Source organism: Legionella drancourtii LLAP12 (assembly GCF_000162755.2).
GTDB lineage: Bacteria > Pseudomonadota > Gammaproteobacteria > Legionellales > Legionellaceae > Legionella > Legionella drancourtii.
In genome coordinates this window covers 106,542-164,212 of record NZ_JH413843.1, presented here as the reverse complement: position 1 = coordinate 164,212, position 57,671 = coordinate 106,542, and the positions used below count along the sequence as shown (strand labels likewise).

Below are 57,671 nucleotides of genomic sequence, written 5' to 3'. Positions count from 1 at the left end.
GTATACGGAGTGTAGGCGATTTTGAACTTTTTATCATCCCGCAAGGAATTATGGCTGACTTATTTTCTTGCTGCATATTGTGCTTATTATTTAATTAACTCATTGGCTGCCGCATGGGGTTTTACTACCGATGATGCCTATATTAGTTGGTTTTATGCACGTCAATTAGTTCATGGTCATGGCTTGCATTGGCAGGATATGATGCCAGCAGTAGAGGGGTATTCCAATTTTTTGTGGGTTATGCTGGCGGCTTTAGTTATAAAATTGCAATGGCCATTAGTACTTAGCATTAAATGGATTTCTGTTATTAGTTTAGGTATGGGGCTTACCTATTTATATCGGTTAAGCAGGCTTTTTTTTAGTCCCTTATTGGCTATGTTGCCGGTACTTTTATTCAGCCATTATACTGGGGTTGTTTGGTGGACTGTTAGTGGCTTAGAAAGTACTTTTTTTTGCGCGCTTGCGCTTTTATTGATATGGCAATGTGCCGCTGCTTTTGGCTATGTCATGTTATCCGCATCGCCAATGACCTCGTCAAAGAATTCCACTCCGGCATGGATTATGACCAATATTGCGCTGCTCCTCCTAGGATTAACCCGATTTGAAGGTCTTGTATGGTTGCTACCGGTTGCTATATTTTCTGTTTGCCAATTGCAAAAAGAGGGTTTAACCCGATTTGTGCATGGATATAAGACTTTATGTTTATGGGGAATGGTTACTTTTTGTTGTTTTGTGCTTCCTTATACGATTTATTTTGTTTGGCGTCTTGAATATTTTGGTCATTGGATTCCCAACAGTTATCTTTGTAAAGCCATGGTCCCGGGGCAAATAGGAGTAGTTGATTTAGATTATTTGCACATTGCTATCGCGTTGATTGTGGCTTCGTTGCCCTATTTTTTATCACGTAAAGATTGCCGTCATTTATTACTGTGGCTGCCGTCATTATTTTATGGGGTTATGCTTTGGCAGGCCGATCCGTTGCTTGCTTATCATTTACGCTTCTTTTTAGCGCCTTTGGCACTGTTCTCTTTAGCTGCTGTTTTAGGGGTGTATCAGTTTTTACAGTATTTTAAATTTTCGCAATGGGATTTAAAGTTAATGACTGGTTTTGTGAGCATCATTTTGACCTTTGCCATTATTCCTGGAAATAATTTTGCCCATTTGCACACGACTGCGGCAGAATATCAGGGGCGAAATCACAATCGGATGATGATTAGTAAAATATTAAATGAGCAAGCAAGCACAGGAGCTACTGTTCTTTTAGATGATTGTGGGATGATTCTGTTTCATGCACGGCCAGATCTTCATTTTATCGACAGCCAGTGTTTAAATAATGCCCCTTTAGCGCAGGCTATTTATCATAATAATTTAGCGCTTTATGCCGATCATTTGCAGCAGGAAGTGAAACCGGAATGGGTTGTCGTGAATCAACCTGCATTAGCGGTGCACCTTAGTCTTTTAATGGAAACTTTAGTGCAGAAGCAGTTTTTAAGCGAGTACCAGGTTGTTGCAACGTTACGCTCCCGGGCGACATCGATGGAGGCTATGGATCATTATTTGCTTTATAAACGACGTAGTGCTTCTTAAAATAACAGCGGGCATCCGTTCATCACAATATTCCATTCATTGGGTTATTGGGCCTTACGGCCCAATGGTATTATTGTGACGAGGAAGAGGATTGTGCTGCACTATTGCTCAAATCAGAATTTGGTGGGGTAGTGCTGAGACTTTTGAGTAGCATAACGCTATTGGTTAGTAAGAGGCGTTCTTGGATTTGGCGATCCAAATACATTTGATAGTTCATTTCCGCAAGTAAGGCGGCAATTTCTTTTTCTACAGTTGCTGGCGAGGCATTATTGATTTGGTTAAGCCATTGATTATTTTGACTCATATCCGGATTGAATAATCTCCACGTGGCCATATTAAACTCACTCAAGGCTTGGCTTGATGGTGTAGATTGACTGGTGCCACTTTGATTTTGTGGTAATCTTTTTGACATAATGAAATACAGATTACTAATACCCACTGAATATTGTGCTGCATAGGTGCGTAGGGTAGTAAAGTAATTATCAAGTGTTGCCTGTGCTTGAACTTGCTGTATGGTGGGGATTGCGCCTGACTTAATCTGCGCTTGGGTATACAACGTATCATAAGCCTTTAGCTTCGGTAACTGCAAAGGAGTGACTGCGCCTGAAACGTAGCGCACAAAATTAGCGGCTTGTTGCGCCTGAGTTTGGGCGTTTAAACCTGTGTTTTGGTTGTTAGTACTAGGACTTGATGTACTATTTGCTGACGCGTTTTGGGTTGCATACAGTAATGGAGCTGTTAGTGAGTTGCTGTTAAGCTGACTTATCAATTGCTGGTTATATTGATATGTATAGTATTGGTAGGTTGACGGCAAGGTGCCAATAATATTGGAAGTGACGCCGCTAGCGGGTAAAATAGTATTACTATTACCACCGACTTGTGAACAGCCTTGCCAGGCAGAACCATCATAAGTCATACAATAACTTACATCGGGTGTACTTAAGATATTTAATACCGCTTGACTTACTGGGTCTTGTTGGAAACTAGGTTGATCAATGGCGGTACTCACTGCAACGGTGCCTTGTTGTTGTGATTGGGGGTTGCTGTAATTTTGTGAGTTGAACACATTATTCGCAAACGCATTGATTGCTGCTGCGTTAGGAATACCTCCTTCAGTGGGTAGAAATTGCGCTAATGCTGAATTGACGGGAATGGCGCCTAAAAAAGTATTAAACATATACGTTTCTAGGACTTGGGTGGCTGTTGCGTTCAGGAGGGTTTGACTTACGGTGGCATTATTGGCGGTGGGGGATTGAGTTAAGTTATAACCTAAGTAACCACCAAGATTAAGTAAGTATTGGACTAAATTTTGGGTATTGGTTGCTGTTTGTTGTGTACCATACTGGTTAAGCGAATCATCTGCTACGGCTGGTAGAGTAGTTAAGCAAAATAAATTAATCAGTGCAAATTTGGAAAACCGTTTCATCATTCATCCCCTTCAAGTGCGCGTAAGACAAGTTTCAATCGATATTGACAAAAAACTCGCGATAATAACCGTAAACGTTCAAATACAATGTTTCTTTTGAGAAAAACTCCTGCAGGATCATGGCTTCCGGTGCTGGTTTCTTCCGCATGGATTAAGATACGTGAAGCACTTCCCGGATGAACAGTATCGATTGCTTGCAGCAATCGCAGTCCTCTACCTGACTTAATATTACCAACAATACGAATAAATTTTTCTTCTTCTGCTAAGAGCCCCATATCAATCTTTTCAATATCATCAAGCTCTTTACCAAGCTGCGTCATAGCCGCTTCAAAGTCTGGATTTCCATCCAGGGTCCAGTCTTCAACACTTTCCATAAAAGTAATAACACGGTAGATCATGGGGTCTATATATTCAAACCAATATTGGGCAGATGCTTCATGGCTAAGATCGGGCATGATTTACTCTTTTTTTACTGTCTCAGATTAATGGACGAATTCATTACTTACTACTATAGTATATTATGAGCGGTAAAAGTATATTATCCCTAAAATTTAAAGTAAGTAAATACTATGAAAAAGCAATCGGAATTGAGAATAGTTAAATTGATTAGTAGTATCCTTAATGTGCGTGAATGGTTTGATTGGGAGCGGGTAAGATCGTTTACTCTTTATTTGGCCAATGGCTTTAAACAGCTGTTTGTTCCTCAGAAAAGCGTTAAGGCGGAGTCATTTAAGGATGTCACTGCCAAGTTAAATATCGATGATGAAAATTTACTTGTTAAACAAAAAGCATTACTTCGTTTAAGTCTACTTATGTTAGTCATTGCAGGTCTGATTTTGGGCTATGCAGGCTATCAGTTGTTCTATGGTTCTTTTAAAGCGGTTATTGTGAGTCTGGTCGTCACGCTTATCGCATTGACATTGGCCTTTCGCTATCATTTTTGGTATTACCAGATTAAGCATCGCAAATTAGGATGCACCTTTGATGAATGGTTCAGGCAAGGATTGTTAGGGGAGAAAAAATGAACAAGCTAACCACCACTGTACTCCTCTTGGTTTTTCCTAGTCTGGTACTTGCGGATAACTCATTGAATTTTGCTCCCCCGGCCAGCGATTTCTCTATGGTATTCCTGGCTAATTTATTTGGTATCGTAGATGGAGTTTTAAGTGGTACGGGTAGCCAAATCATGGGGAGTATGTTTGGGGTATTTAACTCTGCCGTCTTAGCGATTGGTGGGGTTATTATCATGTATACCCTGATGGTTTCTACCATGAATACCGCTCATGAAGGACAAATGCTTGGGCAAAAATGGTCCTCTATTTGGATTCCCGTGCGCTCCACCATGGGGTTGGCTTTATTAATCCCTAAAGCATCAGGATATTGCTTGATGCAGATTTTTGTGATGTGGATTGTGGTTCAAGGGGTTGGTGCCGCAGATAAAGTTTGGAATGCAGCATTAAGTTATTTGAACCGTGGTGGGGTAATTATTCAAGCGCAACAAGTTAATCCAGCTACTGCGCTTACCGGTAATTCGAGTATGGGCGATATTGCTACAGGTGCACTCGATATTCTTGCGGGGCAAGTGTGTATGCTTGGTTTGCAGACCCAATTACAAAATCAAAGGCAAGCTTATCTGGATCAGAAAGCAAAGAACTCAGGACCTTGTGCAGGCACTCCTTCAGCAACAATGGCTCCTTTTTGTAATACTGCCGTGCCTGATTTTATTGGTTCAGTTAATGCAGTTAGTGTGCAAAATGCCAATCCAAGCGCGACTTCATTTTCTGTTTCCATGCCTAATTTGCCTACCGGAACTTCTAGTGTTTATGGTTTCTTAAATGGTATTTGCGGCTCGATTAGTTGGAATAATATTAGTTCAAGTTCTTCAGTGTTAGCGAAAGCAACTGCTGCTGTTGGGTCAACTGCTGCAGTGGGAGGCGCCAATCTTAGCTCTGATGAATTGGCAACTGCACAGATGTCACGTGCAATTGCAATTCAGCAAATGTATGTTGATTTAGCCTCTGTCGCACAAACTATTATTGGTAATGCCCCTGCACTCTCTCCTTCCAGCAGTACGAGCAGCAGTAGTAGTACAACTCCATATATCACTAATATTGCTACGCAACAGTTTGGTGTACCCTATACGCAAAACTCAACCGTATGCGCGAACTATAGCAATAATTGTTATACTTGGGGACCTACATCGGGGAGTTCAGGAGGTGCCACCTTATTTAATGGTACCGAATTTCTTAATGCCATTAATGACTATAATGGGGTTATGATGCCAACCCTTAATTTAATCGCGCAAATAAATGATGCAAAGACTGCACGTGATGCACGGGCGTTCATTAACCAGGCTTCAACCCAGGGTTGGATTATGGCCGGAGCATATTTCTTTAATTTAGTGAAAATTCAAGGTAGTGCAACGATGAACTCTAGCCAGATTGATTCGAATACTGGTTTAGAAAAGAGTAGCTTTGATGCCGCCAAGCTTGTCAAGGCGTTTAAAGATGGTCAATGCACCAGCGATTATGCTCCGTTGTGTGCCTGGTTTGGCGGTGTTGCTACGCCACTAGGTTACGTACAGACATTAATTAATGCAGGGAACACCGCGACGAATACTTCGCCAATTCAGAAACCTACTATGTCTGGTAGTCCACGTAGAAACGCAATTCTTACGCAAGCAGCAACGAGTGTCTATGGATTGGCAAATAACTCCATTATGGTTCAGCTACCCGGTCAACCAGGCCTAAAACCACTGACTTTTGCCAACAGCATTAGTTTCTCTGTTGATACCTCTATATACACTTTGCCGGAAATAAATTTCCCTTGCGGGGCAGTGAAACCTTTCTTCTCTATCTGTTTGGGGGCAATAATAGGTAACGTGTTCTATAATGGGATATTTTTGTTCGTCTATAATGCTTTAATGACAATGTTTGGACAGATTATTAACGAAGTTGTCATGGCCTTCTTAATGATTCCACTAAGCGGTATGGCCGATATCTTTAGGCAAGGTGTTGAGGTACTGGCTGAACCAGGAGCGAACCCAGTTGTTGCCTTAGCCAATATGGGGGTTCAATACATTAATTTCGCCGGTAATTTATGGATGATGTTATTGGGGATTACGGTTACTAGCTCACTACTCCCTGTATTGGGTATTTTCATCTTCGCTTTGATGTCTTTAGCGATGCCTCTGCTGATGGCTTGGGTCGGTGTAATGGTCTCAATTGGCTTTACAACGGCATATTATATTCCTATCTTGCCGTATATGATCTTTACCTTTGGTGCCTTGGGTTGGTTAATGTCCGTGATCGAGGCCATGGTTGCTGCACCAATTGTTGCCCTGGGTGTTACCCACCCTGAAGGGCATGATGCCTTTGGTAAAGGAGAAGCAGCCATCATGATCTTACTTAATGTCTTCTTAAGGCCTTCGATGATGATCATTGGTTATATTGCTGCCATTGCCTTATCATATGTTGGGGTGTGGATCCTTAATTCTGGGTTTGATACTGCAATTGGATTTGTGCAAGGGCAAGGTCGAAGCGCGGCTAATTGGGGCGCGAGCGATCTGCCTTCTGGTTCGGGAGGCTATTCTGACTGGGCCGGTATTTATGCATTCTTTTTCTCAATATTAACCTATACCACCATGTACTTAGTCTTGGTGCAAAAATCATTTACGTTGATTTCTGTACTGCCAGATAAGGTATTACGCTGGATTGGTGGTAACCCAGAAAGCACGGGTCAAGAATCTGCGCAGTGGGCTGGTGATGTACAAAAACAACACGAAGGAGCCGCTACCAAGACTGGAGATGCACAAGGAGCAATTGATAAAAAACTTGGTGCTTATGGTACGCAAGCTGTTAGCAAAGGTAAAGAGGCTCTTGGTTCTGCCGGTAGTATGATGGGTGGTGGTGGCAGTATAGAAGCTTCACCTGATAGCGGTGGTGGCGGAGGCGGCGATACTGGCGGCAGCAAGAAGAGCGGTGGTGGCAGTAAAAAAGGAATGAACATGGGAGATATTGGCGGTGCTTAATCAATATTGACGATGAATAAGAGCCCTCTTGATGCGAGGGCTTTTTCTTTATAATCTAAGGCATATCTAATATATAGAGAGAGTTACAGTGATTATAACGGATGAATTAAATTACACTGATGAAGATACTGTCTGTTGTGGTTTTCTTGCTTATAACCAGGATCTTTCATCGCCCAGGCCGGCGGTTATGGTTGCACATGATTGGGGTGGGCGAGGTGAGGATGTGTGTAATAAAGCCAAACAACTCGCATCACTTGGTTATGTAGGCTTTGCCATTGATATGTATGGAATGGCGCAAACGGCTGTTGATAAGGTCGATAAAAGAGCGTTAATGACCCCATTGGTGAATGACCGACATAAACTAGTAAACCGTATTAAAGCGGCCTTTTACGCGCTAACTAAGTTACCTCAGGTTGACAAAAAAAACATTGCCGCCATTGGCTATTGTTTTGGTGGTTTATGTGTATTGGATTTGGCCCGCGCAGGTACGGAGGTGAATGCGGTCGTGAGTTTTCATGGTGTGCTCCATGCACCTCCTGATGCTACTGATAAACCGATTAAAACTAAGATTTTGGTATTACACGGTTATGATGATCCCTTAGTCAAACCGGAGCAGCTTAATCAATTTGCTGTTGAAATGACGGCACGCAAAGTCGATTGGCAAATTCATGTTTATGGTCTTACCGCCCATTCGTTTACTAATCCACTGGCGAATGATGATGAAATGGGATTGCATTACAATGCCCAAGCGGATTACCGTTCGTGGCAGAGTACAGAAGCCTTTTTAAACGAGGTTTTTAAGCAAAATTAGGTTATATTATAGTGTGAGTAATTTTGCGGCATTGCTGCAGATTAAATCCGTTTTTCTTTGGGGAGAGAGCTGTAACTCAGCAAAAAGGGTATTTGAATAATCCAGCCAATTTTCTATATCCATTTGATTTGTTTGTCCTAGATCCGAACTATAGATAACCCGTGGTGTTGTTGTTAAGAGCGCGGTAAAATCCTCTTTATCCTGATGTCCTAATAAATAGGTTAAGACTGTTTGTTCAACCCAAACAAATTCGTTTTTTACCAGTTCATTTAAGGCCGCAGCGTTTAGATTAACCAGTGGGTGTGCGGGCTGGTTTAAGAGTAAAGCGGGTACATTATAAGTAATACAGGCATCAATTAAGCTATAAATTTCTTCCGCTGAAGCATGTCCAGTCGTGAGTACAATTGGGTAATCATTTGCCATTTTTAAAATATCGATGGCATTTTTGCGTAATTTTTTTTGCCTATTAAACAGCGTTTCACCGTGCTGACTGTATTGGCTTAAATTAGGGTTAATTAATTGTCTTGATAATTTGGATGGAAAATGGCGACCCGTTATTGTTGGAAAGTGAACCAGCATCTTTGCCGCAGTTACTGGTTGATACTCATTTAGAGCATGCAAGATGACCCGGTAATTAATTCCTCCAGCCAGGTGGTTTAACACTAAGGAAGGAAAAACAGGTAAGCCTAATTTTTGCGCTAATGTTGCTTGGACACTCGTTCCCCCTAAATGGCTGGTTAAAAAGACTGCGCCGTTTAATGATTGATAAATTTGCCCGGCTTTAAGTGCGTGCCAACGCCGTTCATAGAGATCGGGACTTGCATGATAATGAATATCAATAAATGTATACTCAGTAAGTTTCATCACTTCTTTTTAGCACCCAACCAAGGTTGATCATAGCGATAATCGATTCGGGCTTGTTCCAGAGAAGCCCCCTCTTTAATTGCCGTAGCAATATTTTGTTCAGTTAATTTGATATTTTCTGCCTTGTTGAGAATATCAGTAAGTAAATATTGAGGAATCACTAATGCGCCATTATCATCGGCAAAAATAATATCCCCTGGGTTGATCGTCACCCCATTAATTAGCAAGGGACATTGTTCATTCACTTTGTGAATGCGGTTTTTACCTGAACGCATATAAATTCCACTGCAAAAGAGGGGGTAATTTACTGCGCGAATAAACGCAACATCACGTACTGCACCGTGGACTAGAGTACCTGCTATATCCATCTGTATTGCCATTTTGGTAAGAAGAGCACCCCAGGCCGTGCAATCAATGCGTCCCTCATTATCAATAACGATTATCGATTGTGCGGGTACGGCATCTATGTAATTCGCGGCATTCTTGAACGTACTACTTTGCTTAGCATTTGCTGCATAGCGTACGGTGTATGCTGGGCCAATAAGTTTCATGCCTGACTCTAATGGTTTAATATTCAGTAAGGCTCCTTCAACACCACAGGCATCAAGTGCGTCAGAAATTTCGGTGGTATTAAATGCGTGCAATTTATGCAATTGTGCCTCCAGCAAGTTCTCTTTATGTTTGCCGCTATTCACGTTGTTGAGGGTATGTAGACACTGATCGATAATCGCCTTTGCCATATCTGAAGTGCTGGCGTTGCCGCCTACATCATAGGTGACAAAACGTCCTTTATTCATAATAATGCTAATTGATTGTCTAATCAGTTGCGCTTGTTCTTCATAACCAAAATGCTGTAATAGCAAACTTATGGTTAAAAACATGGCGCTGGGATTGGCTTTGTTTGCGCCTATTCGTGGTGCGCTGCCATGAACCGGTTCGAAATAGCATTTTTTTGTCCCTATATTAGCACTTGGTGCAAATCCTAAACCGCCCATTACCCCAGCCCCTACATCGGATAAGATATCACCAAACATATTTTCAGCAACAATAACACCAAATTCCTCTGGACGTCTTACCAGCCATAGAGCAACGGCATCAACATTTAAAATATCTGCATGAATGTGCGGGTATTGATTGGCGGTGGCGTCAAAAATTTCGCGTGCAAATTCACTACTAAGGCGCAATACATTCGGCTTGTCTGCAAACGTTACGCGGTTCATTTTTTGGGTATTGGCATATTGAAAAGCATAGTGAAATAAACGTGTTAAGCCCGCAGTGGATTGCAAACGCAGCGCACAACTCATCTCATCAGCAGGAATAGATTGCCAATGCGGATTTTTATCAAGTAAATTAAGTATTGGTTCAGGTAGTGGATGGTAATCAAAACCGGCGTAGAGTCCTTCAGTATTTTCACGAATGATACAGAAATCAAATGGCTTGTTGGTATTTTTAAGCGAGAAACAGGGGCGTACGTTTGCATAGAGGTCTAAATTTTGTCTTAATGAAATAATTGGCGAAATATAGTTTAATTTTTGCTGCTGTAGTTCTTTGGTCAATTCATTGCGAGCTTCACGTTGAGGCTTGCTGGTAATGGCTCCTAATAAGATGGTATCTGCCTCATTAATTAAGTGCCAAGTCCGCTCCGGAATTGGTGTTCCTTCTGTTTGCCAATACGACCAGCCAATGTCACCTAGGGTTAAGTTTACGGGGATCTTTAGTGCATTAAATATAGGGATAGCGGCCTGTGTCACGTCAATACCGATGCCATCCCCAGGTAATACGGCAATATTAAGCTTCTTAGAGGGGTTCATTGTTTAAGGCCTTTAAGATAACTTTTTGGCAAAACAGACGGTTGTCTTGCAACATACGCATACTTGAATGAGGTACGATAATTAAATGCCCATTGTTTGGGGCAATGACATTATTGCTATTAACTAAATTAGAATCCGCACCAATTAAATGCAGATGCGCCACTTTATTTTCTTGCAAAATTGCGGTGGCATCGGTATTTAACACACGTGTTAATCCAAAAATTAAACGCTCATAAGCTTGCTCTTTATCGGGGGGAGCAATAGTTAATAACGGAGGCATTTTATTAGGATAAAAAACGGGTTGATACAGTGCGTTTAATGCTTCCTCAAGTTTTTTTTCTTGGCATAAACTAATTACTTTACCTAATTTTTCTGTAAGTGTGCTGTCAGCAAAAGTTGGTGTTGAAAATAAGATAATGGGCTTGTGTACTTTGGCAAAGAGTGAAAAACATTGCTGAATAATGACGCCACCAAATGAAAAGCCAAAAAAAGCATCGTAATTATCGATGTAGTGGGCTAATTTTTGTTCCCAAAGTTGGTAATAGGCCTTATTAGAAGCATCTTGCATGATGGACAGGGAGTCTAGGTAGTCAATCGTGTAGTCTTCATCAAGAAAAGATAAGGTGTTTGCAATAGAAGCCATGTCTTCAGGTTGCGCCGAAACCGGTCCAATAGTTATTATTTTTTTCTTTTGCATTGGGACTCCAAATTAAGCTATATATTGTTTAGGACGATGAGGGCGGGGACATGTACTTGGCTTTATAAGTTTTTAGATCTGCAGTAGATAAATCAGTAACCCCGCGGATAAATTCATCCATTTCAAGGGCTTCATGGCCTATTTTTAACACATCCCGTACGTAATTTGCGGCATATAAAATGTCGTGTAAATCATATTTTTTTATATTAATTGCATGTAGATAAGCAATGAAAAATTCGGTTTTTAAGTTGCCTGTTCCTTTTCCCATGCCCGCAAGTGAGGCATCAATGAAATGAACTCCAGCATTCATGGCGGCTAAAGCATTTGCTTGTGCTAAACCTATATTATCATGGGCGTGAAAACCAAATGGTATGGCATATTGATTAATATAGCGGTCATAAATTTCGTTAATGCGAGAGGGTAATAAACTACCATTGGAATCAGCAAAATAAATAATGTCAGGTTGCTGTAAGCTTGCTTCTGCAATTACTGCGTCTAATTCAGCATTCGTGTAATAGGAGATGTGAATAAAGTTAATTGAAACTTCTAAACCTATTTGTTTGGCTATTTTGATTACGGGAATTGCTGAGGAAAAATGGTCTTTTGCAATACATATGCGTAATAAATCAACGCCACAATTTTTTAATTCCAGAAGATCATCCTGGTTCACATTTTCAGGATGAGCCATAACGGCCATTTTGGCGTTTAAAATTAAGGCGCGGCAAAAGAGCAGGTACTCCTTATCGCACCATCCAGCACGGCCTAAATTATTAATTGGATGCAATGAGCCATTGCGATAACCAATTTCTATGTATTCAATCCCTGAGCGATCAAGAGCAGGGAGAATTTCTTCCAATGCACCGTCTTGAAAGTGAAAATTAGTGCGATGCCCACCATCTCTTAGCGAGGCATCCAGAAGTTGTATTTTTTTGTTCATATCGTACCTTTTGATAGTAGCAAATAAACAATAGCTAAAATGATGGCGACTATGAAACTTCGTACGTAAAAAGCCGTCTGTTTATTAAAGTATAGCGAACATAAATAGGCAAAGGGATGACGATAGATAAAATAACGCATAATTTTCCGGGTCACGAGATTGGGAGGGCCATACATGGGGACTTCGTGAATACGGATGCTGGGAACGTCATTTGCTTCAATAATGACTCCAGAGGGATATTCGATTGGTGTATTGGTGATATCAGTGCACTGTACGTCAATACCTACTAATTTTAAGCTTAAGGTATTGGCAACTCGAATCATTAATTGATTATTTTCTTTACATATTTTCTTGCCCAAGGTTTCATAGGTACCGCCGCGAGTCGCATTGCTGGTATAACCTAAGGCAACATGCTCACCGCTTTTAGGCACATAATCAACGTGAAGATTCTGCTCTTTAAGACAAATATATGCTTCTTGATCCAGAACAATGGGTCCTAAAAACTCATTAATTCTTTTGCGCTCTTTATTGGTTATGCTAACCAATTCTTCGATATTATGATGACCATCCCCAATGATATGCGCCGGATGACGTAGAATAACACCGAGTATGAGTTGATTAAAAACTAAGACGCGATACGAGTTTAATTGAGCATGGAATTCCTCAACGATGACCAAGGTGTATGTGGTAAACGCTTGGCTTAAAGCGCTGCGTAATTCATCGAGCGTTTGCACGTTGCACAAAACCCCTTGCCCACGCCTTTCATTTAGGGGCTTTACTACAAGTGGGAAGTTTAAGTGTTTTATCGTTTGGATAAAGGCATCATTTGCCAGTTCGTCATCACTCACTAATGCGGCTTTAGGTACAGGAATCTCCGCCTCTTCTAATATGCGGTTAGCAATAAATTTATGTCGGGCAATGCGGGTACTACTTGATTTGTTAATTGGGGGTTCAGCGCCACAAAAAAAATAATGGTATTTATTGAGTATGAGTTCAAAGCCCTCAAGTTCCTGGATTGGTTTTACCGGTAAGCAAAGGGCTTGAGCACTTTTATAATAACGTAAAGCATTCCCGTTGATAGCTATACCCCTTGGCGTTTATTGCTGATAGTCCTTTGCTCCGGCAATAATCAATTTATAGACACGCTCACTAATAATGCCTTGTTCAAATTTGTTTTTGGCATCCCACGTCATGAGTTGACCTTTTTGGCGTACTAATTTACGTGTAGCGGAAGTAACATCATTGGGATCGCTCTCGAGCAGGATGTCTCGAACTTCTTCGTCAAAAACCAAATATTCTCTAAGCGCAACCCGTTTTTCATCCACGGTGGGTACTAGTTTCTGCCAAATACACAGTCTGATTGTTTCCAGAATATCAATGGTTCGACCCAAGCGTTCTTCCCCGGAAAATGAGGTTACTAGACGGCGCATGGTTTCTGCCACACCTGAGGTGTGCAAGGTGGTGTAAACAGGGTGTCCTGTAAGTGCGGCCTCAAGTGCGGCACTGATTGTTTCTGCATCCCGACACTCGCCTACCATGATTAAACGAGGCTTACGTCGTAAGGCATTTCTAACTCCATCAGCAAAACTAGGCAAATGCCGGGGAATTTCTGACTGACTGACTACAGAAGAAAGCGTTTCAATTTCATCATAGACGAATTCAATTGGTGATTCATAGGTTAAAACTTTACGGTTTGAATCTTCTTTTTCAATCAGGTCACGAATAATTGATGCTAACAGGGTTGATTTACCCGAACCCGTTGCACCCGTAATAAACACTATACCTTCCTGAGGTGCCACGGCTTCAAGCACATTATCAGGTAGATGCATGGTTTCAAGTTTTGGGGGCGTTGTGGGAATGGTTCTTAAGGTAATTTGAATTGCATCATGACCTTCTACCAGACATGCGGTGCCATTAACCCGGTAACGATATCTAACGCCGCGATTAGGGCGAAATTCATAGTGGGTATCAATGTCTTTACCTGAAAGCAGTTGTGTCGTCGCATTAGGACCATAAATCGCATTAATTAAATCACCAAGCTCCGTATTCGAGAGGCGACGATTTGTGATCCGTAGCAATTTACCATAAACCTCAGCATAAATCGGTTCACCGGTTTGTATGGTGATATCCGACGCATTTAAACGTTCAGTATGCTCAAGCATTCTATCCATAAATAATGGCGTAAAACGTGTTGGTTCATCAGACATTAAATTTAAATTGGTCATAATTTTTTAATCAGTTTGTTGGCGTAATTGTTGGCTGCCAAGATTTGTTTGTTATGATAATTTTAGATTGATTTGCCAATTTTTCCATGTTTTTAAATTGCTCCAAGGCATTTTCATCTTTGGCAACGGCTGCTCGCCATTCACTACTGTTTATATTCAGAGCCGGTAAGGCCGTGATTCTTAGCACACGATCATCAATACGAATCTCAGACGCATCACCAGTTACCCCTAAGTCCGTATGCGAAACATAAGGAGGAGACACCATGTTCATTGCTAATAATTTTCGATAAAGGATCATCCCACCAAAATCTTCTTTGATGCGGGCTATGTTTTCTTCAAGAATGATATTGGCTTGTTCAACGCCATTTTTCCAGCCTTTGGCGGTGTACATGCACCAGATTTTCTTTTCGACCTTTGTTTTTGGAAGCAAGGTATAATTTGGATACTCTGGTTTCACATAATCCAGCCATAAATATTGGCGCCAGGTTGGCGGTGTAGTCACAAAATGTGCTTGTTTGGATACCTTATAAGTACGGTCAGCAACGCGGATGTTTTGTGCATCGGCAAGATTTAATGTATTGCGACCTTCAAGCAATACTGGCGGTAAAATATTGTGTTCTAAGACCAACGAATTAAAATCATAAATGGTATCAAGTGTTCGGCTTTGTTTGGTTAGTTGTTCATCGATAATTTTTGCACGTGCGGCCAAACCGGCCTGAGCACCAAGACTCAGAGCCGTTTCTTTAAGCGCCATTTGGCGAAACTTACCGGCCTGTCTCTTGGTTTTTTGTTTGACGCTTGTATTCGCCATAGCTTGAATACCGGCTAATGAAGCGGTGTCCCCCATATAGCCTGAGGATTTTGCGCATGCCAGCAGTAAAGCGGACAACAGAACTGTGAGACTAAGAGTAAATTTTGGCATAACGTAATTCAACAACCTGACTGTTAGGATAAACGTGAATAGAAGCTTTTATTCCTGCTTGATAATCAATATCACGTAGAATTTCAGCTAAACTTTGATCTTTAATCGTAAGGCTAATTAAAATAGGAATTGCTGGAACTTTTCCTAAGATCCGTACTTTATAATGAGCCGCTTTCGCAATCCGGGAGGTTAATTCTTCTATTGGACCAGACCAATCAACACTTGCTCGAGCTTGGAGATTATAAGCATTAGGGATTGTTAACGTATTGTCTTTATGTGGTGGCACAACGACCTTTTCAATGCGCGCCATCTCATGCATTGAATCACTTACAGATACAGCCGCTTCAGCCAACTTAATTGTGGCATCGTCACTTGGGTTGTTTACTGGTGGCTTTTTAAATAGGCCTGTAGACTTACAACTGACAAGTAGGAGTGAAGCAATAAACAGCATGACAAGCTTGTTGTTCATTCAAAATTCTTTTTTGGCTAATAATATTGGTTTGATTGAAACAGGAGCTAGGCTCCTTGTCAAGCTTATCGAGGTGAGTAATTCAATAAATTTCTTTTCTAATATTAGTTGGTTACTTTAATTAATGACAGTTTGAACAAAGAATAGATCGCAGCTTTATTTTAAAGCACTTTGCTCAAGAAGAGCACACTGTTTTCACGGTGGAACAAATAGCGTTATCGTTTTTTAAATAAGCCATATAAAACCTGTCCAGCTTGCTTGAGTTTAATTTGTTGCCACTGTTTTTCATCCATATCAATTGATGTAGGCGATTCGAGATAAACCAATCCCCCCTGAACGAGAATATCGTTTTGTGCTAAGTCTGTGATGCATTGCGGAAGATAACTATGGGCAAAAGGTGGATCGAGAAAAATAAGATCAAATTGGTCTTTGCTTGTTTGCAGATAATGCTGGGCATCCATATTTAAAAGTTTTAAAATAGGGCTATTAAATGCATGAATTATTTTCTGCAAATTAGCATGGGCTTGCGGTGATTTTTCGACCAATACTACCTGGGAGGCGCCTCGGGAAAAGGCTTCCAGGCCTAAAGCCCCGCTGCCGGCAAAAGCATCCAGACAGCGTGCATCTCTTATATCGTGCATTAACCAGTTAAAGAGGGTTTCACGCACGCGGTCAGGCGTAGGTCTTAAACCGTCTACATTGGGGAAATGTAGTTTTTTCCCCCGATACTGGCCACCTATAATTCGAATTTCTTGTTTCAAGATTGTCCCACCGTAACAAGGAGTAATTTATCTGGACTCACTTGTTGCTTGAATGCCTCCTTGATCTCATCATGAGTGACGGCATTGATTCGCGTTACATAAGTATCCAAATAGTTATCCGGTAAATGATAAAAAGTCATGCGTAGCAATAAGGTCGCAATCGTCCGATTGCTGGCTAAGGACAGTGGGAAGCTGCCAGTAAGGTATTGTTTTGCCGCTGCCAATTCCTTCTCGCTAGGACCATTACTGATGTAATTATGTAACACTTTTTGGATAATATCCAAGGCTTGTTGGGCTTGTTCATTGCGGGTAGATAGGCTAATCAGAAATGGGCCTTCTCCGGGCATCGGTGCAAATTGGCTATCGACGCCATAAGTTAAGCCACGTTTTTCACGTACCTCAACTGCTAAACGCGAAACTAAAGAGCCACCACCTAAAATATAGTTACCAACCATCAGCGGGAAGTAGTGTGGATTTTGATGATCAATGCCAATTTGACCAAGGCGTATCATGGTTTGTGATGAAGGAAAGGCCGTATTGAGTTTTTCTGCTTGTGCTAATGGTGCTGCTTGTGCAATCGGGGGGGCTGGTGTGCCTTTGGGCAATTCCTGGGTAAGTTGCTCGGCAAGTTGGTGTGCTGTTCGGCTATTGATGCTACCGACCATAACCAGTACGGCATTAGTACCCACATAATAACGATGATAAAACTCTATTAATTGGTTTTTAGTGATCGCATTGAGTGTTTCTTTGGTGCCATTGACTGGATGTGCATAAGGGTGTTGCTGATATAAGGCGTTAAAGAATTTGAGGTCGGCAACTTCTTCTGGAGATTCTTGGCCTTGTTCAATTGCCATTAGTAATTGTTTTTTCTCACGTGTAAAGGCTTCATCAGGAAAGTCTGGATGATTAACAATGTGCGCAAACGTGGTGCTTGATTGTGCTAATGCGTCTTTGCTGGCTAGGGTTCGAAGATTTAAAATGACCATATCGCGGCTGGTTTCAATGCTAAATTGCGCACCAGTGTCTGCTAAAGCCTCAGCAATAGCGGTTGCATCTTGTCCCGCATTTCCTTGATTTAACATATGACTGGTTAATGAACTTAGGCCATAGTGTTGGCCATCGTACGATGAGCCTGCAGCAAAGGCCAGGCTCACATCAAGCATTGGCACTTCTTTTGCAGGGTAAAAGACTACTTGCACACCATTTGCGGTGCGCCATTTCTCAGTTTTAAAAGTATTTGCGGCCACAGTTTGTGATAGGCTAATGGCCAGTGCCATAAGGCTGGTGCTAAAAATTCTCATGGGTTCACCTTCGGTTGCGTTTCGGGTTCCAATGTGGCTACAGTCATATTATTTTCTTGAAAATAGCGTTGCGCAGTTTGTTGAATCTGTTCTGCGGTTACGGCATTTATTGCCTGCGTATAATCATCTGCTTTTTTCCAACCTAGACCTACCGTTTCTAACAAGCCTAATTCATTGGCTTGCCCGAAAATAGAGTCTTTTTCATAAGTTTTTTGCGCAATGATTTGATTTTTTATGCGTTGCAATTCTTTAGCACTAACCACCGTTTTTTTCAAATCCTCTAATTCGGCGATCAAGCCATTTTGCAAGATGCTAATCTGTTCATTTTGTGTTGGCGCACCATAGACAATGAATTGCGTTTGATAACGGGTATAGAGGTTGTAATAGGTACTAGCACCTGTTGCAATGTGTTTGCCGCGAATCAGATTTTTAGCAAAACGAGCGCTTTCTCCTGCGTCCAAAATTCCCGCGATGATTTCTAAGGCATAAGGTTCAAACGCATTTTTTGCCATGGTAACGCCAGGTACTGAGTAACCAAGCATGACAATTGGTAATTTAGCACGGCTTTTCACATGCACGGATTTTTTACCTAAGGTCGGTGGTTCTTCTTGCTGTTTACGTTGTGGAATGATGCGTTTTTCCAGGGCACCAAAATAATGTTCCGCTAAAGTATGGACTTGTTCTGCATTAACATCACCAACAACAACTAAAGTTGCATTATTCGGCGCGTAATAAGTTTCATACCATTTTTTTAGATCGTTCACCGTCATTTGCTGCAGATCACTCATCCATCCTATTACTGGATGATTGTAGGGCGCTGCTAAATGGGCTGTTGCCAAAAAGCGTTCAAAGGCAAGCGCTTGGGGATTATCATCTGTTCGCAAACGACGTTCTTCTTGGATTACTTTGATTTCTTTGGCAAATTCATCGGCATTAAGCAATAAATTATTCATGCGATCCGCTTCCAATTCGAAGCTGGTTGCTAGCTGCGCTGCCGCGGTTTTTTCAAAGAAAGCTGTGTAGTCATTGTTGGTAAATGCATTTGATTGACCGCCAATTGCTGCAATTTTCTTAGAAAAGACACCTAAAGGGTATTTAGGTGTCCCTTTAAACATAAGGTGTTCAATTGCATGGGAAACCCCGCTAATACCGCCTGGTTCATCGGCCGAGCCGACGTTATACCAAATCATGGACACGGCGATTGGGGCACGATGATCTTCTTTAACTAATATTTTTAATCCATTATTCAAGGTATACTCTTGAACTTGGCTGAAGGTCTGGCAAGATAGTACCATTAATAGAGTGATGAGTATTTTGCGCACAAATTAACCTCAAAGCAAAAAAGATGATAGAATTTCACATTTTTTAGGATTTGTACACTAATATGATTAAATGGTTTAAACGAAGCCACGAAAAAAGCCCGCCCACAAGCGATGTTTCCGCGGAAATTATAGCGCCTTTACCCGAGGAGCCTAAACACGCTGTTGAGGCCGAACCTGAAACCACGAAACAAGGTATTTTTGCCCGTTTCCGCAAAGGTTTAAGCAAAACCCGTCATCAATTAGGGGACGGCATTGGCCGTTTGTTGCTGGGCAAAAAAAGAAATCAGCCAAGATTTACTGGATGAACTGGAAACGCTGTTAATCAGTGCTGATTTAGGTATCGATACGACTCAGGATGTACTCAAGCAATTAACCGAAGGTTTGCAGCGCAAGCAATTAGCGAATGGTGATGCAGTCTATGAGGCATTGAAAGCGCATTTGCAAGCGATTTTAGCCACAGATAATGATCCACTTACGTTGCAAACTGTAGATCATGCGCCTTTTGTTATCTTGATGGTCGGCGTTAATGGTGCGGGTAAGACAACAACGATTGGTAAATTAGCGAAGCAATTCCAACAGCAAGGTAAAAAGGTCATGTTGGCTGCCGGTGATACGTTTAGAGCCGCAGCGGTAGAACAGCTGCAGGTGTGGGGCGAACGTAATGATATTCCGGTGATCGCACAACACACTGGGGCAGATAGCGCCTCGGTTATTTTTGATGCTTTACAGGCTGCGAAAGCTCGTAAAATAGACGTCTTAATTGCGGATACTGCAGGGCGTTTACATACCCAAAGTAATCTTATGGATGAATTGAAAAAAGTAAAACGAGTTTTGCAGAAACTTTGTCCCGAAGCGCCCCATGAAACAATGTTGATCTTGGATGCAAGTATCGGGCAAAATGCCTTGGTGCAGGCTCGACAATTTCATGAAGCGGTCACGGTGACGGGCATTACCATGACTAAGTTGGATGGAACCGCGAAAGGCGGAATATTATTTGCAATTGCAAACGAACTGGGAATCCCTTTTCGTTATATAGGGATTGGTGAAGGGATTGAGGATTTACGTCCCTTTGATGCAGAACAATTTGTTGGTGCCTTGTTTCATGATCACATTTGACCAAGTCAGTAAACGTTATCCTGGTGGTTTTGAGGCGTTAAGTCATGTCAATTTTTCTTTGCAAAAAGGTGAAATGGCTTTTCTTACCGGTCATTCTGGGGCTGGGAAAAGTACCTTATTGAAATTAATCGCCCTTCTTGAGTGGCCTACATCCGGACAGTTGATGGTTAACGGTTTGCGTTTGAATCATTTGAAACATCGTGATGTGGCTGCGCATCGCAGTCAATTAGGCATTACTTTCCAATCGCCGTATCTACTCAATGATCGCACCGTTTTTGATAATGTGGCTTTGCCTTTGCAAATTCAAGGAACTCCTTACCCGATGATTGCCAAACGTGTGCACGCTGCTTTAGATATGGTTGGCTTATTGGCCAAAGAAAAGATACTTCCATCGCATTTATCTGGGGGGGAACAACAACGCGTGGGGATTGCGCGCGCGGTAGTGCATAAACCAGCATTACTTCTAGCCGATGAACCTACAGGTAATTTAGATCCCAAACTTTCTAACGAAATTATGGCTCTTTTTGAACAATTTAATCAAGTTGGGGTAAGTGTGCTGATTGCTACGCACGATTTACCCTTAATCGCACGGATGAAACATCGTATTGTTATGCTCAAAGGAGGGCGTTTGTCGTGATCAAAAAACTGCGCTCATTTTTGGTCTATCATTTTCAAGCCGCAACCCAAAGTTTAAATTATTTATGCAATAAGCCCATCGCAACGTTGATGACGTCTGTGGTTATTGCGATTGCTTTGGCCTTACCTGCTCTTTTTTGGGTGTTTAGCGATAATATGGCTAAGCTTACCGCGCATTGGCAGCGTGGCGGACATATTTCGCTTTATTTAAAACCCAAGTTGACCGAAGCAGAACAGCTGCAGGTACTACAGCGTGTACGTGAAACAGAAGGTGTTGGCCAAGCTTCTTTAAAATCTTCGGTTGATGGTTTATCTGAATTAACCCAACAAGAAGGGATGCAGGATATCATGCGCTATCTTCCTGAAAACCCTTTGCCCGCAGTAATTAATGTACTCCCGGCGATGGCTGTTGATTCACCGGCGAAATTGGATTTATTATCACGTCAATTTCAAGTGATACCGGAAATTGAGCAAACAAAGATTGATATGGAATGGATACGACGTCTTGATGCGTTACTTGGTTTTGCGGCCAATTTTGCAAATGCCTTATTAGCCTTGTTAGCTCTGGCAGTGGTTTTTATCATTGGCACTACTTTACGATTGGCCTTACACAGTCGGCATGAAGAGATACAAGTCTTAAAATTAATTGGTGCCAAAGATCAATTCATACTGAGACCTTTTTTGTATTCAGGGGCATGGTATGGGGCCATTGGCGCAATTTTTGCAGTTTTTTTAGTAAATATTTTTATATTAAGTTTAGGGATGGCGGTTAACCAATTGGCTTCTGTATATCAAATGCACTATTCGCTCGATCTTTTGTCAGCAAGGCAGGTCTTGCTACTTATTACATTTGCTATTATACTGGGATGGTTAGGGGCAGGTTTGTCGGTAAAACGACAGCTGGCGTCTATCGAACCGCAATTGTAGTTTTTTAAAGTCTTAGCACTAGAGGAAGTAGTATGAGTCAACAGTTGCAACTAGCTGCAATGAATTTACCTGTGGGTAGTCTTGACGCCTATATTCATAGAGTCAATCAAATTCCTATGTTAACGATGGAGGAGGAGATCGCCTGCGCGGAGCGTTTTCATTCTGAAGGGGATATCGAGGCGGCTCGACGCTTGGTTCTTGCTCATTTGCGTTATGTTGTCCGTGTAGCACGCGGCTATTTAGGATATGGTTTGCCTTTAAATGATTTAATTCAAGAGGGCAATGTTGGTTTAATGAAAGCGGTAAAGCGTTTTGATCCTAAAATGGGTGTGCGTCTTGTGTCCTTTGCTGTCCATTGGATTAAAGCCGAAATTCATGAGTTCGTATTGCGCAATTGGCGTATTGTCAAAATTGCCACGACGAAAGCACAGCGTAAATTATTTTTTAATCTTCGCCAAATGAAAAATCGTTTGGGTTGGTTTAGTAATGAAGAAGTCGCCGCTGTTGCCAAAGATTTAGGCGTAAGCACGGATGAGGTTTTAGTTATGGAGCAACGTCTGAATGCGATGGATGCTCCTTATGATGCCCCTGATGCTGATGATAATGATGATTTTCATATGGCACCTGAGCGTTATTTGTTTAATGTTAATGATGACCCCGCTTTGGTATTAGAAAAAGAAAGCACAGGCGATCGAGGTCGTGAGCAACTTTTGCTTGCCTTAGAGCAGCTTGATGAGCGTAGTCAGGATATTTTGCAACAACGTTGGTTAGCCGATGATAAATTAACGTTACATGACTTGGCTGAAAAATATGCTATTTCTGCTGAGCGTGTTCGCCAACTTGAAAAAAATGCCATGAAAAAATTGCGCCAATTCATCGAGGCTTAACGTCCTCATATCGATCTATCATTGTAGGTTGGTGCTAAACTTTGTTTAGCACCAACCTACAATAACGATTCCTCTTCAGTCAATGGATTTAACCTCAACACTGGCTCAGTAGGAAATTCTTTTTTGTCCTTGAGTTTAGGGCCTTGAACAAAAAAAGTGGCCAATAAAAGCACGAGTAAAAAAACTAAAATCCAACTCATCAAGTAAAAACAATCATCTAAAGCCAGGGCAGTTGCTTGGCGGTTGAGGTAATAACTTAATTGGGCAAATGAATGTTTTCCATGCAGTTGGACTTGCTGTGCTTGTGTTAAAAAGTGTTGCGTTGTAGTTGAAAATTCAGTTAAACGACTACCTAAACGCTCGTAATAAAATACTTGGCGACGGTGCCAAAGTGTCACAAACAGCGCCACACCAATACCACTACCAAAAAGTCGGATTATATGAAAAAAATTTAAACATTCCGGGAGTTTGTTTTTGGGAAAAGTTTGTGCGGATAAACGAAAAAGAGGGGCAAGAAATGAAACAAGTCCTATTCCAGATAAAATTCGTGAACCGGCAATTCGTTCGAAATTAATTCGCACATCGAACGTCGTCGTGTAAAAGCTTGAAACAATTAAAAAAATTAAGGAGAGGGCTAAAGGAATGCGCGGATCATAGCCTTTATAGTGGACAAGAATGGGGATCCACGCGCCCAGAACAGTGATTCCTATGGATAAAATAACCCATAAAGGACTGTAATTAACATAAAGTCTTAGCCACAATGAAAGGAGAATGATCATGCCAAAATAAATGGCAAAAAGAAGACTTACATTGAGCATGGCTAAAGAAAAATACATATTTTTAAGGAGCCTAAACTCAATCAATGGGTGCGCGGAGCTAAGGCAACGTACAATAAAAAATAGGAAACTTAAACTGCCGGTGATGACGAGAAAACAAAGTAAAGGGGAGCGAAACCAATCTAACTCTTGGCCGGTGGTTAATGCGGTGCCAATGAAGAGGACGCTGATGACAAACAAAAAATAGTTAACAGTATCAAATGCTACGTTTTTTGCTGCTTTAGTGTAATGTTTTCTGTAGCCATACCCCACATAGATAATTAAGAAAAGACAGTAAATGATGTGTGAAAAGAACAGTAGGCGCCAATTATGGTAAAAGGCAATCCAGCCGCCCCAACTTGCGGCAAGCACAGGACCTAACGAGAAGCAAAGCAACAATAGGGAGGTGACAAATCGTTTATCTTTTTCGGGCGCTAAATCGGGAATAAGCGTGTAGGTAATTAAGATATAAAGCGGTCCTGAGGCAATGCCCTCTAATAAACGAAATAAAATAAAAGTAAAATAATCTGTAGCCATACCACATTGCCAAGAAAAGAACATCATTAAGCTCAAACAGGCCATATAGAGTTGAATGGGATTTAAGCGAGTACTTCCAGGTTTTCCTAAGGGCACACCTAACATGTTCCCAATACAAAAAAAGCTTACTGCATAGGAGCTCATGTAGGTAGTGCCACCTAAGTCATCGACGATGTAAAGACCTGCCATGAGCGGTAACGTAAGATTAAATATTACGGCTGCAAGGGAAAAGACCAGGGCATAGAGAATCATTTATTTTTTGCCGTCTAGGTGAATTTCGTTGAAGGCAAAGGATGTTTGTGCATATTTTTGCAAATTAGGATCCATATTGGTAGCAATAATATGCGTAATCAGTTCCTTAACGCCTAATTCCTCCTTTTGGAAAATATTCGTGGTGTATCGTGGTGATTCTATATCCGGAGCATTAACGTAGGCGCCACTTTGATCGGATAGATCGGCCGTAGCTTCTAAGGACAAACCAACACGTAATGGATATTTTTTTAATTCATCGGGATTAAGCGCAACACGAACGGGTAGGCGCTGCACGATTTTAATCCAATTTCCCGATAAGTTTTCTGGTGGCAATAAGGCAAAAGTATTGCCTGCCGCACCTGGTAAGCCGACGATTTTGCCATGAAAGACAACAGAGTTTCCATAAAGATCAGACGTTAGGTTGACTGGCTGACCAATGCGGATGTTTTTCAATTGTGTTTCTTTAAAGTTGGCGTTAACCCATATTTGATTTAGCGGAATCACCGACATAAGGGCATCATTAGGAGAAAGCCACATGCCAACTTGAATTGTTCGCTGCGCTATCAGCCCATCTACTGGTGCATAGATTTTACAGCGATAAAGTTGTACCCAGGCATCACGTACTTCTTGAGCGGCGGCTTGCACTAAAGGATGTTCTGTAACCGAAGTGCCTTGGATAAAGGCTAACATTTTTTGATAATTACTCTTCGTACTTTCCAAGGAAGCAGCACTGGCATGAAGGTCATCCACCGCATTTTGATAGTCTTCTAAAGAGACACCTTTAACGCGAATCACACCCTCGCGATGCCTGAAATTTTGTTTGGCTTTTAAATGCTCGGCCTTTTTCATTTTAATGTCGGAGGCAAGTATAAATACATTATGTACCGATTGGCAAACATCGCGAACTGTTTGTGCAAGTTTTTGTTTTGCTTTTTCCAGGGCGATTAAAGAGTCTGTTTCATTTAAGGTAACGAGGAGTTGCCCTTTTTTTACAAAATAGCTGTCATCAGTATAAATACCGGTAACAAAACCATTACGTAATGATTTAATCGTGACTAAATTACCCTGAACATAAGCATCAGTAGTGTATTCTTGATATCGCCACACAAACAGCCAATAGAAAAAAAAGAAGTAAAAAAATAATGAGGATAACCACGATAACGCCATAATGATGCACTCGTTTTTTCATAATTCGTTTGGTCATATTTTTTTTACCAAGGGAACCTGGGGTTGATGGTAACCACCCCCCAAGGCTTTAGTTAATTTAATGGAAGCTAAGTATTGGTTATAGAGCAGCATAATCTTAACTAGTTCTGTCTGAATCAGTTCCTCTTGTAATGCATAAACAGCAAATTGGCTATCTAAACCTTTCTGGCTTCGTAAATGCACCAAGTGATAACGTTGTTCTGCATAATGCACGATTTCATCTTGTTCTCTATTATGCTGATAAGTTGTTTGTGCAAAAACCAATACATCAAGTATCTCTTGGGTGCTCCGTAAGAGCAAATTGTTATAGGCGAAAATTGCAGCATCAAACTCTGCTTTTGTTGCTCTAATATTGGCGCGAATTGCACCTGCAGTAAAGATTGGTAAATGAATCGCTGGTTTCAGACCTGCGGTACTACTGGCTATCTTGAAAAATTTTGCCCATGCCAGACTTTCTAGGCCAATAAAGCCAACGAGATTGACATTAGGGTAATAGGCAGACATTGCGGCCCCAGTTTTGTAGGCCCAGGCTTTGGCACGCCAAATCTGTGCCATTAAATCAGGTCGACGTGCAATGAGGTCCAACGAAATGGTGGCGGGGATTTGTAAGCGTTGTGGTAATTGGGGCAGTCTACTTGTCATTGTTAAGGGGCTATCTGGTCCTCGTCCTGCAAGCACATTAATCAGATGCTGATTATTACTTAATTCTTCGTTGATACTGGCAAGTAATTTATTTGCTTCTAAGACATTTTCTGCCGCAGTAAGTGCTGGTAGCCGTGAAGAGAGTCCTTTGCGAAGAAGTAGGTTATGTAAGTGAGCTACTTGGGTACGTAAATTAACTAGTTTTACATATAAGTGTTTGCGCATCAGGTTGGTTTTATAGGCAAAATAAGCTTGGCTAAGGGCGGTGGTTATAATGAGTTTAGTTTCCGCCGCCTCTGCCTTTTGAGCTTTTGCTTTACCTATCGCCTCACTCAATAGATTGCGATTTTGCCCCCAAAAATCAAACTCATAACTAAAGGACAGAGATAGGTCTAACAGGGTGGCATTTAATGGAAGCGATGGATTGAACGCACGAAACAAGCCATTTTTACTTAAATATTGTCGTGTTTCCGTGGCATCAAAGAATACCAAGGGAAAGAGGATAGAGCGCATAACCATTGCTTCTTGTTGGGCAACAGTAATTCGACTATAAACTTCTTGAATGGATGGATTATTGGTTAAACTTTCGCTAATTAAAGCATTTAATTCGGGTGACTGATAATCCAACCACCATTGTTGTGCCGGCCATTTTCCCGCCGCAAAAATCGTTCGCTGGCTCAAGCTTTTGTCAATGGCTTGCTTGATATTTGGTGGCGCTTGGAGATGCTCCAGTTGGCTTTTGGTAGGTAAGGATATTTTGCACCCACTTAGTACACCTAAGCATAGGCAAAAAAATATCCTTATAATGCGTGTCATGGGCACTTCCTTCGACATCCACTATGGAAAGCAAGTTACTAGTTTAAACACATATTTTCGATTGGAACAAGGCTAGAAGCGTTCTCATTTCAAAAAATCACAAACCAAATGCTCCACTCGTTCATCCATCAATACACTGACATGATTGGCATCAGGTAAGATGCGCAAATCCGCATTTTGATAGGTTCTACAAAAGCGGATGGATTCTTTGGGATTAATGGTTTCATCTAATCCCCCATGGATGCATAAAAAGGGAATATTTGGATTTTGAGAAACAAAATGATGTAAACGCACACGGCTTAAATTTATTTTTGCCTGATCCTGCACCAGGTTGCGAAGATACAGATAGCCTTGACCACTTAATTTTAACTTTTTTGCAACGTGATTAACGGGACCACGCATTTGCGTTGGTGAAGCAATTAATACCGCACGCTCAGGTTTATGCTTTAACTGCCAATCAGGGAGTTGTCCAGCGATATTTAATGTATTCAATAGCATAGAGCCACCAAATGAGTGGCCAATAACACCATAAAAGGGACCATATTGGTTTAAGGTTTCTTTGATGACGGCTACGGCATCTATCCACGGTAATTGCAATCCTTTTGCCTCACCATGAGCGGGGAAATCAATAGCATAGACTTCATAACCTTGTTGGTGTAATGCATCACTTAAACGCACCATATAAGCGGCTCGTGACATCCAGCCATGGGTAATTAGAATTTTTTTGCCGTTCGTATTACCCTGAGGTGTGAAATGATGCAATACATGATGGCGAGGATGTTCTGCATGAATTACCTCACTTCGTTTTATTTCCAACAATTCACAAGCTCGTTTTGCAAAATCCCGGTATTCTTTTTCGATTGGAAAATGAATGGGGGTAATAAATACCTGATAACAGAATTGAGCATGCAACATATCCTTAACGTGCGCTAATGATGCAGTTATCATAATGTTAACTCCATGTGTTTACTTCTAGTTTAGACCAATTTTTATGATGAGGCTAAAGTTATACATTATGTAACTTCTCTCGTCATCTCGAATAACACGAGGGAGCACTTGATGTAGGAACAGTGCCACTACTTCGGAGATCTTTGGTGTTGTCCGGGACGATTTTTCTTCTTTTATTGAGAAATTATCAAATTACTGGACATTTATTTTGATTAACTTAGACTATCAATACTATTTATTTCAGGGATAGTATATGCATACTTCAAATTATATTTATCACCAGGGTGAACAGGAATTACATGGCTTTTTAGCCTATGATGAGACTCATAAAAAAGCTCGTCCTGCAGTGATTGTGGCTCATGATTGGTCCGGGCGAGGGGAATTTGCCTGTCAAAAAGCCACCCAGCTTGCAACGATGGGCTATGTTGGTTTCGCTTTAGATATGTTTGGTCAAGCACGCTTAGGTGCAACTACCGAAGAAAAATCAGCGCTAATAGAGCCTATAATGGCGAATCAAGCCTTATTGCGTGCGCGGGTGACAGCTGCTTTGCATGCTGTTTGTTCCATGCCAGAAGTCGATAAGCAACGAATTGCGATTATTGGCTTTTGTTTTGGTGGTTTGTGTGCTCTTGAATTGGCTCGCTCTGGAGCTGATATTAAAGGTGCGGTAAGTTTCCATGGTTTGTTACATAAGCCAGGAATAATGGAATCAGGAATAATTAGAGCGAAAATTTTAGCGTTACACGGCTATGATGATCCCATGGCTAAACCCGAAGTTGTCCATGCTTTTTGCCAGGAAATGACCGCGGCAAAAGTGGATTGGCAAATGCATATGTATGGCTTGGTGCAACATGCATTTACTAATCCGCAGGCACATGATACGCAATTAGGCCTTGTCTATAATGCGGGAGCGGCTAAGCGCTCCTGGTTAGCAATGACTAATTTCTTGCAGGAAATATTCGAAGCAACAGACTCATCCTTGGGTTAATCGTACTTGATTTGTTGGGTCTTCTGGCCCAACTTGCACTGAATGATTAATATCAATACAGGCCTGGAAAAAATATCTAACTAAGACTGTCGCATGTCGTGTGATAAAGAATTATAATCCGCTGAAATTGGCTCTGTTTCTGTGTTTTTTTTCATAAGCCTTTTACTATTGATGCTAAATATAATATATTTAATATAGCGTGTTTTACTCGCCTCTTTTTTAAATAAGCAATAAAATCAATAAAAATGTAGAAAAATGGTGCATTTAGCAGGAGCCAGCCAACTTGAGTTTTTCATTCGGTGATAACACTATGCAGTTGCATCATTTTTTTGAGCGGTCAGCTGATCGCCATCCCAGCAATATTGCTCTAATTTGCGATAATGCTTTTATTTCCTATCAAGAATTAGAATGCCGTGCTAACCAATTAGCGCATTATCTTCATCACAAAAACATCGTAAAGGGCTGTATTGTTGGTATTCTTTTAGAGCGTTCCGTGGAGTGCTATGTTGCTATTTTAGCAACACTTAAGGCTGGAGCCGCCTATGTTCCTATTGAAGTGGATTATCCTGAGGAGCGGATCAATTATATTTTTTCCGATCTTCCTTTTGATGTGGTTTTAACCTCCACGACGCAATTAGCGCAAAAAAAATTGGCATGGCCAAAGACTTTTGCAATGGATACACTCAGTGATGTGCTTTCCCAACAGTCCACAAAACGCTTAACATTGACTCCCAGTGCGGATGATGTGGATGCCCTGTGCTATGTAATTTACACTTCAGGTTCAACCGGTAAGCCTAAAGGTGTAGAAATTCCCCAGGGCAGTATTTGCCATTATGTGAAAGAAGCCAGTGCACTTTATGAGATGAGCAGCAGTGATCGGGTGTATCATGGTTTTTCTTTAGCGTTTGATGCGTCTTTAGAAGAATTTTGGATGGCATTTGCTAATGGTGCCGCATTAATAGCCTGTACTGCTAAAGAAGTACGTTCAGGTCTTGGTTTAATCTCCTTTTTGCAGCAACATCAAGTAAGTGTTTTTCTACCGTACCTACGTTGTTGTCCACATTAGAAGGACAACTGCCTGATTTGCGTTTATTAATTTTAGGTGGTGAAACCTGCCCGGTTAGTTTAGTGAAGCATTGGAGCAGGGACGGTTTACGAATTATCAATACCTATGGTCCTACGGAAGCTACGGTCATTGCTACTTATGCGGAATGCCATCCTGAAAAAGAGGTGACCATTGGTCAGCCATTGCCTGGTTATGAAGTACTCATTGTTAATGAGCATTTACAAGAAGTAACCCATGGTGAAGAAGGGGAGTTATGTATTGGTGGTCGTGCTTTAGCGCGTGGCTATGTCAATCGCCCCGAAAGCACTGCTGAGAAATTTGTCATTAACCCCGCAAATAAAAACCAACGTTTGTATCGTACCGGTGATTTAGTTTCACGTGCCGAAAATGGTGATTTACGCTTTGCTGGACGTATTGATGATCAGGTTAAATTACGTGGATTTCGTATTGAACTTAATGAAATTGAAGCGGTCATTATGCAGTTTTCCGGCGTTAAACAAGCTGTAGCTTCTTTAAAAACACTGGATCAACCTATATTGGTTGCATATTTGTTACTTGATAAAAATAATCCTGTTGATTTGCATGAACTGAAAACCTTTTTAAGAGCTAATTTGCCTGATTACATGATTCCGGCAGCGATTGAGGTTTTAGATGCGTTCCCCGTTCTATCCAGTGGTAAAGTTAATCGTAAAGAATTACCGGAACCAACACTACTGAAAACAGAAAAAATATATCATGCGCCTAAGTCTGAGTTGGGTAAAGAAATGGCACGTGTCTGGGAAAAAGTATTGGATTGTCCAAATATTTCGGTGGATGCTGACTTTTTTTATGATTTAGGTGGGCATTCGTTGCTTGCTGCAAAAGCGATTTCTAATTTACGTAAGATTCCAGCGTTAAAAAATATATCTATTTTGGATTTATATAAAAATCCAACGATTGCCCAGCTGGAGCAAAAATTTACTAGCCTTAATGCGAATTGGCCTGCAGAGGAAGAGCCGGTAAGAACGAAAAAATATCGTGCGCCGCAATGGAAATATTATTTATGCGGTGTGGGGCAATTTTTTGGTTGTTTATTGCAATATGCAGTTGGCACGTTGCAATTATTAGCCGTAGTTTTATGCTATAGCTGGATTACTTCGGAATATTCTATCATTTCACGCGAATCGCAACTGGCATTCTTAGCCTTGTTTTTATCGTTACCCATTATTTCTTTATTGATTACTGTAAGTATGAAATGGATATTACTGGGGCGTGTAAAACCGGGGGAATATCCGCTATGGGGATGGTTTTATTATCGTTGGTGGTTAGTACAACGCCTGCAAAAAAACTTATTTTTAAGTAAATATTTGGTTGGTTCACCCTTGGCAAATATTTACTTCCGTTTGCTAGGTGCCAAAATAGGTAAAAATTGCCATTTGGGTTCCATGCAGATCGCTACACCTGATTTGTTGACTGTTGGTGATAATACATCCATTGGTACTGATTGTCGCCTTTATGGATACCTTGTCGAAGATGGCTGGTTAAAGATTGGCTCAATAGATATTGGGAATAATTGTTATCTAGGTTCGCGTGCGGTTGTTGGCTTTAATAGCGCTATTGCAGACAATGCGGTACTGGATGATATGTCCATGTTGCCAGAACATCGATTTATTCCTCCTGGCGCTTATTTTTCTGGTTCGCCGGCGCTACCAGGTGTTCTTCCTGCAGATCACATTACCTGCAAAAAAATTGAAGTAGAAGCGTCGACCATGCTCGAAAATACTCTGTTTGGTATTTTGCATTATTTAGGTATTGTATTTGTCATGGTCATGTTTTATCTCTGTCTGATTCCTGGCATTTCTCTGGTCAGTTATTACTATGACCAAAGCCGGTATTTTACAACGATGTTTTTTGCCATACCTTTAGGTTCAGTGCTCTTTTTAAGTTTGTATTATCTTTGTGTTATTGTGTGTAAAAAAATCATTATGGACAAGATAAAGCCTGGGCAATATCCTTTGAAGAGTTTCTATTACTTGCGCCATTGGATTATTGTGAAAATGTTGGATGGTGATGAAATATCGATAATGGCTGATACTTTATTTCTGCCTGCCTTTTTAAGGCTTCTTGGGGCTAAATTGGGGAAAGGTGTTGAAATGGGTGAAACACCGCATATTATTCCTGACTTAGTAACGATTGAAGAAGGTGGTTTTACAGCGAGCTCAGTTGCTTTAGCTTGGCCGCATGTGTGCCAAGGCGTTATTAGTTTTGCACCAGTAACCATTGGTCGCAGAGGCTTTGTTGGTAATGTGAGTTTGCTGCCCGGAGGTAAGGCAATTGGTGAATCGTCGTTATTAGGCTGCCTTTCTGTACCGCCACCAGGAGATAAGGCAACCGAGGCTAATTCAGCGTGGTTGGGTTCGCCAGCAGTTTACTTACCTAAGCGTGAATTATTTGTGGGTTTTTCTGATAAAGACACATTTTATCCCCCCAAAAAATTGTATTTTACCCGTTTGGCAATTGAGTTCATAAGGATCATCACCCCGACTGCATTTTCGCTAGTTGTTTTATTTAACATGCTTTATGTTTTAGATTATATGTTAAATAGTTTCTCTTGGGGGGTTACCGCACTGGTATTGCCTGTTTCAGAGCTATTCTTTACTGTTTGCTTGGTTGGTGTATTAGTGGGCTTAAAATGGCTTATGCTTGGGAAATTAAAGCCATTAACCAAACCCATCTGGGATCCGTTTATTTGGAAGAATGATGTCATTGAATATACATATAATTATTACACGAATCCTCATTTTACCAATAAAGTTTTGGGTACCCCGTTTGCACTGTGGGTTCACCGTTGTTTAGGCACTAAGGCTGGCAAACGAGTTTTTACAGATAGTGCTGAATTTTCAGAATTTGATTTAATCACTATTGGTGATGATGTCTGCATTAATGCAGAAACCATTATCCAGACCCATCTTTACGAAGACCGTATATTTAAAGTCTCGAATGTAACCATTAACTCAGGCTGCAACGTCGGTATTGGCTCAATTGTGCTTTACAATACGGTGATGGAAGAGAATTCGGCATTGGGAAGCCTTTCTTTATTAATGAAAGGGGAATGTTTACCCGCAAATACCAATTGGGCAGGTATTCCTGCACAATCAACGATGCTTAGCAGTACCTATCGTCAAGCACCTCAAGCCCTTCCTGCTGGGGTGGTTACCGAACGCGCTATCCCAGAATTATTATAGGAGCATATCCACTTTTTTCATTGCCTTTCTTGGTGCAAACGCTGTAGGTTGGGTCAAACGAGACCCAACCTATTTTAGCCGGATATCTTTAATAATTCCATTGCCCCAAAGCCATAACAACGCTCAGCGCATCGTGGTTACCCTGCCTTGTGCTTCATCAGTCTCATGGTCTTAGATCGTATAATTATCAATTAAACGAATCTCCCCAATGCGTACTGCTGCAAAGCGGCGGTTTTCGTATTCCTCAATATATTCTACGGCAATGTTTTTTGTCATTAACTCTTCTTGAATCTGGATACAGTTTTTATCTTTTTGCTGAAACAGTTGGGCAAAAATTTCAGCTAAAGCTTTTTGTTCTTGATTCAGACGATTATTTCGCGAACTGTAAGCTAAACCACTGGGCTCGCGAATTATCGGACAGGCGATTATGTCCACATCCATAAAAAATGCGGCAGTCATTTCACGAATGAGCACATATTGTTGGTAATCTTTTTCGCCAAAATAAGCATGCTGCGGTTTTACTAAGTTCAATAATTTCATTACGACGGTTAATACACCATCAAAGTGTCCAGGACGGTGTTTTCCTTCCATTAGTTGTGACAGTTGGTGCTCATGAACCTGGTAATTGTATTGATCTGGATACATCGCCTTATCATGAGGCAGAATGCAAAAATCAACACCGGTCTTTTCCATAAGCTGTAAATCAGCATCTAAGCTGCGAGGGTAATGGGTAAAGTCATCTGCTTGATTAAATTGAGTTGGGTTAACAAATAAGCTGGAAACAGTATAGTTATTTTCTTTCTGGCTTGCCAAAAATAAAGAAGCATGGCCAGCATGTAAATTACCCATAGTTGGCGCAAAGCCAATAGTTAATTCAGGAGATAGATTTCTACGAAAACGTATCCACTCATTAAGATCATGGAAAACTTGCACGAATTACTCCTAATCGTTGGTGAATGGAGCCATTTAATAAAAAATAGCACCATAATAATATTTAGTTAAAATGAATGTTCTGGTGCTGGGAAGCTCACTTGTTGCACTTGCTGTGCATAATGATTTATTGCCTCAAGAAAAACTTCTTTGCCTTGAGCATATCGTTTGACAAACTTGGGATTAAAACTTGTTTGTAGTCCCAACATGTCATGCCAGACAAGAACTTGGCCATCGGTATGAGAGCCAGCCCCAATACCAATCGTCGGTATCGTCAAGGCGCTGGTTATCGCTTGTGCCAGTTGTTGTGGTACACATTCAATAACCACGGCAAAACAACCGGCTTGCTCTAAATTAAGGGCTTGTTGCAGTAAAAGCTCCGCTTGTTCCTGGCTTTTTCCTTGTACTTTAAAGCCACCCAATTGATGAATGGACTGAGGGGTTAAACCAATATGCCCCATAACTGGAACCCCTGCGTTTACTAAATGCGCGATGGTATCACAGGTGTCTGCATCGCCACCTTCAATTTTTACCGCATGTGCTCCAGCACGTAGAAGACTGGTCACATTGGTAATGGTTTGCGCTATCGATATTTTATGACTTAAAAAAGGCAAGTCAGTGATGAGAAACTGTTGTTTTAAACCGCGAGCAACCGCTTGGGTATGCAGTACCATCATGTCAATGGTCGCCATAATCGTATTTTCATGGCCATGTACGGTCATTGCTACCGAGTCGCCAACGAGCACGCAATCGATGTTCGATTCAGCAATAGTGCATGCAGAAGGATAGTCGTAACAAGTTAGCATCGCAATTTTTTTTTGCTCTTGCTTTTTACGTATAAAGTCTTGGATTTTCATGCTGCACTCCTTAGTAAGGTGAAGTGAGCATCGTGATGAACGGTAATACAGAGTACTACAGGTACCTGTCGCATGGATCAAGTCCTCCTAAATGAGAATATAAAAGGTCGCTGCCATAGAAGGTCAACGCATTCATGCTCTTTTAAACCAATAAAAAAGCATGAATATCATAGTTCAAATTCAGGTAATTGAGAAGGCATCTTCGCTGCAGATTTTTTTATGGGCGCTTTTAAGAAAAACAAGAGCGGTAGGGCTGATAACACCAACCACATCATAAAACGAAAATCCTGTAAATAAGCCAATACAGTTGCTTGTCTTGTAACTTCAGCATTAAGGGCTGTCAGGCCGTTGAGTGAGTTAATATTAAAAACGCCTAATTCATTGGCGTGTTTTAAATTAAGATTAAATGGCGTCATGAAATTAGCATAGGCGGCATGATTAATTTGTGTGTTTTGCGCTAATTTTGTCATGACAATGGAGATACCAATACTACTGCCAATATTTCTTAACAGGCTAAATAAAGAGGTGCCGTCATTACGGTATTGTGAGGGTAACGTGGCAAAGGACAGGGTTGATAAGGGCACGAAAATAAAGCCCAATCCCAGTCCCTGGATGATGCCCGAGGCGACAATATCATGGCCACTAATGTCCGTATTGAATAGGGTCATCAGCCATAATGAGTAGCTGGTAAGCATTAGGCCAAGAAAAATTTGGTAACGCGCATCGACTGTTCCTGAAAGCCTGCCGACAATCATCATCGCCGTCATCGTGCCTATACCGCGCGGAGCCAGGAGCAATCCGACGTCAATCACTGGATAATTTAATAAGCTTTGCATGTAGGGTGGCATTAGGGCCATAGTGGCTAATAAAATAATGCCAATAATAAAAATAAACATTAGGCCGACACTAAAGTTACGATCTTTAAACATGGCCGGATCAATAAATGGTGAACGTGACGTCATGATCTGCACGATGAATAAATACAGGCAAATTAAGGTAATTAATCCTTCAATAATAATTTCATGACTATTTAACCAGTCTAATGACTCGCCACGGTCAAGAAAGAGCTGTAATGAGCCAATAGCTATACTCAAAAAAGCAAAGCCGATCAGGTCAAAATGTTTGCCTAATTTGAGTTTGTTTTCCTGGAGGAACATCGTTAAGCCTAACCAGGCGAGAATGCCGAAGGGGAGGTTAATGTAGAATACCCAGCGCCAGTTGTAATATTCCGTTAACCAACCCCCGAGTGACGGACCAAGAATGGGGCCGACCATAACCCCCATGCCCCACATTGCCATTGCCGAACCGTGTTTTTCGGGCGGATAGGCATCGAGTAATACGGATTGGGATAAGGGTATTAAACTGGCGCCAAAGATTCCCTGCAGTAAGCGGAATAAGATTATTTGCATTAAGCTTTGAGCCGCGCCACAAAGCATGGACGCCACGGTAAAACCAATAACCGACCAGATAAAGATTTGTTTACGACCAAAACGATCGCCTAAAAAACCAGTAAGTGGAGTAAATATTGCTGCGGCAACGATGTATGAAGTGAGAACCCAAGAAATTTGTTCTTGGGTTGCCCCCATTCCTCCTTGCATATGCGGTAAGGCGACATTCGCAATAGTGGTATCTAATGATTGCATCACGGTGGCAAGCATTACTGAGAAGGTAATGAATAGCCGGTCTGCTGGTTTGGGGGATGAAGTATTTTCTAACATAGTTTGTGAGCCATTTTGTTATGCGATCAGCAGATAGTGTTTAGTCCTCAAGTCAAGGTTAACCTTGCTCCGTTCGAGCCGAGGAGGCGCGGTAGCGCTGTCTCAACGCTTTGCTAGCCTCGATGTCAATGCGCTCTGGAGCTGGAGATGAATCACCAGGTTGTTTCCTTAACTTAACGACAGACATCTGAACCTACATTAGTTATCCTGTTGTCTTCTTTAATGAATAACGTTTATGTCCCGTATCAATTTCAACCCAAGAACTTAATCCTGAACGTAGATTTGGAGCTTGAGGAGCCGCATCCAATTGAATGCGCACAGCAATACGTTGCGCTATTTTAACCCAGTTACCGGTCCCATTTTGCGCGGGAATAATTGAAAATTCAGAGCCGGTTGCCGGACTGATACTTTGCACCACACCAGTCCATTTTTTTCCAGGATAAATATCAATGGTCGTAACCACCTTTTGTCCGGGGCGCACATAAGTTAATTCTTTTTCGGTGAAATTTGCTTCAATCCATGGGTGCTCATTGGCAACCAATGACATGGAAATAATTCCTTGGCTTACATATTGTCCTTGTTTCGGGGGAATGTTAATTGTTCCGGTAACCGGTGCTTTGACTTCTGTATGTGCCAAGTTCAGCTGTGCTTGTTCTAGTTCTGCTTTGGCTACTAAATAAGAGGGATGTTGTTCAATAGGTGTATTCACACTTCCGGCCAGTGATTCTGCCAGGCTTTGTAAATTCTGTTCGGTAGTGATTATTTGTTGGGCGGCAATTTCTGCACTTTCACTGGCGTCATCAAGACTTGACTGAGAAGTAAAATGCTTTGCCGCTAGATCGGACTGGCGTTTTTTATTGCGTAAAGAAAAATTGTATTTGGTTCGTGCCAAAGCGATTTCTGCTTGTTTTTCACGATAGTTGGCTTTGAGCGACATAAGGTCAATAGTCACCTGGGCTAATTTTGATTCAGCTTTAGCTAAAGCAACTTTAAATGGCTGAGGATCAATACGATACAGTAGTTGATCCTTGTTCACCTTTTGGTTTTCCTGGACAAAGACTTCTTGAATTACGCCTGAAACTTGTGGGCTTAGCGGAATCATATCGGCTTTAACATACGCATTGTCTGTAGCGACATAGCGTCCACCGAGAAGATACATGATTAGTCCGGAAAAAATAATCACCGCAGGTACTATGACTAACAAAAGGAAGCGCTTAGACCGTAGGGGGGCGGAAGCCTGTTCGGTGGCCGCTGATTCTTTTTGTTCGCCATGCATTTTATTCATCTTTGATTCTGAGTTATCATTTGTGCTCGTTATAATAACAGGTTTTTTATGCAAATCACCGAAAAATTAGCGAGCCCAGGCGAGCATTCTCTGTTTCTATATGGTTTGGCTGGCCAAGTGGAAGCTATTCTAACTGTTCCTGAACGTATTAATTCGGATTATGTTGCCTTTTTAGGGCATCCACATTCGTTGCAGGGCGGCACAATGACCAATAAAGTAGTGACGACCATGGCGCGTACTTTTAAAGATCTTGGCATTCCTTCGTTGCGTTTTAATTTTCGTGGGGTTGGTCAATCAGAAGGTGTTTATGACGCTGGAATTGGCGAAAGTGCAGATATGTTGTCTTTGGCGTATGCATGGCAAAAGGAGCAAGCGCAGGTAAAGTTTATTTTTGCTGGTTTTTCTTTTGGTTCTTTTGTGGCTTATCGCACTGCAGCTCAATGTGCTCACCATTTACTGATCACTATTGCACCGGCCCTACATCATTACAACTACCAGGAATTTACGCCTGCTCCTTATCCGTGGTTAATTGTGCAAGGCGAAGAAGATGAGGTAGTGCCACCGGAGCTCGTTTTTGATTTTGCAAAACATGCGCAGCCTGAAATTCCCGTGCTTCGCTTTGCCAATACCACGCATTTTTTTCATGGGAAATTAATTGAACTTAAAGCTAAACTTACAGAGTATCTTGTTTCGCAGGTTGTCTCCTTATGACATTAATGACCGAATATGACGCCGCAATTGAGCGCGGCGAAATTAATGATGATCCGTTGCAGCGCGATATTCTAATCCATATGGAACGGCTCGCTGACAATTTAAAAAAAGCGAATTCGTCGTGGTTTTCTCGTATACATAAACCCCATATTAAGGGTTTATACATTTATGGACCGGTCGGTGCGGGAAAGACGTACCTGGTGGACTTATTTTATGACCATGTAGCAGAGCCTAAGAAGGCACGTTTTCACTTCCATCATTTTATGCAGCAGATTGATGCACAGCTGCGACGTTTGCAGGGACAAAAAGATCCATTGCGTCAAATCGCTAAGAAGTTGGCAAAGTCGATTCGTGTGTTGTGTTTTGATGAGTTTTTGGTTCATGATGTGGCTTATGCCATGATTTTAGCGGAACTTTTGCAAGCTTTAATCGCGCAGGGCGTTATTTTAGTTATTTCATCCAATATGCTACCCAACGATTTATACAAGAATGGCGTCCATCGTGCGCGTTTTTTACCGGCTATTGCGGCAATTAATCAAAATTGTGACGTACTAAATTTGAATGAGCAAAGAGACTATCGTATAGGACGTGAACCTTTGGTTGATGCTTATTTGCATCCTTTGAATGCACAGACCAAACAGACGATGGCGCATCAATTTGCGCAATTAGCTGGTGCTTTTGAGGAGCAGGGTTTTATTGTGATCCAAAATCGTGATATACCCTATTTGCAATGCGGAAAAGTATCGATTTGGTTTGCCTTTGATGTTTTATGTAATTTGCCGCGCAGTCAATTAGATTATTTAGAAATTGCTGATAAATATGATAATATTTTTGTCAGTGATGTACCGGTATTGACGGAGAATCATACCTTACAGACGATTATGTTCATTCATTTTATCGATGTGATGTATGACCGTGGAATTAATATTATTATTTCGGCAGCCGTACCTGTTGCCGAACTTTATGTGAAAGGAGAACTGGCAGAAACGTTTAAACGTACTTTAAGTCGTTTAATAGAAATGCAATCAGTTGATTATTTAAATCGTCATCCCAAACGTCAAGTACAGGAGATGGTTTAGGGGTTGTTGACCTTTCTACTATCTTGGCCAAAATAGGCAGGTTTTCTGTGCTTCGGTACTCACATACTGCGTGTATGTTGTGTTCCTGTGCTCGAAAATCAGCCTATTTTGACTCAAGCTAGCGAAATGGCAACAGCCCCTAGGATCTTAGATGGGAAAATGTATAATTTTTTTCTTATCTGAGAATGATTCTCGATATCATTTGTGTTAGACTTTAATCATTTCTACCATTGTTATTGTCCATGATGCGAATTACTGACTTAGTTCAAGGCGATAGAGCGCGATTAATCAATTTCGGTGCGACCGATAGCCAATACAGACGTAGACTTTTGTCTTTGGGGGTTACTTGTGGTGCGGAATTTGTCATTGTTCGTATTGCTCCTTTAGGATGCCCTATCCAAATTGACATCAGAGGAACTTCTTTGACTTTGCGAAAAGAAGAAGCAAGTCAATTGGTTTTGGAGCGTATATGACTCATGTTTTATTGGTAGGCAACCCCAATTGCGGCAAGACGACCTTATTCAATGCCTTAACCGGTGATAATCAACGTATAGGTAATTGGCCTGGAGTCACGGTTGAGAAAAAGACGGGCACATTTTCCTTAGGAAAACAGTTAATTGAAATCACCGACTTACCAGGAGTGTATTCGTTAGTCGCTAATTCTGGTGGTATTAGTCAGGATGAGCACATTGCTGCTCAATCGGTAGCGACCATGCATACAGATTGCATTGTGAATGTGATAGATGCCTGTCATCTTGAACGACATCTGTATTTGACCAGTCAAATTTTAGAATTAGGTAAGCCTGTAATTATCGCCTTGAATATGATGGATATCGCGCAACAACGTGGCATTTCCATTGATGTAAATGCCTTAGCTCACCTCTTGGGCTGTCCAGTAATCCCCATTCAAGCACATAAGAAAGTAGGTATTGCGGCCCTTAGTGAGGCAATAATTAACTTGCCGCAAGTTATTTTACCCTGGGCGCTTCCTTTATCGGCTTCCCTACAGCAGGCATTAATGACGATAGAGCAGACCCTAATTAACGAGGGGTATAGCCAAGCGCTGGCTTATTACTATTCACGTCGTGTTGCAGAGGGCGATGTGTTGCCGGTTGATGAAGCCATTAAGCGTGATTTGCCTGCATTTAATCAGAGTGATTTAAGTCTGGATGTGTTACTGGCAGATGCCCGTTATCAACGTATTCATGAGGTTGTGACGGCTGTACAACAAAAACGTAGTGATGCCAGTGAGCATTTTACGGCAAAATTAGATCGAATTGTGCTGCATCGTTTTTGGGCTTTACCCATCTTTTTTGGCATGATGTATTTGATGTTTTTATTTGCCATTAATGTCGGTGGGGCATTCCAAGATTTTTTTGACATCAGTACGGATACGATTTTTGTGCAAGGAACGGCCTGGCTTATGCAGCAAATGCATGCCCCTAACTGGTTAATTGCTATTTTAGCGAATGGAATTGGGAAAGGAATTAATACCACCTTAACCTTTATTCCTGTTATTGCGGCCATGTTTTTCTTTTTATCGCTCTTGGAAACTTCAGGATATATGTCAAGGGCTGCTTTTGTGGTTGATAAAGCAATGCGTATTCTTGGTTTGCCGGGTAAATCATTTGTACCAATGATTGTCGGCTTTGGTTGTAACGTGCCTGCAATTATGGCGGCACGTACTTTGGATTCTGAACGCGACCGCTTATTAACGGTGATGATGAGTCCATTTATGTCTTGCAGTGCGCGTTTGGCAATTTATGCGGTATTTGTGGCTGCATTTTTCCCTTCTGGTGGGCAAAACATCGTCTTTTCTTTATATCTGGTTGGTATTTTAATGGCGGTATTAACTGGTTTCATTTTACGTAAATCCATTTTAAAAGGGCATGCCTCACCATTAATTTTAGAGTTGCCAGCTTATCATCGGCCCTCTTTACCGCGTTTATTTAAAGAAACATTGATGCGACTGCGTTTTTTTGTGCTGCGCGCGGGCAAATTAATTATTCCTATTTGTGTTATTTTAGGTGGTTTAAATGCGATTACCCTAGGGGGAGGCATTAATTCAGGAGACGCCAGTACGCGGTCCTTATTGTCCATCATTGGGCAATGGATTACGCCTTTATTTGCGCCGATGGGAATCCATCAAGACAATTGGCCAGCAACTGTCGGTTTATTAACGGGGATGTTGGCTAAAGAAGTGGTGGTTGGGACGTTAAATTCACTGTATGCCCAAGTTGGGCATTTGGGGGAAATCGCGGCAGCTCATTTTGATTTTTGGGCCGGTCTTAAGACTGCTTTATGGTCTATTCCTCTGAATTTAGCACAATTGGGCTCGGCGTTAGCGAATCCAGTATTAGCGAGTGCGGCTGACAATTCCGTATCGCAATCTGTTTATGGAATTATGGCGCAACGCTTTGATGGACGAATCGGCGCTTATGCATACCTGCTCTTTGTGTTGCTGTATATCCCTTGTGTGTCTACGATGGCCGCGATTCGCCAAGAAGCAAATAAGAAATATATGTGGATGTCTGTAGCCTGGTCTTTTATTGTTGCTTATGTGGCTGCGGTTGGTTTTTATCAGGCTGCGCAATTTATAGAATCTTCCTCATATAGTTTTTTCTGGATTAGCACTTCATTGCTTGCTTTATTTTTAGTCATTGTCGTGCGTTGTTACAGTAAACGCAGTATTAGGAGGCAAAATGCTATTACAAATACGTGATTATATTGGTCGCCAAGGAGTGGTTAGCACCCAGCAATTAGCCCGAGAATTTCACTTAGATCTACCCGCCTTACAGCCTATGCTTGATCTATGGGTTGGTAAAGGCATCATCCGTAAATGTCAGGAAAAAGCCAATTGTCAGAGTACTTGTTTTAAATGCCGCATACAATCACTTGAGTATTATCAGTATCTTTCTTAATGATCACACCTATTGCCTCAATGCAAAATGTTATCGAAGGCGAATTAAATGTAAAAAAGATAGGTCAGATTGCGTTTAATATTACCATAATCTTTTTCGTGTATAATTTAAGCACTTATTAGTAGGGCAATATGCTTCGGAGTCAAATATGGTGGGCGCAAAAGAATTATTTGGTATGGTAAATGATTTTAATGGCTTGATGATGAAGGCAATTGAATCATTACCATCGCGTCATCTTGAACGGATAGGCTTTCATTTTATCGCAGTTGTTCTCGACGAATATGCCGCATTCCCGTTAAAAAAACGATATAAACCACAGATGGATCAGATGGGTGAAGTCACGCTCGAACTGCGTCGATTGCAAGGGAACTACGCACGGTTGGATGCGCAGAAAAAAATATTAAAAAATCGTCTTGAGCAGATGCATTATGAAAATGATGAGGGTAGCGTAAAGCTTCATCTAAGCATTAATGACATTGCTCAATATGATGCAGATTTGGTAAAAGATATTGTGCGTTATATGGCCCAACAACAAGATGCATTTCCAAATATGCGTTTTAAATTTAAATTAGTACGTTCTACAACGGCGCAAAGCGACAGTAGATTCCAAGACAATGATCAATTTACCCTTTATTTTGATAAGTATTCCTCCATTAAAGAGGTCATTGATTTTGGTAAAAACATGGAACAATTTTTAAAAGCGAAAGGGCTGCCTGAAAATGAACGCCCATTCGGTCCTAAAGATATTTTTGGCTTAAATTCGTTTATTTCGGTGCGTGCCGACAACAATAAATTAACTCGTGAGTATGGGGTGTATACATTTTTTGACCTTGAACTACAAAAATTTTATGAATCTTATAAAGACCGCTTGGATTTATTAGAACAGGTACCCCTTGCGGCATTAGAAACAGTTTTTCATAGTATTTTAATTGACAAAGAAATCATTGACTTACCTGACGCTGGGCTATCTGCTAAAGACAGTGAAATCGTCCAAAAACGTTTTAACCTGATCGTGCAAAATCCTGGGCACTATTTGAATAATACCATACAATTGATTAATGATTCGGGCGTTTCCGGAAAATTTCAAGGTGATTTTTCAGTATTTGATAAGGCTCTGCTTGAATTAAAAGTTAAAGAAACGAACCTAAGAGAGAGGAACCATACTGCAGTTGCTAATGAGGTAAGCACGTTACATGCACAACTGTTAATACAAAAAAAGCACGTGCTTGCTGGAACGCTTTCTTGGAAGGGATTTCAAAGCAATTGCACGGGGTTAGTCGATAAGGCAATGAATGGAGAATTAGCCAAGGTGCGTGATTTGTCAGGGTTGCTCATCAAAATTGCCGCAGCAATTGTTCATGTAGTAACTCTTGGCACTAAATCACTGAATTGGGAAACGGACTCGGTAAAAAAATTGGCACAGGTGAAGGGCGCACTGAATCAAGCCGGCTTTTTTGGTAAACCTACAGAGGGTGTGGAGAGTACGCAAGATAAGCCTATCCCACCGGCAGCATCCCTTTGAGTTAATCAAAAGGCTATTGTTCCTTATCAATAAACACGAAGTTCGAACGGTTGTGTTCGAACTTCGCCAGCAGCAGATCTTCATTACCTAAAATTCATAACCATTGTTTCTAAATTATTTTTTTACATCTTTTTTACCCTTATCTGTTTCATCTTTCGTGCTCATCCGTTAAATTTGGGCTAATATAACCGTATACGCTTGAGTATTTGGGTAAGCACATGGCAGAATCAGACAATATTGAATATTCAGATCGTCCCGACGAGCATGGCCTTGATCTGCGAAAATTGGAAATGGAAGCCGATTTAAATGATCCCGTGGCATTGGTTGAGCGGGTTTATCAAATCTGGTGGCACTGGGCCGATTTTCATCTTTTTATTATTTCGCCAACTATTCCCAAAATTTTTCCTCCTGTAATTATCAAACCGGAAATAATACCCGGTACTCATGAACTTGAGTTTGTCTATGATATTCATGATTCAGGTTCGAAATTATCGACTTCTAAGGGTGAAGAGATGTTGAAAGCGGGAATGTCGATGTATAAATTATACATGACTATCGAAAAAATGATTTATATTCTCGTTGAACGCTTAAAATCTGGAGGAATCAGTACTGAAGCCGAAGTACAAGTGGCTTTTGGTGGGCATCTTCTGCCACAGCGAAAGGCGTTCGAGTCCATTATTAACTTGGCTTATAATGTGGTCGTAACGAATTTTGATCCTGGTGCTTGGGGTGAGCGTTATTTACAAATTGTTAAACAAAATGCTGATAAATTTGGCTACCCTCCAGAAGCACCACGTTCCACCTTTAGGCAACCACATCAATCTGCCGGAATAAAGGTTAAGTAATTGGCAAATCCTTGCAAGTTGATTGCGAGGATTTGTGTTAATTCTAAAGTTTCTTTCAATTTAAGTGCTGTTTCGTTTAAATTTTACGCATTTAACACCTAATATCTCCTCTCATCATGACTTAATCTTGCGTGATAAAAACAGAGTGCTATACTTCGCATTTGTGCGTCATTTTATAACTTTTTCTAAATTAAGGAAGAAACTAACAGTGAACAAGAAAAGACCCGTTAATCTTGATTTGGGTAGTTTAAAATTTCCCCCGATGGCAATAGCGTCTATATTGCATCGGATTTCAGGGCTAGTTTTATTCTTATTATTGCCAATTATGTTGTTTATTTTTGGCCAGTCGCTGCAATCTGAAGAGTCCTTTGCGCAGATGAAAACATTATTAACTCATCCGTGCTATAAATTAGTGTTATGGGCTTTCGGAACAGCATTGATTTATCATGTGCTGGCTGGAATTCGGCACATGATTATGGACTTGGGTTTTGGTGAGCATCTTTCTGCTGGTCGGCGTACTGCTGTTTTAGTAATTGTTCTTGCCGTTATTTTGACAATTTTTCTAGGATTCTGGATATGGTAACTAATGTCACCAGTTTAACAGGTAATGGGTTAAAAGATTGGTTAATTCAAAGGGTTACTGCAGTTTATTTTGCAGTATATGTATTTTTTATACTGGGGTTTTTATTGTCACATCCGGCATTGAGCTATGAGCAATGGCATACTTTATTTGCCAATCCCATAGTGCAAATTGCTACCGCAGGCGCATTGTTAGCGCTTACGTTACATGCCTGGGTAGGTCTTTGGACTGTGACTACAGATTATCTGAAATGTACTGTGTTGCGTTTATCAGTACAAATGCTGGTTCTTTTATGGCTTCTTAGTCAATTGACTTGGGGCTTCATGATCCTTTGGGGGCGGTAAGCATGGCTATTGCACGTAATACGTTTGATGCAGTAATTGTTGGTGCTGGTGGTGCGGGAATGCGCGCGGCACTACAGATGGCTAATTCGGGTTTAAAAGTAGCACTTTTATCTAAAGTGTTTCCAACACGTTCACATACAGTTTCCGCTCAAGGTGGTATTACTTGTGCTTTGGGAAATTCGCATGAAGACGATTGGCGCTGGCATATGTACGATACGGTAAAAGGTGCTGATTATATTGGTGACCAAGACAGTATCGAATACCTGTGTAAGACTGGTCCTGAAGCGGTGTATGAATTGGAACATATGGGTTTACCTTTCTCGCGTATGGATAATGGTCGCATCTATCAGCGTCAATTTGGTGGTCAATCTAAAAATTTTGGTGGTGAGCAGGCGGCGCGTACCTGTGCTGCTGCAGATAGAACGGGACATGCTTTATTGCATACCCTGTATCAACAAAATTTAAAAGCAAAAACGCATGTCTTTAGTGAATGGTATGCACTTGATTTTGTTAAAGACGCACATGGTCGTATCTCAGGTGTTACGGCAATGAACATCGAAACTGGTGAAGTGGTCTTTTTCCAATCACGAGTGTGTATTCTTGCTACTGGTGGGGCGGGGCGTATTTATCAATCCACAACCAATGCTTTTATTAATACGGGCGATGGTTTTGGTATGGCCTTAAGAGCGGGTATTCCCTTACAAGATATGGAAATGTGGCAATTTCATCCGACTGGAATCGCGGGCGCCGGTACTTTAGTTACCGAGGGATGTCGTGGCGAAGGTGGTTATCTGATTAATAAAGATGGCGAGCGTTTTATGGAGCGTTATGCTCCGCGTGCTAAAGATTTGGCTTCACGCGATGTGGTTGCACGTTCTATGGCGTTAGAAATACGCGCCGGTAAAGGTTTTGACCCTCAGGGTATCGATTATGTTAAATTAAAATTGGACCATTTAGGTGCCGATCTTATTATGTCGCGTTTACCCGGAATCCGTGAATTAGCCATGAAGTTTGCTGGTGTAGATCCGATTATTGAGCCAATTCCAGTCGTACCAACTTGCCATTACAGTATGGGGGGAATACCTACCAATATGTATGGACAAGTACTGACTAAAACCAAAGGCGAAGAGCATATTGTCGAAGGTTTATATGCTGTTGGTGAGTGTGCCTGTGTTTCTGTGCATGGTGCGAATCGTTTAGGTGGTAATTCCTTATTAGATTTAGTCGTATTTGGTCGTGCTGCCGGGATCCATGTTGAAGAGCTCTGGCAATCAAATAACTTACCCGATATGGCATACATTAGTGACGAAGATATTGCTGCATCTTTAGTGCGTTATAATCGTTGGAACGATTCAAAAGAAGGTGAGAATCTCGCTGTTATTCGTGATGAAATGCAACGTGTGATGCAAGAAGACTTTGGCGTATTCCGTACTGGTGAAGTAATGGAGTCTGGTCTTAAACGTTTACAAGCACTCCGTGAGCGCTTGGCCCATGCCAAATTAGACGATAAGAGTCAGGTCTTTAATACCGAACGTGTTAGTGCTTTAGAGTTAGATAATTTAATGGCAACCGCGTATGCTACAGCTCATTCGGCAATTGTCCGTACTGAAAGCCGTGGGGCACACAGTCGAGAAGATTATCCAAAACGTGATGATGCGAATTGGATTAAACATACACTGTACTTTGAGGAAGGTGAGACCATCGATTTTCGTCCGGTTAATACATCACCCAAACACATTGCGCCTTTTGAGCCGAAAGAACGCGTTTACTAAAGAGGATATATCACATGGCAGATAATAGAAATTTGACTTTATCAATTTATCGCTATAATCCTGAGGTGGATGCTAAGCCTTATATGAAAGATTATGTGTTGGCGATACCGGCTAAGAGCGATCCCATGCTGCTTACTTTGCTTGAACGTTTGAAAGCAGAACAGGATCCTTCCATTACTTATAGACGATCATGCCGCGAAGGAGTATGTGGTTCTGATGGGATGAATATTAATGGGACGAATGGCCTTGCGTGTATTACACACGTTTCTGAGTTAAAGACGGATAAAATTGTAGTTCGTCCGTTGCCTGGCTTTCCAGTGATTCGTGATTTGGCTGTTGATATGTCCCAGTTCTATCAACAATATGAGCGTATTGAGCCTTATTTGCAAAACGATCAGAATGCGCCCGCGCAAGAGCGTTTGCAATCTCCGGAAGAACGTGCTCAGCTTGATGGATTATATGAATGTATTTTGTGTGCATGCTGCACCAGTTCATGTCCTTCTTTCTGGTGGAATCCAGAAAAATTTGTAGGTCCTGCCGGGTTATTACAGGCAAGACGATTTTTAGCAGACAGTCGTGATACTGCCACGGATCATCGTTTGGATAAATTGCAAGATCCATTCAGTGTCTTTCGTTGCCGTACAATTATGAATTGCACGAATGTCTGTCCGAAGGGACTCAACCCAACAAAAGCGATTGCAGAAATTCGCACGCAAATGTTAAGACAAGAAACTTGATCGAGTAATTATTCACCTAACCTCCTTATCTTGTTACGAGAAGGAGGTTGATTAGTTACATACAGTACTCATCTATAGCTACACCCTTTGGAGAAAAAATAATGAGCAGTTCCAATCTGCAAAATGAATGGGCTTCTTCCTATTTGTCTGGTGGAAGTATGGCATACGTTGATAGTCTTTATGAGGATTATCTTGTTGATCCTAATTCGGTTTCTGCCGATTGGAGAGAAGTATTCAGCGCCTTACCTAAGGTGAATGGCTCTGCTCAAGAATTATCCCATCGTGATGTTCGAGAATACTTTTTACAAAATGCAGATAAGAAGCCTACGCACGTAGCACAAGCAGCAGATAATCATCAATATCAGGTTGCCAGTTTAATTAATGATTTCAGAGCACTAGGTCATCTTGCGGCAAAACTTGATCCGCTGGATATGACGGCGCGCCCTGTAGTTCCTAATTTGGATTTAACATTCCATGATTTAGCTAATGTTGATAGAACGCGTAAGTTTTTTGCTGGTACGTCATTTAATGGCCCAGAAATGTCTTTAGATGAAATCTATGCTGCATTGCGTGAAACCTATTGCGGTAGTATTGGTATCGAATACATGCATATTTCTGATATCCATGAAATATCATGGCTACAAAGTAAAATGGAGTCAGTGCGCGGACGTGCTACCTTTACTGCAACGAAAAAAATGGAAATTTTAAAGGATCTGATTGCTGCAGATGGCTTAGAGCGTTATTTAGGTACCCGTTATGTAGGGCAAAAACGCTTTTCGCTTGAAGGCGGTGATTCACTAATTCCAATGATGAAGGAAATTATTAATTGCGCCGGTAACGATAATGTTAAAGAATTAATCATCGGCATGGCGCACCGTGGACGTTTAAACGTCTTAGTTAACGTCTTGGGTAAAGAACCTAAGGAGCTATTCCAAGAATTTGAAGGAAAAATTAAGTTAGAGCGTACCGGTGATGTGAAATACCACATGGGCTTTTCATCGGATGTCCAAACTGAATCGGGTTCTGTATTGCATTTAGCTTTAGCATTTAACCCCTCGCACTTAGAAATTATTGGCCCTGTAGTGGAAGGTTCGGTACGTGCACGTTTACAGCGCCGTAATGATTTACTGAAAAAAGATTCAGTAGTTCCCATTGTGATTCATGGTGATGCTGCGTTTGCTGGTCAGGGCGTGGTAATGGAAACCTTTAATTTTTCACAAGCACGTGGTTATGCAACTGGTGGAACCGTGCATATTGTTATTAATAACCAAATTGGTTTTACGACCAGTAATCCATTGGATGCACGCTCAACAATGTATTGTACCGATGTGGCTAAGATGGTACAGGCACCAGTTATTCATGTGAATGGTGATGATCCTGAAGCCGTCGTATTTGCAACGCAAATCGCCTTTGAATTTAGAATGAAATTTAATCGTGATGTAGTCATTGATCTCGTGTGTTACCGTCGCCATGGCCATAATGAAGCCGATGAGCCTGCAGTAACCCAACCAGAGATGTACAAAAAAATTAAATCCATGCGTCCTTTGCGGGAAATGTATGCCGAGCAGCTCATTTCGCAAGGATTGATTACGGGCAAAGAAGCTGAGCTGCTAATTGATGCTTACCGTGATGGCCTGGATCAAGGCAAAGCCGTAGTTGATGTGGTGCGTGGCGATTATGATGGCAAGTTTGCCATGGACTGGACACCCTACATTAACGCGAAGTGGACCGATAAGGCAGATACCACTATTAGCCCAGCTAATTTACAAAAATTAGCCAAACAGTTAAATGATTTGCCTGCTGGTTTTAGCTTACATCCCGTAGTGCAACGTTTATTAAGTGATCGCGATAAAATGACTGCAGGTGAGCAACCTATGAATTGGGGTTATGCAGAAACAATGGCGTACGCTAGTTTAATCCAGGAAGGCTATGGGGTCCGTTTGTCAGGTCAAGATTGTGGTCGTGGAACGTTTGCGCATCGGCACGCTGTTTTACATGATGTTGAAAATGGTGCTGTTTTTACGCCGTTAGAACACATAAAAAATGAGCAAAATCGTTCGTTTACAGTAATTGATTCGGTACTGTCTGAAGAAGCTGTTTTGGCTTTTGAATATGGTTATGCTTCTTCTGAGCCTAACTTCTTGGTACTTTGGGAAGCACAATTTGGTGACTTTGCTAATGGTGCTCAAGTTGTAATTGACCAATTTATTAGTTCAGGCGAACAAAAGTGGGGACGTTTGTGTGGTTTGGTGATGTTATTGCCTCATGGTTATGAAGGACAAGGGCCTGAGCATTCTTCCGCACGTTTAGAACGTTTTATGCAGCTTTGTGCTCAACATAATATCCAAGTGTGTACGCCAACGACACCCGCGCAAATTTTCCATTTGTTAAGAAGACAAGTGATTCGTGATTTCCGTAAGCCATTGATTGTTATGACACCCAAAAGCTTATTACGGCATAAATTAGCAGTGTCTCCTTTAGAAGATTTAGTTAAAGGGAAATTCCATAATATTATTCCTGAAATTGATACTTTAGATGCACAAAAAGTTACACGAGTAGTGTTATGTTGTGGAAAGGTTTATTATGATTTACTGCAAATGCGTCGTGATAAACAATTGGAGCATATTGCAATAATTCGTATCGAGCAATTGTATCCGTTCCCTAAAAAAGCACTTATTGCTGAAATAAATAAATATTCAAATGCTAAAGAAGTAATCTGGTGTCAAGAAGAGCCCCAAAATCAAGGCGTATGGTTCTCTTCCCAACACAACATGAAAGATTGTCTACGTCCTGAACAAAAACTGCAGTACGCCGGACGAGAATTTGCTGCGGCTCCTGCTGTAGGAAGTCCGGCATTACATGCACAACAGCAATTAGCTTTGGTTGAGCAAGCGCTATTGGGATAAATAAAGTAAGGCGCCCTCTCTTGCGTGCAAGAGAAGGGAGAGCATAAAAGAAATTAATAATACATATAAAATAAGAAGGTATAGCCATGTCTATTGAAGTCAAAGTACCTGTTCTGCCTGAGTCGGTTGCTGATGCAACTGTTGCTGCGTGGCATAAAAAAGTAGGTGATAAAGTTACTCGTGATGAAAACTTATTGGATCTTGAAACCGATAAAGTTGTCCTTGAAGTTCCAGCTCCAGCAGATGGAGTACTTTCTGAAATTTTATTTCAGGTAGGAGACACCGTAACTTCCGGCCAGTTACTTGCAAAAATAACTGAAGGTAGTGCTGCTGTAGCGCCTGTTGCTCAAGAAGAGAAAACTGCTGATGCCGTGAGTGCGAAAGACGATAAGTCAACGAGCCCTGTTGTACGTCGCATGATGGCAGAACATGATTTACAACCAGGACAAATTCCAGGTAGTGGTAAAGAAGGCCGTATTACTAAAGAGGACGTGCTTACGTACATTGAAACAAATAGAGAAAAAACAGCAAAACCAGCGGATGCTAAAAAAGAGCAAGCAGCTGCTCCTGCAGCAATGGGACCACGCGAAGAGCGTCGTGTACCAATGACACGCTTAAGAGCCAAGATTGCTGAACGTTTGTTAGAAGCTCAGCATAATGCAGCGATGTTAACTACATTTAATGAAGTTAACTTAAAAGCTGTCATGGACATGCGTTCTCAATACAAAGACCATTTTGAGAAAAAACATGGGGTAAAACTTGGTTTTATGTCGTTTTTCACTAAAGCGGTGATTGAGTCATTAAAGCGTTTCCCCGCCGTGAATGCGTCGATTGATGGCCAGGATGTGGTTTATCATGGTTTCTATGATATTGGTATTGCTGTATCTACCGAAAGAGGATTGGTTGTGCCTGTGATTCGTGATGCGGATCAAATGAGTATGGCTGAGATTGAAATGGCGATTAACGATGCGGCAACACGTGCCAGACAAGGCAAGTTGTCCATGGAAGAAATGCAAGGTGGAACCTTTACGATTACTAATGGTGGCGTATTTGGTTCATTATTAGCGACTCCGATTATTAATCCGCCGCAAACCGGTATTTTGGGAATGCATAAAATCGAAGATCGACCTGTAGTGGAAAAAGGGGAAATCGTTATTCGTCCTATGATGTATGTGGCTTTATCTTATGATCATCGTTTGATTGACGGCAAAGATTCCGTACAGTTTTTGGTGAGTGTTAAAGAGTTATTGGAAGATCCTGCTCGTCTTTTACTTAATGTTTAATAATCACAATTAACCGCATGACCCGTAAACACGGGTTTTGCTTTTTAGAAAGGTAATTGCAATGAATTTACATGAATACCAAGCCAAACAATTATTTGCTAGCTACAACTTACCTGTCCCACATGGTGAGGTGGCTTATAATGTTGAGGATGCACTTCAAGTTGCATCACAACTTTCGACCACGCGTTGGGTTGTTAAAGCACAAGTTCATGCTGGTGGTAGAGGAAAAGCAGGTGGTGTGAAATTAGTTTCTAACAAAGATGAATTAGCTGCAGCAGTGAAAGCATTATTAGGAACGCGCTTGGTTACTTACCAAACTGATGCACACGGACAACCAGTTAATGCCGTTTTAGTTGAAGAAACCTGTGAAATTGCTCGCGAATTATATCTTGGTGCTGTGGTTGATAGAGCAACACGCCGCGTGGTGATTATGGCTTCTACTGAAGGTGGCGTAGAGATTGAAAAAGTTGCTGAAGAAACGCCTGAGAAAATCTTCAAAGTAGTTGTTGATCCTTTGGTTGGGGTTATGCCATTCCAAGCGCGTGAAGCAGGGTTTAAATTAGGTTTAGACGATGCGCAAATAAAGCAATTTACTCACTTAATGCTTGGCTTGGGTAAAATGTTTGTTGAATGTGACTTAAGTCTTTTAGAAATCAACCCATTAGTTGTTACTCAAGCAGGGCAATTGATTTGCCTGGACGGTAAAATCAACATTGATGGTAATGCTCTATATCGTCAACCTAAACTAAAGAGCATGCGTGATACCTCACAAGAAGATGAACGTGAAAACCGTGCTAGCGATTGGGAATTAAATTATATTCCGCTAGATGGTTCAATTGGTTGTATGGTCAATGGCGCCGGTTTGGCAATGGCAACTATGGACGTGATTAAGCTTCATGGGGGAGAGCCAGCAAACTTCTTAGATGTTGGTGGTGGTGCAACTAAAGAGCGAGTAAGTGAAGCGCTAAAGATTATTTTATCTGATGATAAAGTTAAAGGTATTTTAGTTAATATTTTTGGTGGTATCGTTCGTTGCGACCTTATTGCAGATGGTATTCTTGCTGCGGTGAAAGAAGTGGACGTAAAAATCCCTGTAGTAGTTCGACTTGAGGGTAATAATGCTCAATTAGGCGCTGATATTTTAAATAAAAGCGATCTAAATGTAATTGCTGCAACCAGTTTAACGGATGCTGCGAAGAAAATTGTGGCGGCTGTTGCTTAATTATTATTGCTATAGAGCGATTACCCGCACCACATTAAATGTGGTCGGGCTTTAAACTAAATTTCGAGGTTAACAATGAGTGTATTAGTTAATAAACAAACCAAAGTACTGTGTCAGGGGTTTACTGGCAAGCAAGGAACTTATCATTCAGAACAAGCGATTGCATACGGTACACGTATGGTTGGTGGTGTAACACCAGGTAAAGGCGGTCAAACACATTTAGGTTTGCCTGTATTTAATACCATGCGCGAAGCGGTTGACGCAACGAAAGCGGAAGCCAGTGTGATTTATGTACCTGCACCATTTTGCAAAGATTCGATTATTGAAGCTGCTGATGCAGGAATTCAGTTAATTGTTTGTATTACTGAAGGCGTGCCTGTATTAGATATGTTGGAAGTAAAAGTTTATCTGGAAAATAATACCCAAGCACGCTTAATTGGTCCAAACTGCCCAGGAATTATTACTCCTGGTGAATGCAAAATTGGTATTATGCCCGGTTCTATTCATTTACCAGGTAAAGTAGGAATTGTTTCGCGTTCTGGTACGTTAACCTATGAAGCAGTAAAACAAACTACCGATAAAGGCTTTGGTCAAAGTACATGTATCGGTATTGGTGGTGACCCAATTCCAGGAACTAACTTTATTGATGCTTTAGCTTTATTTGAGCAAGATCCACAAACACAAGCCATTATTATGGTTGGTGAGATTGGGGGTTCTGCAGAAGAAGAAGCGGCTGAATACATTAAATCCCACATTAGCAAGCCAGTTGTTTCCTACATTGCGGGTGTAACTGCTCCTGCCGGTAAGCGTATGGGCCATGCGGGTGCGATCATTTCTGGTGGTAAAGGTACTGCTGCTGAGAAATATGCTGCTCTAGAAGCTGCTGGCGTGCGCACAGTACGTTCACCGGCTGATTTAGGTGATGCTATTGCTGAAGTAACTGGTTGGTAGTAATAAAAAGAGAGGCTATCAATTAGTCTCTCTCTATTCCCTCATTTTTAAGGTGTTTCATGACTAATTTCCGAAGCATTGCCGATATAAGACGCGACTATGGCGAATTAAACTTAGATGAAAATGTAATTCCTCAAGATCCTATTGCTCAATTTCAGTTTTGGTTTGAAGATGTTTTGAAAAATGAAACCAATGATCCGACGGCTATGATCTTGTCTACTGTAGATAATAAGGGACATCCTGATTCTCGTGTGGTTTTATTAAAAGGTATTGATGCGGGAAACTTTCTGTTTTATACCAATTATGAAAGTGCAAAGGCAAAGCAAATGCAGAATAAGCCTTATGCCGCACTTAACTTTTACTGGCCGCACATGGCAAGACAAGTACGTATTCGTGGAGCAGTGCAGCAGGTGAGTAATGAACAATCAGATCGTTATTTTTTATCAAGGCCTATTAAAAGCCAGTTTAGCGCAATCATTTCACCGCAGAGCCATGAAATTACAAACCGTGAAGCATTGGAAAATTCATTAAATGAATTGATTCAACAACATGGCCAAGAAGCTGTCGTCCGTCCTGATTATTGGGGGGGGTATAAGGTGATTCCCGATGAAATTGAGTTTTGGCAAGGAAGAGACAATCGTTTACACGATCGTATTCATTATTATCGGCAACATGGGCAATGGCAACATCACCGTCTAGCCCCTTAACGGCAAAATTTGCCGGCGAACATGAAATTTTTGCCTTATAGTTATTATCAGTGAAATGTAGATTGGGTCAATAATCCAATCTACAGCCTACATAAATTGAAGAATTTTTCGACTCTCTCAAATAAAAAAATATTAATATTCATCGTGTTAAATAATTAATTCAGTAAAAGAATAAATTTGGCCTAGTAATTGCATTTCTATATATAGAAATCATAAAAGGGAAATGAGTTCTGAGTTCTGAGTTCTGAGTTCTGAGTTCTGAGGTTTGGGCTTTAATTGTCAAGAATTAGTAAATGTTTTCACTTTGGATGTTTCGCGAAGCTTAAAGTCGTAGAATTGTTTTAAGTGTAGAGATTATCAACATGAAGGCGATAAAATCCGCACACAGATTTAATAGATACACAACGTGGAGTAGTCACAGTTGAACTTAGGAAAATATATACTGGATACATAAATTGAGGGTACAATCATGAACGACACTACAGCCTTACTACCATACATTAAATTACGCTTTAACATTGAACATCCAAGTTATGAAGAGAGTTATGCGTTTGGTTATGAGTCTGCATTAGCTTATGCGGCAGAAGAAGATAATCCTTTTCCAGCAGGCTCTCAGGAAGCGGCACATTGGGTAGAAGGCTGGTGGGATGCGTTAGCTGGGGATGAGCCTTTATTTGATATCAGTTCTTATGTTGGCGAAGAAATGGCTGTAGCTAAAGAAGTTGCTGCCAATGATCAGCGATATTGCCACAAGCATAGTTTCTTATCCTTAGTTATTGAAATTAGCGGTGCAATCGCGGCATCTGCACTGGTTGGGTATCAATTATTTGAATTGGTCGCTTAATTAGTCAATGTTGTGCGAAAGTTGGGTCAAAAGACCCAACTTACATTATTTAGGTTGTCTATGGACAATCGCTATTGTTTTTAATCCTTGAAAAATTTTAATACCATCGAACGCATTCTTGCGGTTTCTGATGGGTTAAATTCCTTATAAGTGTCACTCCCTATATTAAGGCATATAGTGATATGCTCACCAAGTCCCTTAAGTAAATCCACTCCAGATAATTTCAGTAAATTAATTTTAGCAGCTATATCTCCAGCCCAGGCATCGAGGTAGTGCATTTCAGTAAACACAGGCAGGAATATATCCTTATTCTCCTGGAGAAATAATACTTTTGGTTGTTCGTCTTCAGTAGTTTGTTCTACGGGAATAATAAAGTTGGCCTTGATAAACTCCAGATAAGCTTTGTTGGCTTCTTTAGTATTTCCAGAAGAATCAAAGGCGTCTTTGATGGCCTGTTCGAGTGCGTTCATATTCAGAATATCTTTGGAAGTATAAAAAAAGGATTATAACCGAGTATGGTCCTTATTAAAATCAAATCAAACTATGTGTTGAAATAAATGACAGCAACAGTATAATGTAGATTTTGTTTTGTTGATTTATTTGTCATATTTTGACTATTTATGGCAGATAGGAGTTTTGTTTTTTTGATGCATGAATGCCCGGCAAGGATCTATGAGCTTATAAAACAAGGCGAATCAGGGCCTATAAAGTAGAGATTTTATGAACAAAATAAATGATTCTAAAGTAGAGATATATAACAGTAAGAGTTATTTAGGCGTTGCGTGGTTAGTTTGGGGTTTAGCGGCCGCATTTTATTTTTCTGATTATTTAGCACGCGTTGCCCCTGGAGTAATGCACCGATATTTGCAAATTGATTTTGGCATCAATGAAGCAGGTTTCGGGATCTTAACCGCCTCATTTTACATTCCTTATATTTTCATGCAAATCCCGGTTGGACTTACCGTTGATCGTTTAAGTATCCGTGGCTTATTAACCGTTATGTCATTAGTAACGGCATTTGGTTGCTGTGTTTTTGGTCTTGCCGATGGTTTATTTATGGGTTCTGTGGGGCGTATGCTGATTGGTTTTAGTGCAGCATTTGCCTTTGTTTGTTCTCTACGTTTAGCTACATCCTGGTTTCCACCAACGATGCTTGGTTTATTAGCCGGTTTAACACAAGCGCTTGGTATGTTAGGCGCTGCTGCAGGTGAAGCACCTGTTTCTTTCTTAGTAA

Annotated in this window: 49 protein-coding genes and 2 pseudogenes (1 of these 51 only partly in view); 29 read left to right on the top strand and 22 right to left on the bottom strand. The window is 41.1% G+C overall.

From position 1 onward, the window contains the following. The first annotated feature begins 21 nt into the window (after positions 1-21). Entirely contained in the window at positions 22-1,587 is a 1,566-nt protein-coding gene (locus LDG_RS14070; protein WP_006872087.1) for a hypothetical protein, read from the top strand. A gap of 70 nt (positions 1,588-1,657) precedes the next feature. Here LDG_RS14070 and icmX read toward each other — a convergent pair whose 3' ends face one another. Together icmX and icmW are read right to left on the bottom strand one after the other, a co-directional pair. Continuing rightward, positions 1,658-3,013 carry a type IVB secretion system protein IcmX gene (gene icmX, locus LDG_RS14065; RefSeq protein WP_006872086.1) on the bottom strand — a complete coding sequence of 452 codons (1,356 nt, stop codon included), beginning with the start codon at positions 3,011-3,013 and terminating at the stop codon, positions 1,658-1,660. Further along, positions 3,013-3,468, bottom strand: coding sequence for a type IVB secretion system protein IcmW (gene icmW / locus LDG_RS14060; RefSeq protein WP_006872085.1), 456 nt, complete (start codon positions 3,466-3,468; stop codon positions 3,013-3,015). Before icmW ends, icmX begins: the two co-directional genes overlap by 1 nt. A 114-nt stretch (positions 3,469-3,582) precedes the next feature. Here icmW and icmV point away from each other — a divergent pair, with 114 nt between their 5' ends. From icmV to LDG_RS14045, 3 genes are all read left to right on the top strand, one after another. Continuing rightward, positions 3,583-4,038 carry a type IVB secretion system protein IcmV gene (gene icmV / locus LDG_RS14055; RefSeq protein ID WP_006872084.1) on the top strand — a complete coding sequence of 152 codons (456 nt, stop codon included), beginning with the start codon at positions 3,583-3,585 and terminating at the stop codon, positions 4,036-4,038. Further along, positions 4,035-7,043, top strand: coding sequence for a type IVB secretion system protein DotA (gene dotA / locus LDG_RS14050; RefSeq protein ID WP_006872083.1), 3,009 nt, complete (start codon positions 4,035-4,037; stop codon positions 7,041-7,043). Before icmV ends, dotA begins: the two co-directional genes overlap by 4 nt. Positions 7,044-7,131: 88 nt before the next feature. Then, the gene (locus tag LDG_RS14045; protein WP_006872082.1) at positions 7,132-7,854 is read left to right on the top strand and encodes a dienelactone hydrolase family protein; all 723 of its coding nucleotides are present in this window, start codon (positions 7,132-7,134) and stop codon (positions 7,852-7,854) included. Positions 7,855-7,860: 6 nt separating this feature from the next. Here LDG_RS14045 and LDG_RS14040 read toward each other — a convergent pair whose 3' ends face one another. The 11 genes from LDG_RS14040 to LDG_RS13990 all read right to left on the bottom strand — a co-directional run bounded on the left by LDG_RS14040 (position 7,861) and on the right by LDG_RS13990 (position 19,163). Next, positions 7,861-8,718 (bottom strand): DUF6282 family protein, encoded by an 858-nt coding sequence (locus LDG_RS14040; protein WP_006872081.1) that lies wholly within the window; start codon positions 8,716-8,718, stop codon positions 7,861-7,863. After that, positions 8,718-10,529 carry an isocitrate/isopropylmalate family dehydrogenase gene (locus tag LDG_RS14035; RefSeq protein ID WP_006872080.1) on the bottom strand — a complete coding sequence of 604 codons (1,812 nt, stop codon included), beginning with the start codon at positions 10,527-10,529 and terminating at the stop codon, positions 8,718-8,720. The genes LDG_RS14040 and LDG_RS14035 overlap by 1 nt, the downstream gene beginning before the upstream one ends. Then, entirely contained in the window at positions 10,516-11,226 is a 711-nt protein-coding gene (locus tag LDG_RS14030) for a hypothetical protein (RefSeq protein ID WP_006872079.1), read from the bottom strand. The genes LDG_RS14035 and LDG_RS14030 overlap by 14 nt, the downstream gene beginning before the upstream one ends. Before the next feature lie 28 nt (positions 11,227-11,254). Next, positions 11,255-12,163 (bottom strand): beta/alpha barrel domain-containing protein, encoded by a 909-nt coding sequence (locus tag LDG_RS14025; protein ID WP_006872078.1) that lies wholly within the window; start codon positions 12,161-12,163, stop codon positions 11,255-11,257. Continuing rightward, the gene (locus LDG_RS14020) at positions 12,160-13,152 is read right to left on the bottom strand and encodes a UDP-N-acetylmuramyl peptide synthase (RefSeq protein WP_083821475.1); all 993 of its coding nucleotides are present in this window, start codon (positions 13,150-13,152) and stop codon (positions 12,160-12,162) included. Before LDG_RS14020 ends, LDG_RS14025 begins: the two co-directional genes overlap by 4 nt. Before the next feature lie 108 nt (positions 13,153-13,260). After that, a complete protein-coding gene (gene dotB, locus LDG_RS14015) occupies positions 13,261-14,370 on the bottom strand; it encodes a Dot/Icm type IV secretion system ATPase DotB (protein ID WP_040536066.1) in 1,110 nt (369 codons plus the stop codon). Positions 14,371-14,398: 28 nt separating this feature from the next. Then, complete coding sequence (locus tag LDG_RS14010; RefSeq protein WP_040536002.1) at positions 14,399-15,310, bottom strand: type IV secretion system DotC family protein; 912 nt, start codon at positions 15,308-15,310, stop codon at positions 14,399-14,401. Continuing rightward, positions 15,291-15,779, bottom strand: coding sequence for a type IVB secretion system lipoprotein DotD (dotD, locus tag LDG_RS14005; RefSeq protein WP_040536000.1), 489 nt, complete (start codon positions 15,777-15,779; stop codon positions 15,291-15,293). The genes LDG_RS14010 and dotD overlap by 20 nt, the downstream gene beginning before the upstream one ends. 215 nt (positions 15,780-15,994) lie before the next feature. Then, positions 15,995-16,540: a 16S rRNA (guanine(966)-N(2))-methyltransferase RsmD gene (gene rsmD / locus LDG_RS14000; RefSeq protein WP_006872071.1), complete on the bottom strand. Its 546-nt coding sequence runs from the start codon at positions 16,538-16,540 to the stop codon at positions 15,995-15,997. Continuing rightward, positions 16,537-17,841 (bottom strand): M16 family metallopeptidase, encoded by a 1,305-nt coding sequence (locus LDG_RS13995; protein WP_006872070.1) that lies wholly within the window; start codon positions 17,839-17,841, stop codon positions 16,537-16,539. The genes rsmD and LDG_RS13995 overlap by 4 nt, the downstream gene beginning before the upstream one ends. After that, positions 17,838-19,163, bottom strand: coding sequence for a M16 family metallopeptidase (locus LDG_RS13990; RefSeq protein WP_040535998.1), 1,326 nt, complete (start codon positions 19,161-19,163; stop codon positions 17,838-17,840). The genes LDG_RS13995 and LDG_RS13990 overlap by 4 nt, the downstream gene beginning before the upstream one ends. A 125-nt stretch (positions 19,164-19,288) precedes the next feature. Between LDG_RS13990 and ftsY the strand changes: the two are divergent. The 4 genes and pseudogenes from ftsY to rpoH all read left to right on the top strand — a co-directional run bounded on the left by ftsY (position 19,289) and on the right by rpoH (position 22,729). Continuing rightward, a pseudogene (gene ftsY, locus LDG_RS13985) lies at positions 19,289-20,279 on the top strand (signal recognition particle-docking protein FtsY). Further along, entirely contained in the window at positions 20,266-20,916 is a 651-nt protein-coding gene (ftsE, locus tag LDG_RS13980; RefSeq protein ID WP_006872067.1) for a cell division ATP-binding protein FtsE, read from the top strand. Before ftsY ends, ftsE begins: the two are co-directional and overlap by 14 nt. Next, the gene (gene ftsX, locus LDG_RS13975) at positions 20,913-21,842 is read left to right on the top strand and encodes a permease-like cell division protein FtsX (protein ID WP_006872066.1); all 930 of its coding nucleotides are present in this window, start codon (positions 20,913-20,915) and stop codon (positions 21,840-21,842) included. The genes ftsE and ftsX overlap by 4 nt, the downstream gene beginning before the upstream one ends. Positions 21,843-21,874: 32 nt before the next feature. After that, positions 21,875-22,729, top strand: a complete 855-nt coding sequence (rpoH, locus tag LDG_RS13970) for an RNA polymerase sigma factor RpoH (protein WP_006872065.1) — start codon at positions 21,875-21,877, stop codon at positions 22,727-22,729. A gap of 56 nt (positions 22,730-22,785) precedes the next feature. On the opposite strand, the gene LDG_RS13965 is transcribed toward rpoH, so the two are convergent. The 4 genes from LDG_RS13965 to LDG_RS13950 all read right to left on the bottom strand — a co-directional run bounded on the left by LDG_RS13965 (position 22,786) and on the right by LDG_RS13950 (position 27,945). Beyond that, the gene (locus tag LDG_RS13965) at positions 22,786-24,333 is read right to left on the bottom strand and encodes an MFS transporter (RefSeq protein ID WP_006872064.1); all 1,548 of its coding nucleotides are present in this window, start codon (positions 24,331-24,333) and stop codon (positions 22,786-22,788) included. Beyond that, positions 24,334-25,500: an efflux RND transporter periplasmic adaptor subunit gene (locus LDG_RS13960; protein WP_006872063.1), complete on the bottom strand. Its 1,167-nt coding sequence runs from the start codon at positions 25,498-25,500 to the stop codon at positions 24,334-24,336. Positions 25,501-25,533: 33 nt separating this feature from the next. Continuing rightward, entirely contained in the window at positions 25,534-26,997 is a 1,464-nt protein-coding gene (locus LDG_RS13955) for an efflux transporter outer membrane subunit (RefSeq protein WP_006872062.1), read from the bottom strand. An 84-nt stretch (positions 26,998-27,081) separates the two neighbouring features. Continuing rightward, a complete protein-coding gene (locus LDG_RS13950; RefSeq protein WP_006872061.1) occupies positions 27,082-27,945 on the bottom strand; it encodes an alpha/beta hydrolase in 864 nt (287 codons plus the stop codon). A gap of 253 nt (positions 27,946-28,198) precedes the next feature. Between LDG_RS13950 and LDG_RS13945 the strand changes: the two genes are divergently transcribed. The 3 genes and pseudogenes from LDG_RS13945 to LDG_RS13940 all read left to right on the top strand — a co-directional run bounded on the left by LDG_RS13945 (position 28,199) and on the right by LDG_RS13940 (position 33,223). Next, positions 28,199-28,933 carry a dienelactone hydrolase family protein gene (locus LDG_RS13945; protein WP_006872060.1) on the top strand — a complete coding sequence of 245 codons (735 nt, stop codon included), beginning with the start codon at positions 28,199-28,201 and terminating at the stop codon, positions 28,931-28,933. Between the two features lie 310 nt (positions 28,934-29,243). After that, positions 29,244-30,226, top strand: a pseudogene (locus LDG_RS20375) (AMP-binding protein); the annotation flags it as partial. A 249-nt stretch (positions 30,227-30,475) separates the two neighbouring features. After that, entirely contained in the window at positions 30,476-33,223 is a 2,748-nt protein-coding gene (locus LDG_RS13940) for a Pls/PosA family non-ribosomal peptide synthetase (RefSeq protein WP_407635280.1), read from the top strand. Between the two features lie 171 nt (positions 33,224-33,394). Here LDG_RS13940 and panC read toward each other — a convergent pair whose 3' ends face one another. The 4 genes from panC to LDG_RS13920 form a co-directional block, all read right to left on the bottom strand. Beyond that, positions 33,395-34,156 carry a pantoate--beta-alanine ligase gene (gene panC, locus LDG_RS13935; protein ID WP_006872057.1) on the bottom strand — a complete coding sequence of 254 codons (762 nt, stop codon included), beginning with the start codon at positions 34,154-34,156 and terminating at the stop codon, positions 33,395-33,397. A 65-nt stretch (positions 34,157-34,221) separates the two neighbouring features. Continuing rightward, the gene (gene panB / locus LDG_RS13930) at positions 34,222-35,010 is read right to left on the bottom strand and encodes a 3-methyl-2-oxobutanoate hydroxymethyltransferase (protein WP_006872056.1); all 789 of its coding nucleotides are present in this window, start codon (positions 35,008-35,010) and stop codon (positions 34,222-34,224) included. Between the two features lie 167 nt (positions 35,011-35,177). Beyond that, on the bottom strand, positions 35,178-36,728 hold the full coding sequence (locus tag LDG_RS13925; RefSeq protein ID WP_006872055.1) for a DHA2 family efflux MFS transporter permease subunit: 1,551 nt from the start codon (positions 36,726-36,728) through the stop codon (positions 35,178-35,180). Positions 36,729-36,930: 202 nt separating this feature from the next. Further along, a complete protein-coding gene (locus tag LDG_RS13920) occupies positions 36,931-38,013 on the bottom strand; it encodes an HlyD family secretion protein (RefSeq protein WP_040535995.1) in 1,083 nt (360 codons plus the stop codon). Between the two features lie 48 nt (positions 38,014-38,061). Between LDG_RS13920 and LDG_RS13915 the strand changes: the two genes are divergently transcribed. The 17 genes from LDG_RS13915 (at position 38,062) to LDG_RS13835 (ending at position 56,437) form a co-directional block, all read left to right on the top strand. Further along, on the top strand, positions 38,062-38,724 hold the full coding sequence (locus tag LDG_RS13915; protein WP_006872051.1) for an alpha/beta hydrolase: 663 nt from the start codon (positions 38,062-38,064) through the stop codon (positions 38,722-38,724). Further along, entirely contained in the window at positions 38,721-39,803 is a 1,083-nt protein-coding gene (gene zapE, locus LDG_RS13910; protein WP_006872050.1) for a cell division protein ZapE, read from the top strand. Before LDG_RS13915 ends, zapE begins: the two co-directional genes overlap by 4 nt. Positions 39,804-40,048: 245 nt before the next feature. Beyond that, on the top strand, positions 40,049-40,276 hold the full coding sequence (locus tag LDG_RS13905) for a FeoA family protein (protein WP_199484694.1): 228 nt from the start codon (positions 40,049-40,051) through the stop codon (positions 40,274-40,276). Next, positions 40,273-42,525, top strand: coding sequence for a Fe(2+) transporter permease subunit FeoB (feoB, locus tag LDG_RS13900; protein WP_006872048.1), 2,253 nt, complete (start codon positions 40,273-40,275; stop codon positions 42,523-42,525). Before LDG_RS13905 ends, feoB begins: the two co-directional genes overlap by 4 nt. After that, on the top strand, positions 42,506-42,724 hold the full coding sequence (locus LDG_RS13895) for a FeoC-like transcriptional regulator (protein WP_006872047.1): 219 nt from the start codon (positions 42,506-42,508) through the stop codon (positions 42,722-42,724). The genes feoB and LDG_RS13895 overlap by 20 nt, the downstream gene beginning before the upstream one ends. Before the next feature lie 148 nt (positions 42,725-42,872). Beyond that, positions 42,873-44,246 carry a hypothetical protein gene (locus LDG_RS18655; RefSeq protein ID WP_006872045.1) on the top strand — a complete coding sequence of 458 codons (1,374 nt, stop codon included), beginning with the start codon at positions 42,873-42,875 and terminating at the stop codon, positions 44,244-44,246. A 218-nt stretch (positions 44,247-44,464) separates the two neighbouring features. Beyond that, complete coding sequence (locus tag LDG_RS13885) at positions 44,465-45,091, top strand: hypothetical protein (RefSeq protein WP_006872044.1); 627 nt, start codon at positions 44,465-44,467, stop codon at positions 45,089-45,091. Between the two features lie 208 nt (positions 45,092-45,299). Next, complete coding sequence (gene sdhC / locus LDG_RS13880) at positions 45,300-45,674, top strand: succinate dehydrogenase, cytochrome b556 subunit (RefSeq protein ID WP_006872043.1); 375 nt, start codon at positions 45,300-45,302, stop codon at positions 45,672-45,674. Then, entirely contained in the window at positions 45,668-46,015 is a 348-nt protein-coding gene (gene sdhD / locus LDG_RS13875; RefSeq protein ID WP_006872042.1) for a succinate dehydrogenase, hydrophobic membrane anchor protein, read from the top strand. Before sdhC ends, sdhD begins: the two co-directional genes overlap by 7 nt. Positions 46,016-46,017: 2 nt before the next feature. Continuing rightward, positions 46,018-47,787, top strand: a complete 1,770-nt coding sequence (gene sdhA, locus LDG_RS13870) for a succinate dehydrogenase flavoprotein subunit (RefSeq protein WP_006872041.1) — start codon at positions 46,018-46,020, stop codon at positions 47,785-47,787. A 14-nt stretch (positions 47,788-47,801) separates the two neighbouring features. Then, entirely contained in the window at positions 47,802-48,524 is a 723-nt protein-coding gene (locus tag LDG_RS13865) for a succinate dehydrogenase iron-sulfur subunit (RefSeq protein ID WP_006872040.1), read from the top strand. A gap of 101 nt (positions 48,525-48,625) precedes the next feature. Continuing rightward, positions 48,626-51,430 (top strand): 2-oxoglutarate dehydrogenase E1 component, encoded by a 2,805-nt coding sequence (locus tag LDG_RS13860; protein WP_006872039.1) that lies wholly within the window; start codon positions 48,626-48,628, stop codon positions 51,428-51,430. A gap of 86 nt (positions 51,431-51,516) precedes the next feature. Further along, on the top strand, positions 51,517-52,713 hold the full coding sequence (gene odhB, locus LDG_RS13855; RefSeq protein WP_006872038.1) for a 2-oxoglutarate dehydrogenase complex dihydrolipoyllysine-residue succinyltransferase: 1,197 nt from the start codon (positions 51,517-51,519) through the stop codon (positions 52,711-52,713). 61 nt (positions 52,714-52,774) lie between these two features. Continuing rightward, entirely contained in the window at positions 52,775-53,935 is a 1,161-nt protein-coding gene (gene sucC / locus LDG_RS13850) for an ADP-forming succinate--CoA ligase subunit beta (protein WP_006872037.1), read from the top strand. 75 nt (positions 53,936-54,010) lie between these two features. Further along, positions 54,011-54,886 (top strand): succinate--CoA ligase subunit alpha, encoded by an 876-nt coding sequence (sucD, locus tag LDG_RS13845; RefSeq protein ID WP_006872036.1) that lies wholly within the window; start codon positions 54,011-54,013, stop codon positions 54,884-54,886. 59 nt (positions 54,887-54,945) lie between these two features. Next, the gene (gene pdxH / locus LDG_RS13840; protein WP_006872035.1) at positions 54,946-55,593 is read left to right on the top strand and encodes a pyridoxamine 5'-phosphate oxidase; all 648 of its coding nucleotides are present in this window, start codon (positions 54,946-54,948) and stop codon (positions 55,591-55,593) included. Positions 55,594-56,062: 469 nt separating this feature from the next. Continuing rightward, positions 56,063-56,437 carry a hypothetical protein gene (locus LDG_RS13835; RefSeq protein WP_006872034.1) on the top strand — a complete coding sequence of 125 codons (375 nt, stop codon included), beginning with the start codon at positions 56,063-56,065 and terminating at the stop codon, positions 56,435-56,437. 80 nt (positions 56,438-56,517) lie between these two features. Here LDG_RS13835 and LDG_RS13830 read toward each other — a convergent pair whose 3' ends face one another. Next, complete coding sequence (locus LDG_RS13830) at positions 56,518-56,907, bottom strand: SseB family protein (protein ID WP_006872033.1); 390 nt, start codon at positions 56,905-56,907, stop codon at positions 56,518-56,520. Between the two features lie 250 nt (positions 56,908-57,157). Between LDG_RS13830 and LDG_RS13825 the strand changes: the two genes are divergently transcribed. Next, on the top strand, positions 57,158-57,671 hold the 5' end (the start) of the coding sequence (locus LDG_RS13825; protein ID WP_006872032.1) for an MFS transporter. 782 nt of this gene lie beyond the right edge of the window; only the first 514 of its 1,296 coding nucleotides appear in the window; it begins with the start codon at positions 57,158-57,160; its stop codon lies off the right edge, out of view.

Coding starts and splice junctions, on each gene's coding strand:
- LDG_RS13860 (WP_006872039.1), top strand. CDS start 48,626: ATGAGCAGTTCCAATCTGCAAAATGAATGGGCTTCTTCCTATTTGTCT.
- LDG_RS13995 (WP_006872070.1), bottom strand. CDS start 17,841: ATGAGAATTTTTAGCACCAGCCTTATGGCACTGGCCATTAGCCTATCA.
- LDG_RS13885 (WP_006872044.1), top strand. CDS start 44,465: ATGGCAGAATCAGACAATATTGAATATTCAGATCGTCCCGACGAGCAT.
- LDG_RS14025 (WP_006872078.1), bottom strand. CDS start 12,163: ATGAACAAAAAAATACAACTTCTGGATGCCTCGCTAAGAGATGGTGGG.
- LDG_RS13835 (WP_006872034.1), top strand. CDS start 56,063: ATGAACGACACTACAGCCTTACTACCATACATTAAATTACGCTTTAAC.
- LDG_RS14035 (WP_006872080.1), bottom strand. CDS start 10,529: ATGAACCCCTCTAAGAAGCTTAATATTGCCGTATTACCTGGGGATGGC.
- LDG_RS13955 (WP_006872062.1), bottom strand. CDS start 26,997: ATGACACGCATTATAAGGATATTTTTTTGCCTATGCTTAGGTGTACTA.
- sdhD (WP_006872042.1), top strand. CDS start 45,668: ATGGTAACTAATGTCACCAGTTTAACAGGTAATGGGTTAAAAGATTGG.
- icmX (WP_006872086.1), bottom strand. CDS start 3,013: ATGAAACGGTTTTCCAAATTTGCACTGATTAATTTATTTTGCTTAACT.
- LDG_RS14030 (WP_006872079.1), bottom strand. CDS start 11,226: ATGCAAAAGAAAAAAATAATAACTATTGGACCGGTTTCGGCGCAACCT.
- LDG_RS14040 (WP_006872081.1), bottom strand. CDS start 8,718: ATGAAACTTACTGAGTATACATTTATTGATATTCATTATCATGCAAGT.
- icmW (WP_006872085.1), bottom strand. CDS start 3,468: ATGCCCGATCTTAGCCATGAAGCATCTGCCCAATATTGGTTTGAATAT.
- LDG_RS13865 (WP_006872040.1), top strand. CDS start 47,802: ATGGCAGATAATAGAAATTTGACTTTATCAATTTATCGCTATAATCCT.
- pdxH (WP_006872035.1), top strand. CDS start 54,946: ATGACTAATTTCCGAAGCATTGCCGATATAAGACGCGACTATGGCGAA.
- icmV (WP_006872084.1), top strand. CDS start 3,583: ATGAAAAAGCAATCGGAATTGAGAATAGTTAAATTGATTAGTAGTATC.
- dotD (WP_040536000.1), bottom strand. CDS start 15,779: ATGAACAACAAGCTTGTCATGCTGTTTATTGCTTCACTCCTACTTGTC.
- LDG_RS13895 (WP_006872047.1), top strand. CDS start 42,506: ATGCTATTACAAATACGTGATTATATTGGTCGCCAAGGAGTGGTTAGC.
- sdhA (WP_006872041.1), top strand. CDS start 46,018: ATGGCTATTGCACGTAATACGTTTGATGCAGTAATTGTTGGTGCTGGT.
- panB (WP_006872056.1), bottom strand. CDS start 35,010: ATGAAAATCCAAGACTTTATACGTAAAAAGCAAGAGCAAAAAAAAATT.
- LDG_RS13905 (WP_199484694.1), top strand. CDS start 40,049: ATGCGAATTACTGACTTAGTTCAAGGCGATAGAGCGCGATTAATCAAT.
- dotA (WP_006872083.1), top strand. CDS start 4,035: ATGAACAAGCTAACCACCACTGTACTCCTCTTGGTTTTTCCTAGTCTG.
- LDG_RS13920 (WP_040535995.1), bottom strand. CDS start 38,013: ATGAATAAAATGCATGGCGAACAAAAAGAATCAGCGGCCACCGAACAG.
- ftsE (WP_006872067.1), top strand. CDS start 20,266: ATGATCACATTTGACCAAGTCAGTAAACGTTATCCTGGTGGTTTTGAG.
- LDG_RS14010 (WP_040536002.1), bottom strand. CDS start 15,310: ATGCCAAAATTTACTCTTAGTCTCACAGTTCTGTTGTCCGCTTTACTG.
- sucC (WP_006872037.1), top strand. CDS start 52,775: ATGAATTTACATGAATACCAAGCCAAACAATTATTTGCTAGCTACAAC.
- LDG_RS13960 (WP_006872063.1), bottom strand. CDS start 25,500: ATGGCGTTATCGTGGTTATCCTCATTATTTTTTTACTTCTTTTTTTTC.
- LDG_RS13965 (WP_006872064.1), bottom strand. CDS start 24,333: ATGATTCTCTATGCCCTGGTCTTTTCCCTTGCAGCCGTAATATTTAAT.
- odhB (WP_006872038.1), top strand. CDS start 51,517: ATGTCTATTGAAGTCAAAGTACCTGTTCTGCCTGAGTCGGTTGCTGAT.
- dotB (WP_040536066.1), bottom strand. CDS start 14,370: ATGTCTGATGAACCAACACGTTTTACGCCATTATTTATGGATAGAATG.
- rpoH (WP_006872065.1), top strand. CDS start 21,875: ATGAGTCAACAGTTGCAACTAGCTGCAATGAATTTACCTGTGGGTAGT.
- LDG_RS13950 (WP_006872061.1), bottom strand. CDS start 27,945: ATGATAACTGCATCATTAGCGCACGTTAAGGATATGTTGCATGCTCAA.
- LDG_RS13915 (WP_006872051.1), top strand. CDS start 38,062: ATGCAAATCACCGAAAAATTAGCGAGCCCAGGCGAGCATTCTCTGTTT.
- LDG_RS13940 (WP_407635280.1), top strand. CDS start 30,476: ATGCAGTTTTCCGGCGTTAAACAAGCTGTAGCTTCTTTAAAAACACTG.
- feoB (WP_006872048.1), top strand. CDS start 40,273: ATGACTCATGTTTTATTGGTAGGCAACCCCAATTGCGGCAAGACGACC.
- sucD (WP_006872036.1), top strand. CDS start 54,011: ATGAGTGTATTAGTTAATAAACAAACCAAAGTACTGTGTCAGGGGTTT.
- LDG_RS13925 (WP_006872055.1), bottom strand. CDS start 36,728: ATGTTAGAAAATACTTCATCCCCCAAACCAGCAGACCGGCTATTCATT.
- zapE (WP_006872050.1), top strand. CDS start 38,721: ATGACATTAATGACCGAATATGACGCCGCAATTGAGCGCGGCGAAATT.
- LDG_RS18655 (WP_006872045.1), top strand. CDS start 42,873: ATGGTGGGCGCAAAAGAATTATTTGGTATGGTAAATGATTTTAATGGC.
- LDG_RS13945 (WP_006872060.1), top strand. CDS start 28,199: ATGCATACTTCAAATTATATTTATCACCAGGGTGAACAGGAATTACAT.
- LDG_RS13830 (WP_006872033.1), bottom strand. CDS start 56,907: ATGAACGCACTCGAACAGGCCATCAAAGACGCCTTTGATTCTTCTGGA.